Annotated in this window: 46 protein-coding genes and 2 pseudogenes; 21 read left to right on the top strand and 27 right to left on the bottom strand. The window is 72.8% G+C overall.

Annotated elements, in window-relative coordinates:
* Positions 1–61: 61 nt before the first annotated feature.
* Complete coding sequence (locus tag ACWDBE_RS27370) at positions 62–475, bottom strand: Fur family transcriptional regulator (protein WP_449792963.1); 414 nt, start codon at positions 473–475, stop codon at positions 62–64.
* A gap of 289 nt (positions 476–764) precedes the next feature.
* Here ACWDBE_RS27370 and katG point away from each other — a divergent pair, with 289 nt between their 5' ends.
* Entirely contained in the window at positions 765–2,981 is a 2,217-nt protein-coding gene (gene katG, locus ACWDBE_RS27365; RefSeq protein WP_449792962.1) for a catalase/peroxidase HPI, read from the top strand.
* A gap of 126 nt (positions 2,982–3,107) precedes the next feature.
* Here katG and ACWDBE_RS27360 read toward each other — a convergent pair.
* The 5 genes and pseudogenes from ACWDBE_RS27360 to tsaD all read right to left on the bottom strand — a co-directional run.
* Positions 3,108–3,257: pseudogene (locus tag ACWDBE_RS27360) on the bottom strand (response regulator transcription factor); the annotation flags it as partial.
* Between the two features lie 106 nt (positions 3,258–3,363).
* On the bottom strand, positions 3,364–4,479 hold the full coding sequence (locus tag ACWDBE_RS27355; protein ID WP_449809372.1) for a JmjC domain-containing protein: 1,116 nt from the start codon (positions 4,477–4,479) through the stop codon (positions 3,364–3,366).
* Between the two features lie 75 nt (positions 4,480–4,554).
* Positions 4,555–5,601: a cytochrome P450 gene (locus ACWDBE_RS27350; RefSeq protein ID WP_449809371.1), complete on the bottom strand. Its 1,047-nt coding sequence runs from the start codon at positions 5,599–5,601 to the stop codon at positions 4,555–4,557.
* 554 nt (positions 5,602–6,155) lie between these two features.
* Positions 6,156–8,453, bottom strand: coding sequence for a collagenase (locus ACWDBE_RS27345; RefSeq protein WP_449809370.1), 2,298 nt, complete (start codon positions 8,451–8,453; stop codon positions 6,156–6,158).
* A 199-nt stretch (positions 8,454–8,652) separates the two neighbouring features.
* On the bottom strand, positions 8,653–9,705 hold the full coding sequence (gene tsaD, locus ACWDBE_RS27340; RefSeq protein WP_449809369.1) for a tRNA (adenosine(37)-N6)-threonylcarbamoyltransferase complex transferase subunit TsaD: 1,053 nt from the start codon (positions 9,703–9,705) through the stop codon (positions 8,653–8,655).
* A gap of 181 nt (positions 9,706–9,886) precedes the next feature.
* Between tsaD and ACWDBE_RS27335 the strand changes: the two genes are divergently transcribed.
* A complete protein-coding gene (locus tag ACWDBE_RS27335; RefSeq protein ID WP_392880054.1) occupies positions 9,887–10,489 on the top strand; it encodes a superoxide dismutase in 603 nt (200 codons plus the stop codon).
* Between the two features lie 286 nt (positions 10,490–10,775).
* Positions 10,776–11,807 (top strand): glycosyltransferase family 2 protein, encoded by a 1,032-nt coding sequence (locus tag ACWDBE_RS27330; RefSeq protein WP_449809368.1) that lies wholly within the window; start codon positions 10,776–10,778, stop codon positions 11,805–11,807.
* A 212-nt stretch (positions 11,808–12,019) separates the two neighbouring features.
* Here the strand turns inward: ACWDBE_RS27330 and ACWDBE_RS27325 are convergent, their stop codons facing one another.
* The 4 genes from ACWDBE_RS27325 to ACWDBE_RS27310 all read right to left on the bottom strand — a co-directional run bounded on the left by ACWDBE_RS27325 (position 12,020) and on the right by ACWDBE_RS27310 (position 16,336).
* Positions 12,020–12,739 (bottom strand): hypothetical protein, encoded by a 720-nt coding sequence (locus ACWDBE_RS27325; protein WP_449792810.1) that lies wholly within the window; start codon positions 12,737–12,739, stop codon positions 12,020–12,022.
* On the bottom strand, positions 12,740–13,327 hold the full coding sequence (locus tag ACWDBE_RS27320; protein WP_449792809.1) for an RNA polymerase sigma factor: 588 nt from the start codon (positions 13,325–13,327) through the stop codon (positions 12,740–12,742).
* A 485-nt stretch (positions 13,328–13,812) separates the two neighbouring features.
* A complete protein-coding gene (locus tag ACWDBE_RS27315; protein WP_449792808.1) occupies positions 13,813–15,000 on the bottom strand; it encodes a helix-turn-helix domain-containing protein in 1,188 nt (395 codons plus the stop codon).
* Between the two features lie 43 nt (positions 15,001–15,043).
* Positions 15,044–16,336: a helix-turn-helix domain-containing protein gene (locus ACWDBE_RS27310; RefSeq protein WP_449809367.1), complete on the bottom strand. Its 1,293-nt coding sequence runs from the start codon at positions 16,334–16,336 to the stop codon at positions 15,044–15,046.
* A gap of 570 nt (positions 16,337–16,906) precedes the next feature.
* Here ACWDBE_RS27310 and ACWDBE_RS27305 point away from each other — a divergent pair.
* From ACWDBE_RS27305 to ACWDBE_RS27285, 5 genes and pseudogenes are all read left to right on the top strand, one after another.
* The gene (locus ACWDBE_RS27305; RefSeq protein WP_449809366.1) at positions 16,907–17,653 is read left to right on the top strand and encodes a hypothetical protein; all 747 of its coding nucleotides are present in this window, start codon (positions 16,907–16,909) and stop codon (positions 17,651–17,653) included.
* An 89-nt stretch (positions 17,654–17,742) separates the two neighbouring features.
* The gene (locus ACWDBE_RS27300) at positions 17,743–18,657 is read left to right on the top strand and encodes a phosphotransferase (protein ID WP_449792806.1); all 915 of its coding nucleotides are present in this window, start codon (positions 17,743–17,745) and stop codon (positions 18,655–18,657) included.
* A complete protein-coding gene (locus ACWDBE_RS27295) occupies positions 18,654–19,328 on the top strand; it encodes a class I SAM-dependent methyltransferase (RefSeq protein WP_449792805.1) in 675 nt (224 codons plus the stop codon). The genes ACWDBE_RS27300 and ACWDBE_RS27295 overlap by 4 nt, the downstream gene beginning before the upstream one ends.
* A gap of 15 nt (positions 19,329–19,343) precedes the next feature.
* On the top strand, positions 19,344–19,889 hold the full coding sequence (locus ACWDBE_RS27290) for an HAD domain-containing protein (protein WP_449809365.1): 546 nt from the start codon (positions 19,344–19,346) through the stop codon (positions 19,887–19,889).
* Positions 19,889–20,317 (top strand): annotated as a pseudogene (locus ACWDBE_RS27285) (ATP-binding protein); the annotation flags it as partial. The gene ACWDBE_RS27290 and the pseudogene ACWDBE_RS27285, both read left to right, overlap by 1 nt.
* Before the next feature lie 71 nt (positions 20,318–20,388).
* Here the strand turns inward: ACWDBE_RS27285 and meaB are convergent.
* Genes meaB through ACWDBE_RS27270 form a run of 3 tightly spaced genes read right to left on the bottom strand, consistent with a single transcriptional unit; the run spans position 20,389 to position 25,490 of the window.
* Positions 20,389–21,375 (bottom strand): methylmalonyl Co-A mutase-associated GTPase MeaB, encoded by a 987-nt coding sequence (gene meaB, locus ACWDBE_RS27280; RefSeq protein ID WP_449792803.1) that lies wholly within the window; start codon positions 21,373–21,375, stop codon positions 20,389–20,391.
* A 12-nt stretch (positions 21,376–21,387) separates the two neighbouring features.
* Positions 21,388–23,625 (bottom strand): methylmalonyl-CoA mutase, encoded by a 2,238-nt coding sequence (gene scpA, locus ACWDBE_RS27275; protein ID WP_449792802.1) that lies wholly within the window; start codon positions 23,623–23,625, stop codon positions 21,388–21,390.
* Positions 23,622–25,490, bottom strand: a complete 1,869-nt coding sequence (locus ACWDBE_RS27270; RefSeq protein WP_449809364.1) for a methylmalonyl-CoA mutase family protein — start codon at positions 25,488–25,490, stop codon at positions 23,622–23,624. The genes scpA and ACWDBE_RS27270 overlap by 4 nt, the downstream gene beginning before the upstream one ends.
* A 506-nt stretch (positions 25,491–25,996) precedes the next feature.
* On the opposite strand from ACWDBE_RS27270, the gene ACWDBE_RS27265 reads away from it, so the two are divergent.
* Entirely contained in the window at positions 25,997–27,091 is a 1,095-nt protein-coding gene (locus ACWDBE_RS27265; RefSeq protein ID WP_449792800.1) for an NlpC/P60 family protein, read from the top strand.
* Positions 27,092–27,591: 500 nt separating this feature from the next.
* Entirely contained in the window at positions 27,592–29,544 is a 1,953-nt protein-coding gene (locus tag ACWDBE_RS27260) for a hypothetical protein (RefSeq protein ID WP_449809363.1), read from the top strand.
* Between the two features lie 107 nt (positions 29,545–29,651).
* Here ACWDBE_RS27260 and ACWDBE_RS27255 read toward each other — a convergent pair whose 3' ends face one another.
* Complete coding sequence (locus tag ACWDBE_RS27255) at positions 29,652–30,119, bottom strand: MarR family winged helix-turn-helix transcriptional regulator (protein WP_449792798.1); 468 nt, start codon at positions 30,117–30,119, stop codon at positions 29,652–29,654.
* A gap of 56 nt (positions 30,120–30,175) precedes the next feature.
* On the opposite strand from ACWDBE_RS27255, the gene ACWDBE_RS27250 reads away from it, so the two are divergent.
* From ACWDBE_RS27250 to ACWDBE_RS27240, 3 genes are all read left to right on the top strand, one after another.
* On the top strand, positions 30,176–31,252 hold the full coding sequence (locus ACWDBE_RS27250) for an ABC transporter substrate-binding protein (RefSeq protein WP_449809362.1): 1,077 nt from the start codon (positions 30,176–30,178) through the stop codon (positions 31,250–31,252).
* Between the two features lie 149 nt (positions 31,253–31,401).
* Entirely contained in the window at positions 31,402–31,593 is a 192-nt protein-coding gene (locus tag ACWDBE_RS27245; protein WP_449809361.1) for a hypothetical protein, read from the top strand.
* On the top strand, positions 31,590–32,609 hold the full coding sequence (locus tag ACWDBE_RS27240) for an acetamidase/formamidase family protein (protein WP_449809360.1): 1,020 nt from the start codon (positions 31,590–31,592) through the stop codon (positions 32,607–32,609). Before ACWDBE_RS27245 ends, ACWDBE_RS27240 begins: the two co-directional genes overlap by 4 nt.
* 243 nt (positions 32,610–32,852) lie before the next feature.
* Here ACWDBE_RS27240 and ACWDBE_RS27235 read toward each other — a convergent pair whose 3' ends face one another.
* The 4 genes from ACWDBE_RS27235 to ACWDBE_RS27220 all read right to left on the bottom strand — a co-directional run bounded on the left by ACWDBE_RS27235 (position 32,853) and on the right by ACWDBE_RS27220 (position 37,956).
* Entirely contained in the window at positions 32,853–33,788 is a 936-nt protein-coding gene (locus ACWDBE_RS27235; protein WP_449792795.1) for a M56 family metallopeptidase, read from the bottom strand.
* Positions 33,785–34,156: a BlaI/MecI/CopY family transcriptional regulator gene (locus ACWDBE_RS27230; protein ID WP_449792794.1), complete on the bottom strand. Its 372-nt coding sequence runs from the start codon at positions 34,154–34,156 to the stop codon at positions 33,785–33,787. Before ACWDBE_RS27230 ends, ACWDBE_RS27235 begins: the two co-directional genes overlap by 4 nt.
* Positions 34,157–34,381: 225 nt before the next feature.
* Entirely contained in the window at positions 34,382–37,123 is a 2,742-nt protein-coding gene (locus tag ACWDBE_RS27225; RefSeq protein ID WP_449809359.1) for an FtsX-like permease family protein, read from the bottom strand.
* Positions 37,120–37,956: an ABC transporter ATP-binding protein gene (locus ACWDBE_RS27220; protein WP_449792792.1), complete on the bottom strand. Its 837-nt coding sequence runs from the start codon at positions 37,954–37,956 to the stop codon at positions 37,120–37,122. Before ACWDBE_RS27220 ends, ACWDBE_RS27225 begins: the two co-directional genes overlap by 4 nt.
* A 385-nt stretch (positions 37,957–38,341) precedes the next feature.
* On the opposite strand from ACWDBE_RS27220, the gene ACWDBE_RS27215 reads away from it, so the two are divergent.
* Together ACWDBE_RS27215 and ACWDBE_RS27210 are read left to right on the top strand one after the other, a co-directional pair.
* A complete protein-coding gene (locus ACWDBE_RS27215) occupies positions 38,342–39,076 on the top strand; it encodes an MgtC/SapB family protein (RefSeq protein WP_449792791.1) in 735 nt (244 codons plus the stop codon).
* A 77-nt stretch (positions 39,077–39,153) separates the two neighbouring features.
* Positions 39,154–39,831, top strand: coding sequence for a YoaK family protein (locus tag ACWDBE_RS27210; RefSeq protein WP_449792790.1), 678 nt, complete (start codon positions 39,154–39,156; stop codon positions 39,829–39,831).
* Between the two features lie 79 nt (positions 39,832–39,910).
* Here ACWDBE_RS27210 and ACWDBE_RS27205 read toward each other — a convergent pair whose 3' ends face one another.
* Entirely contained in the window at positions 39,911–40,573 is a 663-nt protein-coding gene (locus ACWDBE_RS27205; protein WP_449809358.1) for an Rv1733c family protein, read from the bottom strand.
* Between the two features lie 416 nt (positions 40,574–40,989).
* Between ACWDBE_RS27205 and ACWDBE_RS27200 the strand changes: the two genes are divergently transcribed.
* The 3 genes from ACWDBE_RS27200 to ACWDBE_RS27190 are packed head-to-tail and all read left to right on the top strand — an operon-like array spanning position 40,990 to position 44,428.
* The gene (locus tag ACWDBE_RS27200; protein ID WP_449792788.1) at positions 40,990–41,514 is read left to right on the top strand and encodes a PadR family transcriptional regulator; all 525 of its coding nucleotides are present in this window, start codon (positions 40,990–40,992) and stop codon (positions 41,512–41,514) included.
* Positions 41,511–42,197 carry an ABC transporter ATP-binding protein gene (locus ACWDBE_RS27195; RefSeq protein WP_449809357.1) on the top strand — a complete coding sequence of 229 codons (687 nt, stop codon included), beginning with the start codon at positions 41,511–41,513 and terminating at the stop codon, positions 42,195–42,197. The genes ACWDBE_RS27200 and ACWDBE_RS27195 overlap by 4 nt, the downstream gene beginning before the upstream one ends.
* Positions 42,194–44,428 carry an FtsX-like permease family protein gene (locus tag ACWDBE_RS27190; RefSeq protein ID WP_449809356.1) on the top strand — a complete coding sequence of 745 codons (2,235 nt, stop codon included), beginning with the start codon at positions 42,194–42,196 and terminating at the stop codon, positions 44,426–44,428. The genes ACWDBE_RS27195 and ACWDBE_RS27190 overlap by 4 nt, the downstream gene beginning before the upstream one ends.
* Positions 44,429–44,492: 64 nt before the next feature.
* Here ACWDBE_RS27190 and ACWDBE_RS27185 read toward each other — a convergent pair whose 3' ends face one another.
* Together ACWDBE_RS27185 and ACWDBE_RS27180 are read right to left on the bottom strand one after the other, a co-directional pair.
* The gene (locus tag ACWDBE_RS27185) at positions 44,493–44,981 is read right to left on the bottom strand and encodes a nucleotide triphosphate diphosphatase NUDT15 (protein ID WP_449809355.1); all 489 of its coding nucleotides are present in this window, start codon (positions 44,979–44,981) and stop codon (positions 44,493–44,495) included.
* A gap of 21 nt (positions 44,982–45,002) precedes the next feature.
* Positions 45,003–46,490: an SDR family NAD(P)-dependent oxidoreductase gene (locus tag ACWDBE_RS27180; protein ID WP_449792813.1), complete on the bottom strand. Its 1,488-nt coding sequence runs from the start codon at positions 46,488–46,490 to the stop codon at positions 45,003–45,005.
* Between the two features lie 362 nt (positions 46,491–46,852).
* Between ACWDBE_RS27180 and ACWDBE_RS27175 the strand changes: the two genes are divergently transcribed.
* On the top strand, positions 46,853–48,292 hold the full coding sequence (locus ACWDBE_RS27175; protein WP_449792784.1) for a GuaB1 family IMP dehydrogenase-related protein: 1,440 nt from the start codon (positions 46,853–46,855) through the stop codon (positions 48,290–48,292).
* Here the strand turns inward: ACWDBE_RS27175 and ACWDBE_RS27170 are convergent.
* Entirely contained in the window at positions 48,253–49,155 is a 903-nt protein-coding gene (locus tag ACWDBE_RS27170; RefSeq protein ID WP_449792783.1) for a DUF5995 family protein, read from the bottom strand. The genes ACWDBE_RS27175 and ACWDBE_RS27170 overlap by 40 nt on opposite strands.
* A 189-nt stretch (positions 49,156–49,344) precedes the next feature.
* Here ACWDBE_RS27170 and ACWDBE_RS27165 point away from each other — a divergent pair, with 189 nt between their 5' ends.
* Entirely contained in the window at positions 49,345–50,184 is an 840-nt protein-coding gene (locus ACWDBE_RS27165; RefSeq protein ID WP_449792812.1) for a poly-gamma-glutamate hydrolase family protein, read from the top strand.
* Positions 50,185–50,221: 37 nt separating this feature from the next.
* Here ACWDBE_RS27165 and ACWDBE_RS27160 read toward each other — a convergent pair whose 3' ends face one another.
* Together ACWDBE_RS27160 and ACWDBE_RS27155 are read right to left on the bottom strand one after the other, a co-directional pair.
* Positions 50,222–50,611, bottom strand: a complete 390-nt coding sequence (locus ACWDBE_RS27160) for a DUF3224 domain-containing protein (protein WP_449792782.1) — start codon at positions 50,609–50,611, stop codon at positions 50,222–50,224.
* Between the two features lie 121 nt (positions 50,612–50,732).
* Complete coding sequence (locus ACWDBE_RS27155) at positions 50,733–51,827, bottom strand: PP2C family protein-serine/threonine phosphatase (protein ID WP_449792781.1); 1,095 nt, start codon at positions 51,825–51,827, stop codon at positions 50,733–50,735.
* A 115-nt stretch (positions 51,828–51,942) separates the two neighbouring features.
* On the opposite strand from ACWDBE_RS27155, the gene ACWDBE_RS27150 reads away from it, so the two are divergent.
* Positions 51,943–52,893, top strand: a complete 951-nt coding sequence (locus ACWDBE_RS27150; RefSeq protein ID WP_449792780.1) for an RluA family pseudouridine synthase — start codon at positions 51,943–51,945, stop codon at positions 52,891–52,893.
* Positions 52,894–53,083: 190 nt separating this feature from the next.
* On the opposite strand, the gene ACWDBE_RS27145 is transcribed toward ACWDBE_RS27150, so the two are convergent.
* The 3 genes from ACWDBE_RS27145 to ACWDBE_RS27135 form a co-directional block, all read right to left on the bottom strand.
* Positions 53,084–54,892, bottom strand: a complete 1,809-nt coding sequence (locus tag ACWDBE_RS27145) for a multicopper oxidase family protein (RefSeq protein ID WP_449809354.1) — start codon at positions 54,890–54,892, stop codon at positions 53,084–53,086.
* Between the two features lie 181 nt (positions 54,893–55,073).
* Entirely contained in the window at positions 55,074–55,934 is an 861-nt protein-coding gene (locus ACWDBE_RS27140; RefSeq protein WP_449792778.1) for a DUF1259 domain-containing protein, read from the bottom strand.
* A gap of 316 nt (positions 55,935–56,250) precedes the next feature.
* On the bottom strand, positions 56,251–57,306 hold the full coding sequence (locus ACWDBE_RS27135) for a type III polyketide synthase (RefSeq protein ID WP_449792777.1): 1,056 nt from the start codon (positions 57,304–57,306) through the stop codon (positions 56,251–56,253).
* Positions 57,307–57,671 lie beyond the last annotated feature (365 nt).

Below are 57,671 nucleotides of genomic sequence, written 5' to 3'. Positions count from 1 at the left end.
CCCGCGAAAGAGCCGGCGGGCCGACCGTCCGGGCGGACCATCGGGCCGACCATCGGGGCGATCAGCCCGCGCAGGTCGGGCACAGCCCCCGGTAGGTGACCTCCGCCTGCGACACGGCGAACCCGAAGCGCTGCTCGGCCGGCAGGTCGGCCAGCGGATTGCCCCGCGGCTGGACGTCGCGGATGGCGCCGCAACCGGTGCAGATCAGGTGCTGGTGCGGGCGGTGCGCGTTCGGGTCGTACCGCTTGGCGCGCCCGTCGGTGGCCACCTCGACGACCTCGCCCAGGGCGACCAGCTCGCCGAGCGTGTTGTAGACCGTCGCCCGGGAGATCTCCGGGAGGCGCTCCGCCGCCCGGGCGTGCACCTCGTCGGCGGTCAGGTGCACGTGCTCGCCGTCCAGGACCTCGGCCACGACACGCCGCTGGGAGGTGAGGCGCCAGCCGCGCCCGCGCAGTCGCTCCAGCAGGTCACTCATATCGGTTCACCTATTCAGGTCAAGGGGAGGACCGGAGTTTACCAATTCACATCCGGTGCCTTCCGGATCCCGATCGGATATGGCTTTGGTGTCTTTCTTGACTTGGATTCCGTCCATCGTAGGATCGGCTCCGGCGCTAGCCTGGGTAGCAGCAGCACGTGACTCCCGTCGCTGCCGTGCGCAACGGCGAGCAGGGGCAGCACGTGACGCGCCAGGACCAGACAGCAGCAGTAGGTGCCGTAGGTAGCAGAGAAGACACCGTGATCCGCCTTGTGAGGGAAGGATTCCCATGTCTGACAACCACGATGCAACCGGCGTAGAGGCGAACGCGGAGGGCTGCCCGGTGAACCACGGGCGGGCGCCGCACCCCACCCAGGGCGGCGGGAACCGCCAGTGGTGGCCGGAACGGCTCAATCTGAAGATCCTCGCGAAGAACCCCGCCGTGGCCAATCCGCTCGGTGCGGACTTCGACTACGCCGAGGCCTTCAAGACCCTCGACCTCCCGGCCGTCAAGCGGGACATCCAGGAGGCCCTCACCACCTCGCGGGACTGGTGGCCGGCCGACTTCGGCTACTACGGCCCCTTCATCATCCGGATGGCCTGGCACAGCGCCGGCACCTACCGGATCAGCGACGGCCGCGGTGGCGCCGGCGGCGGCCAGCAGCGCTTCGCCCCGCTGAACAGCTGGCCGGACAACGCCAGCCTGGACAAGGCCCGCCGCCTGCTGTGGCCGGTCAAGAAGAAGTACGGACGCGCCCTGTCCTGGGCCGACCTGATCGTGCTGTCCGGCAACGTGGCCCTGGAGGGCATGGGCTTCCGGACCTTCGGCTTCGGCGGCGGCCGGGTCGACGAGTGGGAGCCGGACGAGGACGTCTACTGGGGCCCCGAGACCACCTGGCTCGGCGACGAGCGCTACACCGGCGACCGCGAGCTGGAGAACCCGCTGGCCGCCGTCCAGATGGGCCTGATCTACGTCAACCCCGAGGGCCCCAACGGCAACCCGGACCCCATCGCCGCCGCGCGCGACATCCGCGAGACCTTCTACCGGATGGCGATGAACGACGAGGAGACCGTCGCGCTGATCGCCGGCGGCCACACCTTCGGCAAGACCCACGGCGCCGGCCCGGCCGACTCCGTGGGCCCGGCCCCGGAGGACGCCCCGATCGAGCAGCAGGGCCTCGGCTGGAGGAGCACCTTCGGCACCGGCGTCGGCGGCGACGCCATCACCAGCGGCCTGGAGGGCACCTGGACGCCCACCCCGGTCACCTGGGACAACAGCTTCTTCGAGACGCTGTTCGGCTACGAGTGGGAGCTCACCAAGAGCCCCGCCGGCGCGCACCAGTGGAAGCCCAAGGACGGCGGCGGCGAGGGCACCGTCCCCGACGCCCACGACCCGAGCAGGCGGCACGTGCCGATCATGCTCACCACCGACCTCTCACTGCGCTTCGACCCGGTCTACGAGCCGATCTCCCGGCGCTTCCTGGAGAACCCGGAGGAGTTCGCCGACGCCTTCGCCCGCGCCTGGTTCAAGCTGACCCACCGCGACATGGGCCCGGTGGTCCGCTACCTCGGCCCGGAGGTCCCGGCCGAGCACCTGCTCTGGCAGGACCCGCTGCCGGAGGCCACCTACCGGCAGATCGGTGAGGCCGACGTCGCCGACCTCAAGCGGCGGATCGCCGCCACGGGCCTGTCGGTGTCCGAGCTGGTCTCCACCGCCTGGGCCGCCGCCTCCTCCTTCCGCTCCAGCGACAAGCGCGGCGGCGCCAACGGCGGCCGCATCCGGCTCCAGCCGCAGGCCGGCTGGGAGGTCAACGAGCCCGACCGGCTCGCCACCGTGCTGCGCGCCCTCGAAGGCGTCCGGCAGGAGTTCAACGCGCAGGCCGGCGACAAGCAGGTCTCGCTCGCGGACCTGGTGGTGCTGGCCGGCGGCGTCGGCGTCGAGCAGGCCGCCAAGGCGGCCGGCCTGGCCGTCGAGGTGCCGTTCGCGCCCGGGCGGGTGGACGCGACGCAGGAGCTCACCGACACCGAGTCCTTCGCCGCGCTGGAGCCCAAGGCGGACGGCTTCCGCAACTGGGTCGGCAAGGGCAACCGGCTGCCGGCCGAGTACCTGCTGCTCGACAAGGCCAACCTGCTGGGCGTCAGCGCGCCCGAAATGACCGTGCTGGTCGGCGGCCTGCGCGTGCTGGGCGCCAACCACGGCAAGTCCACGCACGGCGTGCTCACCTCCACCCCGGGCGTGCTGACGAACGACTTCTTCGTCAACCTGCTGGACCTGGGCACCAGTTGGAAGGCCACCTCGGAGGACGCGCACACCTTCGAGGGTCGGGACGAGTCGGGCCGGGTGCGGTGGACCGGCACCCGCGCCGACCTGGTGTTCGGCTCCAACGCCGAACTGCGGGCCATCGCCGAGGTGTACGCGGCCGACGACGCCAAGGAGAAGTTCGTCGAGGACTTCGTCGCGGCCTGGGTCAAGGTCATGAACGCGGACCGCTTCGACCTCGCGTGATGCCGGTCGACTGACGGCGACGGCGGGAGCCCAGGGGCGCCACCCCCGGGCTCCCGCCGTCGCCACGGGCTCCCGCCGTCGTCACGGGTCCTTGCCGTCGCTACGGGGACTCCTGACCCGGACTCCTCATCGGACCTCTGACGAGCCCACGCTCACCAGCCCGGTCTCGTACGCCGCGACCACCACCTGGGCCCGGTCCCGCAGGCCCAGCTCGCCGAGGATCCGGGCCACGTGCGTCTTCACCGTCGCCTCGGACAGTCCAAGCCGGGCGGCGAGCGGCCGTACGGGCGGCGCGAGCGCGCACGGTGGACGCGCTGCGGGCCGAGTGACGGCCGACGGGCGGGGCCGGGTGGTTGTTCACCCGGCCCCGCCCGTTTGCCCGTCAGGCCCCCGTGCGGGCCGCGTCGCGCAGCTTGCGCCAGGTGCGGCCGAGGGAGGACGGTCCGGTGCGTCCGGCGGCGGGCGCACCGGACTCCCAGGACCGGGCCGCCTCGGCGAGGGTCTCCGGCGGCGCCGGTGCGATCGGCGGGCCGCCCCGGTCGGGTTGGTCGGTCCGGTCGGACCGGACCGACCGGGCGGCGCGGGCGGCGCGCAGGAGGTCCTCGGGACCGAGCGCGGCGAGCCGGGCCCGGGCGTGGTCGAGCAGGGTGGCGCAGGCGTCCGTGATCGCGGCCTCGCCGAGCGGGCGGGCCGGGAGGTCGAGGCCCTCGGCCAACTGCCGTTCCAGGGCGGCGCGCAGGTCCTGGACGGAGAGGTCGCGGACGGTCAGCGACAGGTGGGCGGAGAGGCCGCCGGCGCCGACCGCCCGGTGGGCGAAGCCGCGCGGGACGTAGAGCACGCCGCCGGGTTCGAGGACGCCGTGCAGCCGCAGTGGGGAGCGCTCGTCGTCCGGCAGTTCGCCGAGCCGCCAGTCGGCCGCGGTCGGCGCGTCGTGGACGTACCAGGTCTTGCGGCCGGCGGCCTGGAGGACGAACACGTCGGCGTCGTCGCGGTGCACCGCGAGGCCCTGTCCGCCGGCCGGGGTGACGAAGAAGAAGGCCTCTATCCGCCGGTCGAGGTCCTCGGAGAGCCGGGCCACCAGGTCGCCGGTCGGGCGGTGCCACTGGTCGACGCAGCGCAGCAGCAGGGTCGCCCCGCGGCGCAACTGGGCGAGGACCCGCGCCCGGTCGGCGAAGCCGTGGTGGGTGACGCCGTTGACCACGCGGGAGGTGGTGAAGGCCTCGGGCGGGATGGTGACCTTGTCGGAGCGGACCATCTCCAGGTAGGGCGTGCGCAGCAGCCCGCCGTCGAAGGCGGCGTCCAGTTCGTCGAGGTCGAACGGCGAGGCGGCGGCCGCGGGACCCACCGGTGCCGCCGGGGCGTCCGGGGCGTCCGGGGCGTTCGGGGCCTTCGGGGCCGCCGGGTTCTCCCGGGGGAAGAGCGCGGGCTCGCGCTGCCACTGGCGCTCGGCGAAGCTCCGGACGTCGCCGACCCAGTCGGCCAGCGTGGGCGATTCCATGGTGTGTCCCGTGGTGTCAGGGGTGTTCCGGGGCGCGGGAGCGCGGGGCCCCAGGGGTCCTCTACGAGCCGGGCGTCAGGCCCCGACCTGCGCCTCGAACCGTACGGAGAGCAGGGAGCGCAGCGGCACCTGCGCCTCCTGCTGCGGGCCGCGGACGGTGAGCCGGTTGTCCAGGGCAACGGTCAGCAGCCGCTCGGCCAGCGGCACGATCAGGTGCTTGGCCCAGCAGCGGGCACCGTCGAAGCCGAAGGGCATGAACGCGGGCGCCTTCTCCGGGTCCGTGACGCCGTCCCAGCGTTCGGGGCGGAACTCCAGCGGGTCGGGCCAGTAGTCGGGGTGGCGGTGCATCAGCAGCGGGAAGAGCGCGACGTCGTCCTCGGGGCGGATCTCGGGGTGCAGGGCGGTGTACGCCGCGCCGCCGTTGCGGTACAGCATCCACGCCGGTGGGAGTAGCCGCAGCGTCTCCCAGAGGATGGCGGTGAGGTCGGCGCGCTGCTCCGGCCGGTCCCGTTCCGGGCCCATCAGCCAGAGGGCGTTGCCGGTCAGCGCGGCCACGCCGTCGCACAGGGTGGCCGTCGCCCGCCGGTACATCGCGACGGCCTGCCGGCGGTCCAGCGGGTCGTCGGCGTCGCGGATCAGCCCGGCCAGTGCGGTGCGCCCGTCCTGCTCGGCGGAGCCGGGCCAGCGGGTGGCGGCGCGGTCGACGAGCCGGGAGAGGGTGTCGGAGCGGGTCACGCCGCGCTTCGACAGCAGCGAGACGGGCAGCGGGTCGCCGGAGAACAGCCAGCGGCGCAGGTAGGAGGTGCCCGCGTAGGGCCAGGCGCCGGCCATCCCGCGGGCCGGGGGCGGCGGCTTGCGGCTGCCCGCCACGGCGTCCTGGCCCAGCGCCCGGATCGTCCGGGTCGCGCTGTCGTGGGGGATTTCGGCGCCCGCGGCGGGTTTGTAGACCGATCGCTCGGTGGAAAGCACGGGGCGGGCCGCGACGATTTCGGCCATCAGTCGGGAGTCCGAGACGCCGACCTTGGCCGGGTCGATCCGGAAGACCTTCTCGTCCCTGGCCAGCAGGTCCCGAATCGTCGGGGCGAACACGACGGTACGGCTGCGCGTGGTGGCCGTCGCCATTTCTTCCATGGGAATTCGGCCTCCAATGCGAAATGCCCGGGAAATGCCTGGGAAGTGCGTTCGGTGCGGCGCGCGGGGAATTCCGGACGCGCCGCGGCGCCGGCGGGAGACGTGGCCGACCCTCGCTCCCGCCGACGGCCGACCACGTCAGATGACGTGCAGCACCCACGCGTGGTTCGCGAGGTCCTCGTTCTTCTTGAACTTCTTGACGAGCGTCTTGATCATCTTCATGGCTGTCTCCATTCCGGTGATTACGGGTGCGGCGAGAATGCCGCACCCGGGCCGTCCGAGTTATTCGGCATTCCGTTGCCGGGTGCCGAACGGGTTCATCTGTCATGGACCCTAACCGAAAGATCGCCGCTCGGACACCCCTTCCGCAGAGGATTATGCGATCTCTGCGTGTTGTTAGCGGTCTATTCGATGGTCGAATCGTTATAACCCATGGAAATCAAGGTGGGGCGCGGAGTGGGAACGCGAAAGGGCCCCGCGAAGCCGCGGGGCCCTGCTGCGCGTACGACGGGTACGGCGCGGTCGGTCAGGTGTCGAGCACGTGATCAGTTGTAGGTCGTGGTGACGGTCACGCCGCCGAAGCCCTGCTGGGCGTAGAGGCTGAAGAAGACGTAACCGGCCGGCGGGTTGGTGATGGTCAGGGTCTCGCTGTTGCCGCTGGTGGTCGACTTGGCCTGGTACGAGCCGGTGGTGGCCCAGGAGCCGCTGTTGTAGTACAGGTCGGCGTTGCCGGTGCCGCCGCTCGTGGTGATGGTCAGCTGCTTCACGCCGGCCGGCAGGTTCAGGAAGCTGTAGCTGTAGTTCCCGGTGGTGGCGGCGACGTTGTCCCGGCGGCAGTTCTTGTCGAACTGCCGGGCGTCGGCGGCAGTGCACAGGGGGGCCTGGGTGGTGGGTAGCGAGCCGCAGTTGTCGGCGGCGCAGGCCTTGAGCCAGGTGGCGAAGTCGGCGTCGTACTTGGTGCCGATGGTGGTCTTCAGGAGGGTGCGGGCGCCGTTCCAGTCACCGGCGCGGTACTTGGCGAGCAGCGCGGTGACGTCGTCCGGGTGCGACTGGAGCATGTAACGGACCGCCAGGTAGCCCCAGTTGTAGGTCCGGGTGGAGTTCGAGTTCTCGTAGGTCGTGTCGAACAGGGTGCTCAGCGCGTAGGTGCCCTGGCCGGCCTGGGCGACGGCGGCGTCGTAGTGCTCGCCGCGGTAGCTGTAGGAGACGTACTCGGCGAGGCCCTCGACCCACCAGATGGTCGGGGTGGTCATGCCGGCATTGAAGTCGCCGTACATGTCGTAGCGGCCGTCGAGGTAGTGGGTGTACTCGTGGTTGAGGTTCCAGATCTGGAACTGGGGGCGCAGCCAGGAGGCCTCGTGGGCGATGAAGCGGGCCTGGTTGCCGGCCTTGGCCGGGTCGCCCTCCTCGTACATGCCGCCGTTGTCGACCTCGATCTTGTACATCTCCCAGGCGTACAGGCTGTAGTTGTAGTAGTCGTCGAAGACGACGACCTCGAGGTTGGTGTTGTTGTCGTTGGCGACCGGGCCGTTGTCCTTCACGATCTTGTGGAAGAACGCGTCCTGGTTGATCAGGCTGGTGCAGGTGTCGGCGAGCTGCTGCGCGGTCATGTCCTGGGCGCGGATACGCAGGTTGGCGTTGCAGGTGTGGTCGACGGTGAGCACCAGCGGGACCAGCTTGGCCGGGACGTCACAGGTGCCGTAGAGGGAGCAGTTGCCCTCGTCCTTCTTCTCCGTGAACCAGAGAAGGTTCATGGTGAGCGGACCGGTGTTGCCGACCAGCGGGTAGCGGTTGATCAGGTCCTTGAGGATCGGCCGCCCCTGGGGGCGCAGCTCCTCGTGGGCGACCAGGTTGCCCAGCTGGATGCCGATCCTGGTGACCAGGTCGCCGCCGTTGATCAGGCCGCTGTTGCGGGTGACGAAGGACGACGCGGTGGTGGCGAAGGTGGGGTCGGCCTGGAGGGCGGAGACGAACTCCGGCAGGTCGAAGCCGCGCTCGATGACGGTCTCGGTGTTGGCCACGGCGGTGGTCATCGCGGCGGGCCAGCTGCCGGTGTAGTCGTTCAGCAGCCGCTTGACGACGCCGGTGTACCGGGCGTTCTCCTGGGCGCTGTCGATCAGGGTGACGGCCTCGCCGAGCGTGTTGCCGTTGGCGTCGCTGACGTCCCTGGTGCGCGGGGCCGCGAAGAAGGAGTCCAGCGCGCCGCGGATGGCGGTCTTGAGGCTGTCGCCGTACGGGCCGACGGCGTCCTTGTTGTACCACTGGACGTAGTAGCCGGCCCGCAGGAAGAGCACCAGGTTCCCGGCCGAGGTGGAGTTGTCGCCGGGGTAGGTGGCGGCGGTGTCGCGCAGGGCGTTGGCGACGGTGACCATCTGGGCCTCGTTGAAGGCGCCCTTGGCATCGTTGCCGGTGAGCTGGAACAGCGTGTTGACGCAGTCGAGCCCGGCCGACTTGACCTGCTGGACCAGCGCGGCACCGGACTTGCCGGTGAAGGCGGAGACGTCGCAGGCGGCGGCCGAGAGCGACCGGGCCGACTTGGCGGCGCCGACGGTGCTGCCCGCCGTCGGGGCGGTCGCCTTGGCCTGCGGGTCCGAGGCGAGCGGCCGGTCGTCCTGCGGGGTGTCGGGCGACTTGGGCACGGGGATGGTGCGCGGCGCGGCCTTCCCGGCCGAGGTCGCCGAGGCAGCCGAGGTGGCCGGGCTCCCGGCCGGTGCGGTGCCGGGGGCTCCGGGGGTGCCGGCGGCCTGGGCGGCCGGCGCGAACAGGCCGAGCGAGAGGAGGAGCGCGGTGCCGAGCGCGGGGAGCCTGCGCGCGGCGTCCTTCGCCATCGAGGAGGGACGCATCTGTGGGGGCCTCCGGGGCCGTTGGGGTGGGGGCTGCCGTGCTGCGTGGGGCGCACGGGCCTTGCCGTGTGACATGTAAAATGGCACAACGGAGAACGCGGAGGGAAGGGCCGGGAGCGGATTGCCGGTCGGCGAGACCGAAACGTTGTCAGGTTCGCGCGGGCGAGCGGTCTGTGTGGCTGTCGGGTATGCGGGGTTGTCAGGCCCGCGCGAGCGCCCGGGGCGTGAGCGCCGCGAACTCCAGCGGCGCCGAGGGATCCACCGACAGGTCCGCCGGGGCCGGCTCCGCACCCGCGCGGACCAGCAGGTCCCCGACCGCCGCCACCATCGCGCCGTTGTCGGTGCACAGCCGCAGCGGCGGCACCCGCAGCGCGATCCCCGCCGCCGCGCACCGCCGCTCGGCCAGCGCCCGCACCCGGGAGTTGGCCGCGACCCCGCCGACCACCACCAGGGTGCCGATCCCGTGGTCCAGGCAGGCCCGCACCGCCTTGCGGGTCAGCACGTCCGCGATCGCCTCCTGCAGCGCGGCCGCCGCGTCCGGCACCCGGGGCTCGCGCTGCGCCTCGACCCAGCGGGCGGCCGCGGTCTTCAGGCCGGAGAAGGAGAACGCGTACGGGTCGTCATGCGGCCCGGTCAGCGGGCGCGGCAGCCGGACGGCCGTCGGATCGCCCTCGCGCGCCGCGCGGTCGATCGCCGGACCGCCCGGGTAGAGGAGCCCCAGGATCCGGGCGACCTTGTCGAAGCACTCGCCGGCCGCGTCGTCCAGGGTGTCGCCGAGGTGGACGATCGGGTCCCGGGCCAGGTCGCGCACCAGCAGCAGCGAGGTGTGGCCGCCCGAGACGATGAGCACCACGCAGGGGTCGGGCAGCGGCCCGCCGTCCAGGGTGGCGGCGGCGACGTGCCCGGCGAGGTGGTGCACGCCGTACAGCGGGACGCCCAGCGAGAAGGCGTACCCCTTGGCGGCGGCCACGCCCACCTGGAGCGCCCCGGCCAGTCCGGGGCCGGCGGTCACCGCGACCGCGCCGACGTCCGCCAGGGCGAGTCCGGCCCGGTCCAGCGCCTCCCGGACCACCGGCGCCATCGCGTGCACGTGCGCCCGGGCGGCGATCTCCGGCACCACCCCGCCGTAGCGGGCGTGCTCGTCCATCGACGAGGCCACCGCCTGTCCGAGCAGCACGCCGTCGCGCACCAGGCCCGCGCCGGTCTCGTCGCAGGAGGACTCGATGCCCAGTACCACCGGTGACCCTGTCACAGTCACTCACCTTTGTCGGTCATTACACGGAACGACGACCATTGTGCCCGACGGGATGTGAGGAATAAGCAGGAGCCCATGCTTCGTTCTTGCAACTCATACGCAATAGTGTTGTCCCGGCACGATCACACCTCCACCGCCGTCAAACGCGGTGCAACCCGCCGAAAGGGGCCGTGTCCTGATGGGCACCTACACGCTTCCCGACCTCCCGTACGACTACTCCGCGCTGGAGCGGGCGATGTCGGCCGAGATCCTGGAGCTGCACCACTCCAAGCACCACGCCGCGTACGTCAAGGGCGCCAACGACACCCTCGACCAGCTGGCCGAGGCCCGCGACAAGGAGCAGTTCGGCGGCCTGGTCGGCCTGCAGAAGACCTTCGCCTTCCACCTGTCGGGCCACGTGCTGCACTCGCTGTTCTGGCAGAACCTCTCGCCCGAGGGCGGCGAGCGCCCCGAGGGTGAGCTGGCCGACGCCATCACCGAGCACTTCGGCAGCTTCGAGGCCTTCAAGAAGCAGCTCACCAACGCCACCACCGGCGTCCAGGGCTCCGGCTGGGGCATCCTGTCCTGGGAGCCGCTCGGGCAGCGCCTGATCGTCGAGCAGGTCTACGACCACCACGGCAACGTCGGCCAGAACACCACTCCGCTGCTGGCCTTCGACGCCTGGGAGCACGCCTACTACCTGCAGTACCGCAACGTCCGCCCGGACTACGTCACCCGCCTGTGGGACGTCGTCAACTGGCAGGACGTGTCGGACCGCTTCGCGGCCGTCAAGAGCGCCTGACCCCGTCGGGTGACGGTCGGCCCCGGACCGGTCGGGCGGTCCGGGGCCGACCCCTGTCGTACCTGTCCCGTACGGGAGTTGACGCCCGACACAGCCGGTGCACCCCGTCGCAGGCCGGACGCCACCCGCCGTTCGCCTGCCGGTCGCGTGCCCTCCCTACGCTCGCTCGGACCACCGCCGGTGACCGGCCGGCAACGGCCCCCCGGCCCTGTCCGCTGCGTCGCCGCCGCTGCGCCGCCACCGCCGTCGCCGCAGCCGCTGCCGCCGCCGAGCGAAAGGGCGCCCGATGGCCCCGCGTCTCTCCCTCGTCGTCCCGATCCACAACGTCGGGCGCTACCTCCCGGAGTGCCTGGACTCGATCGCGGCGCAGACCTTCGGGGACTTCGAGTGCGTCATGGTCGACGACGGCTCGACCGACGACGGCCCGGCCATCGCCAAGGCCCACGCCGAGCGGGACCCGCGCTTCCGGCTGGTCAGCCAGGAGAACCAGGGCCTGGGCGCCGCCCGCAACACCGGCTGGCGCCACCTCACCCCCGGCACCGAGTACCTGGCCTTCGTCGACAGCGACGACACCGTGCCGCCGCACGCCTACCAGCTGATGATCGACACCCTGGACGGGACCGGCTCCGACTTCGCCGCCGGCAATGCCCTGCGGCTGCGCACCACCGGCCTCAGCCCCTCGCACGGCCACCGCCGCCCGTTCCGCGAGACCCGGCTGCGCACCCACGTCAGCGAACTGCCCGCCCTGGTCACCGACCGCACCGCCTGGAACAAGGTCTACCGGCGCACCTTCTTCGACGGCGCGGGCCTGCTCTACCCCGAGGGCATCCTGTACGAGGACGCCCCGGTCAGCGTGCCCCACCACTTCCTCGCCGAGCAGGTCGATGTGCTCGCCGACCCGATCTACCACTGGCGGGTCCGCGAGGACGGCGACCTCTCCATCACCCAGAAGAAGACCGACCCGCGCGGACTGGTCGACCGGATCCGCTCGATGGAACTCGTCCGCGCATGGCTGCTCGCCCGCCCCGAGCCCGTCTTCGCCGACCACCTGCGCGCCTACGACCGCAACTGCCTGGTCGAGGAGATCCCGATGTTCTTCTGGACCGTCCCCGACGGCGACCGCGCCTACCGCGCCGCCTACCAGCAGCACGTCAGCCGCCTCCTGCGGGCCATCGGCCCCGAGGCCCAGGCCGGCCTCAGCCCCCAACTGCGCCTCAAGTACGGCCTGACGACGGCCGGCCGGATGCACCGCTTCGTCGCCCTCCAGCGTCTCCACCGCGCCGTGCGCCGCACCCGCCAGGCCGTCGGCCGCCGCTGAGGCCGGCCACGGCCGTATCCGCCCCGGCCGCGCTCGCGCTTCGTGAGCGCGGGTCGCCGGTCCCCGGTCCATGGTCTTCGAACATGCGTCACCCTCCACCGCTACCGGCCGCGGTGGAGGGTGACGCCGCGGCCGGGGAGCCCGACACGGTGGTCAGTGCGACCACGGGAGGCCTCGCGGCCGCGAGGCCTCCCGTGGACACGGTCATGGCCCTACTGGAAGCGAACGGTGCCGGGCGGCGGGGCCGGCAGGCAGTCCGGGCCCGATCCGTCCAGCAGACCTCCCGTGATCACGCCGTAGGCGTGGGAGGGGTCGGTCTTGGCGAGGGGGAAGCCCACCATGAGCAGCTTGCCGGCGGGGATCTTGCTGGGGCGGATGTAGAGAACGGTCTTGCCGTCCTCCCAGCCGATGTCCCAGCCGTTGGCCGACGAGCTGGTGCCGCCGGGGCTGGGGCTCGCCGAAGCGGGCGGTGCCGAGCGCGGCGTTTCGCCGTGGGGCGGTTCCGGGCTGGGGGGACCGGACGGCGACGTGGAGGGGCTGGGGGACGCCGACGGGTCGGGGCTGCCCCACGGGGTGGCGCAGTCGGGGTCACCGGCCAGGACGCGGCTGCGAACGCCGATGCGGTCCAGGTCCTTCTGCAGCTTGCCCAGGTCGATCTTGCCGGCCGGGTTGATGATGGTGAGTTTGACGAGGTCGCTCTCGTCGTTCTGCAGGGTGTAGGCGGCCGCGGGCTGGCTCGGCAGCACGGTCAGGGCGACACCCGCCACGGCGGCGGCCAGACCCGAGGCCAAACCGACCGGGACCCAGCGCACGCGGGCGCGACGGCGGGGTCGGGCCGTGGCCGACTGGTCGGGGTGCGGGCTCTCCGCCCGCTGCTGGACATGGTTCTTGAGCTCGTGCATCAACCGCTCCTCGAAGCGTTCGGCGTTCATTCAGGCCTCCACAAGGGACGAGGGGGACGGATCGGACTCGGGATTGGCGCCGGGCTGCTGGAGGGCCTTGCGAGCCCGGTGCAGCCGGACCCGGGCGGCCACGGTGCTGATACCGAGTGCCTTGGCGGCCTCGGAGACGCTCAGACCGTCAACCGCCACCAGTTCCAGCACCTCCCGCGGTCCGCGCGGCAGCAGAGCGATGCGTTCCAGCAGCTGCCGCGAGGCGCGCTCGGCGTCGATGCGCTCCTCCAGCCGTGCGATGTCATCGCCGTCCAGCAGCCGGTGGCCGGCTATCCGGCCCTCGGCCGCCCAGATCCGCGCCGCGCGCCGTTCCTGGGACGCGGCCACGTTGCGGGCGATGCCGTGCAGCCAGGCGATCGGCGTGCCCAGCTGCGGCCGGTACCCGCCGGCGGCCGAGATCGCCGCGAGGAATACCTCGGTGACCAGGTCGGCCGCAGCGTGCGGGTCCCGGGTCCGCCGGGTCGCGTACCGCAGCACCGCCTGCACGTGCTCACGGTAGAAGGCCTCGAACGCCTCCGGATCCTCACCGATCCGCGCGACCAGACCGCTGTCCGGCGGTTGCCTCACATCGACTCCCTTGTCTGTCCGTCCCCCACATCTCCTCTTGGCGACGCACGACAGGAGCGTTACATCCGAACCTGAATCGACTTCGGGGCCCCAGCCCTCAGGAATGGCACGTGACGTGACGCCATGTCTGCCGTCATTGGGACGTGCGGGATCGTCGCTCGTGCGAGACCCGGAAGGCGTGCTCAAGCAGTGGCCCTCGCCGGCGGCGGGTTCCACGCGCTGCGGGGAAGACGTACGCCTTCCCGGAGATCCTGGGCACCAAGGAGAGCGCCCGCGAGATCCTGTCGGAAGCGGCCCCCGGCGAGTCCCTCGACGACTGCGTCGTCTTCATGGCCCACCAGGGCTACCTCTACTCCTTCATCGCCCCGCCCGAGCGGGGCGGCAGGACCCACGATGTCGCCGAGACCCACGAGGGCGTCCACGAAGGTGCGGCATCCTTCGCGGCCTTCATACACTGCTGTGGGCCTCGTGCACCTGACGGCCGCCTATCCGGCGGCGAGGGGCCGCAGGAGTACGTGCCGGTGCCGCCAGGCCAGGCGAAGGAGCGCCGCACCGGCGGGCTGCATGGGTTCCGTGTCGGTGAGGCGATCCACCTGATCCGCGGTGAAGGGAATGCCGGTCGAGCGTCCCGTGGCGTCGTCCAGCCCGACCCGACGGCCTTCATCGTTGGTGGAGACGATCCGTCGGAACGTCTCGTCGAACAGCTCGGCGTCGAAGACGGCCACGGTGAGCATGTCGGTGACGTAGGTCAGCGGATCCATCCCGAGGCCCAGCCAGAACACGCGTAGGGTGCCGTCCTCACGTGCAGCGGTGAGTTTCTGGTTGAGCGGCCAAGAGGCGTAGTCGATGGGAGACTTGTCGCTTCCGTAGTCCTCAGTGAAGCCGAGGAGTTCCTCGCTTAGCTCACGGAGGATGGAACGCCACAGGTCGAAGTCGTTGGCCTCGTTCCACGGTGCGTCGTGCGAGGCCTGGAACATCCCGACTGGCATCACCTGGTAGAGCCCGCCGCCGCTGGCGACCTTCTCGGGGTCACGCCAGTGGAGGACGAACTCCGCCTCGCCGGTGTGGCGGTCGTGCCGGATGGTGAGTGTGCTCGTGGCCGCCATGACGGGGCGTCGGGCAAGGTCGGTCGGATCGGCGATGGCGGCCCGGAACGGCGTGTGCCGGTCCGGGCCCACCAGGGCGGCCGACGCGTACTCGTGGGCGACGGCCTCGCAGATGTTGATGACGTCGAAGTACTGCCCGCGCCCGAAGGTCAGCACGGGCTCGGCCGTGGAAGCATCGACGTCCAAGAGGCGGTAGCAGCCACGGTTTTCGAACAACTTGGGCTTGGCCAGCTCCCTTACGGCATCCGCGTAATGAAGATACGTAGTGCCATCCGCCCGACGAGGCCGGACGTGGTCGAGCTCCGGCTCGCTCCCGTCCAGGAGGCCATCCGGCGCGTCCGGCCGCCACCGCAGCCGGACGCGCTCCAAAGGCACCGGCTGCTCAGGGATCCAGTGCTGCCGAGCGATCAGCGGCGTGCCCGGGACCCGGTGCTCCGGTGGGCTCTCGTTCAGGAGCCGACCGGTCAAGGCGAACCGTTGCTCGTTCAGGAAAGCTCGAACCTGCCGCCAGTGTTCGGCACTGTTGATGGAACTCGGCGGATCATCTGCTGCTGGCGTGCTGAGCACGATGCTCCTTGTTTGCATACCGGGAATGACGGTTCAAAACTGGTTACGAGTTGAGCAGCAGGTCGCGGTGCTTCCAGGCCAGAGCCAAGCATGCCGCGCCCGGCGGCGCCATGGGTTCGTTCCTGATGAATCGGGAAACGTTCCGTTCGGTGAAGGGGATGCCGGACGAAGTGTCCTGCCCGTTCCACCTGGTGACCGTAATCCCTTCGGCGTTGGTCCGTACCACTTCGCCGAAGAGCTCCTCGAACACATCGTCGTTGATCACTAACACGCTGGGGATGGTCGCTGCCAACGTGAGCGCATCACAGCCGACGCCGAAGCAGTACACCCGGAGCTGCCCGTCTCGGCGAGCCCGCTCAAGCGAACGGTAGAGCGGCCAGCGATCATAGTCCAGCGGTCGGCTGCCGGATCCGTCGTACTCAGGTGCACCCAGTAGCTCCTCGTTGAGCTCCCTGACGATGTTGTGCCAGAGGTCGAAGTCGCTGCCAGCCGGATTCCCGGTGATTGTGCTGGGCTGGAACTCTCCGGCCGGAATGGTGTCGTAGAGGCCTCCGGCAGTGGCGACCTTGCGTGGATCGCGCCAGTGGAGCATGAACCGTGCCTCACCAGAGGCCCGTACCCGCAACAACAGTGTGGTGATGGCTGGCGTAACCGCCCGCAACTCCAGGTCGAACGGATCGCTCAGCAACCGCCGCAGCGGTAGGCGGGCCCAGTGGGCGGAGTTCCCTCTCGTGGCGGAAGCGAACTCGTGCCCGATAGCTTCGCAGACATCGAGTTTGTCGAAGTAAGTGGCCAACCCGAAGGAGAGCTCGCCGCCGCCGTCCTGATCCCACTCGACTCCGGTCAGCCGGTAGCTCGGGCGATTCTCGAACAACGTCGGTGCGTCGATGTATCGAATCGCCTGGGTGTAGCGCTCGAACGATCGGCTGGGGCTGTACAAGGGCAAGGTCTGGTGAGCCTCGACCTCTCTACCCTCGACCAACGGCGCCTCCGGCGCGGCGTTTACCCACTTGAGGAGCACGCGATGAAGGAGCACAGGCACCGGAGGTGTCCATGGCGGTGGCATCAACAGTGCAGTGTTTGGTACGCGAAGCCCTGCGGGATAAAGCAGGCCGGCAGCTTGCGAGAGTTGCGCACGATGGGCGTTGAGGTATTGGCGAGTGGTGCGCCAAGAGTCCTGGCTGGCAACCACTTCGCTTGCAGGTGAGTTGAGCTCAGCCATTACGGACGGCTCCACTCGTGCCTCGGATGGCTTCTCGGGAATGCTGAACCATAGCCGTTCGGTCGGCATGTTCAACACACGTGCGAAGTGGATGAGGGAGACCAGGTCGGTCACAGGGGTCCGGTCTCGATTCGGCTGATCTGCGCCTGTGTGAGACTCAGCCACTGGCCGACGACACTCTGGGGAACACCGCGCGGGCCGTACTCCGCCCGGTGGTGTTGGTGGAGTCGGAATGCACGCAACACCCGACCGATGTGACGGTCCTGGAAAGCTGCAAGGAGTGCTTGTGTGGTCCAGAACTCGACTGGAAGGTTCGGCGGCTGAGGGCCGACTTGGGCGCGACCTACTGCCTGGCACGGGGAGCAGAAGGCAGCTTGACGATCCGTAGCAAGCCGCGCACCGCACCGGCGACACGTGAGCGCGGGTCCGTTCCTGATCGACACGTTCGCCGCCCGATCCGCTAGCCCCGACATCCCCTACCAAGAGTATATGAAGCAACACGGTTGGTGTCCGTCGATCTATGCATCTCGTGTATGTGGGAGACCGCGGCCCGGCATGGAAGCGTCCGGCCAGAGGCGCCACCGTAGTCAGCGGCGCCCTGAGCGATCGGTTCTCCGACGTCTCAGGGGCGAGGCCAAGCCAATCGGCACTGACCCGGTGCCGCGACCCGGAACGGAGAATCAGGTGACCACCGTCGACACCGCGACGATCACCGTCGAGCTGCCCGAGGCGTTCGACCCGCGCTGGAACCGTCTGCCCGGCATCACCGTGGACGGCAAGCAGATCAGCCTCGACCCGGAGAGGTACTTCTTCCGGTTCGAGGCCGGCTCCTGGCTCGTCATCGACTGGCAGACCGTCCGGGACGGCCTGCTGGGCGTGGACGAGACCGAGGAGGCCAGCGTCGAGCAGCTGGCGCTGGAGTTCATCAAGACCCACGGGCGCTCGACCCGCGACGCGGGCGAGGTGCTGGCCATCGCCCACCAGGTCTACTCGTACCTGTTCCGCGACGAGCACCTGGCCGGCCTCGGTCTGCCGAACGTGACCGGCGAGCACCTGCGGATGCTCCGCGAGGCCGCCACGTTCATGGCCCTCAACAAGGTCGAGCTGGACGGCCACATCAGCAACGTCGGTCCGTGCTGGTTCTTCCCCTCCGCCACCGGCGTGGTCTTCGACCTCTCGGAGGCGGAGGGTCAGATGCTCGACGAGGTCTACCACGGCGGCTGGTTCAACGAGCACCGCCGGATCGAGGGCATCAAGGCCCATACGGCGCTCGGCGGCCGGCTCGTCCACGGCTGCCAGTCCGTCCCCGACCAGTCCGGTGGCGTCGTCGCCCCCTACGGCGCCTCCATGGCCCGCTTCCGCGACGAGCTGGCCGACATGAAGGCGGAGTGGATCGAGCAGGTCGACTCCTACCGCGTGACCGTCGCCTGAGCCCTGCGTTGACGTCGATCCGGGGCGGCAAGCGCGCTGCCGCCCCGGATCTTGCCAGCCCCCTACCAACCAGAACGGAACTGCCTCTCGTGGACAACAAGCTCGTCACCGACATCCTTGCCGGTCTCTGCTTCAGCACCGGACACCCCGCGCCCGCCCGGGAGCCGGTGCGCGTGTGGGGCATGTCCGGAGTTGAACGCCTGCGCTTCGACAACGGACGTACCGCGGTCTACAAGTACGCCGTCGAGCCGTTCGATGGCGAGGACCGGATCCTTCTGGCGGCGAACAGCGCGGGCATCCCGGTGCCGGAGGTCATCGGTTCCATCGTCCGGGAAGGCACGCTCGGCATGATCATCGAGGACCTGGGCCAGCCGCTCCGAGAGGCGGGCGACGTCGATGGCGTCGTGGCCGCCGTCGCCCTCCATGCGGCTCCCGTGGCCGAGTCCCTGTCGGAACTCGGGGAGGAAGCGCTCGCGGCCCTTCCCTCCCGGGCGCTCGGGCACCTTCGCCGTCTGCGCGAGAACGGCCGTTGGACCGAGGGCACCACAGACATCACGGCGATGCTTGAAGCGCTCGCCCTTGCAGCCTCCAAGCGTGCGGGCGGTGCGGATCTGGCCCCGTTCGGCTGGGTGCACTCCGAGTTCCACCCCACCAGCCTGCACATCGGTGAGAACGGCTGGCGCCTGCTCGACTTCGCCCGCGCATTCACCGGCCCCGGCCTGCTCGACCTCGCCTCCTGGCACGGAACCATCGGCGACCCCGATCCCGCCCGACTGCGGAGGCTGATCGAGGCCTACGTCGCCACCGGCGGCCCGAAGGACACGCTTGCCGAACGCGGTGGCCTGTCCGCCGAGCAGTGGGCTCTCGGCTGGCACCGCGTGTGGGCCAGCGAGTGGTTCATGGAGCAGGCCATCAAGTGGATCAACAACCCTCAGGACGACCCGCTCTACGTCAACGTCGTCCGTCGGCACCTGACCACGGCCGTCCGTCTTCTGGAAGCGTGACTGTGAACCTCTGGGACGCCCACGCTGCCCAGCGCCTCGCTGGGGCGGCGCCGCAGCTGCTGACGGCGCCTGATCAGATGGAGTGGACTCAACGACCTGGCGTCGGTCCCGGCTCCGAGATCCTGGGCGAGGAACTGGGCGGGCGGCGAATCGTGGACCTCGGCTGCGGCCCCGGCCACAACGCCGCGCACCTGGCCGGCCTCGGTGCTCAGGTCACCGGGGTCGACAGTTCCCGTGGCCAGATCCACCGGGCGACGAGTTACTACGGGCACACCGGAGTCGACTTCGTCTGTTCCACCGCGAGTGCCTACCTCAACCGTGACCGGCTCCGGCTGGACGCCATCGTGTCCGTCTTTGGTGCGATCGGATCGGCTGAGCCGTACAAGCTCCTCTACGCATGTTCCCGCAGCCTCGACCGCAGTGGCGTGCTCGCGTTTTCTGTTCCTCACCCGAAGCGGACCGGCGCCATTCCGGTGGATCCCCGCACCTGTGACCAGATGACCCTGCCCGACGGCACCCAGGCCGTGGTGAAGCGCTGGGACGCCGATTCGGCTGCCTGGGTGCGTGCCCTCAACCGCGCCGGCCTGCTCGTCACCGGAGTGCACAACCTCCGCGCTCCGGTCGGCGCACGTTGGCCGACCACTCTCCTCATCACCGCACGGAAGCCCTGACACCCGGAGGTAGTAGTGCTTGCCACCCCGTTCCTGCTGTTGGACATCGACGGCGTCCTCATCCCGTTCCCCGCCGCCGATGGCAGCACGCCGACCACCCACGCCCGCTTCCAGGTTCACACGGACGACGTGGCCGGGCCATTCTGGGTCTGGCTCAACCCGACCCACGGCGCGCTGATCACCGAGGTCATCAACTCCGGCCTCATTCAGCCCGTGTGGTGCACCAGCTGGCGATTCGACGCCCGCCGCATCGTCGCTCCGCTGCTCGATGTGCCGGACTTCGAGCACATCGACCTGCCGAGGCTGCAGATCACCACGAGCCACCCTGACGGCTACCTCTGGAAGCGGAACCATGTCGCGGACTGGTTGGCCACCGCTCCAGCCGTCTGGATCGACGACGACTTCACGCCGCTGGATCACAGGTGGGCCGCCGATCGCAGCGCATTCGGAAATCCGACCCTACTGATCCAGCCGGATCCGCGTGTCGGCATCCAGTCGGAGCACATCACGAGCGCACTGGAGTGGGCTGCCGCTCTTCGTGTGAATGAGAGGGCGGTCTGATGCATGGGAAGGCGGGATGCCTGACGTCCATGGTCGTCAGTCCCTTGAGCAACGCCCGGTTCCCGGTTCCGTTGGAACGGGAGGAGCCACCGGGAGCCGACGCCGTGCCGGCGGCGCGGCGGTTGGTGGTGGCGATCGTGCGGGAGTGGGGTGTGCCGCTCTCCGAAACCGCGCTTCAGGAGCTGGAGTTGTGTGCGAGCGAGGTGATCGCCAACGCGTTGGTGCACACGGGGGAGCGGTGTGTCGTCTCCGTCCGCTGGCGCGGTGGGCGGGTGCGGGTGGAGGTGGCTGACCGGGGGGTGGAGTCGCCGGAACGGGAGTGCGCCGGGGAGGAGGCGACCAGTGGGCGGGGGCTGCTACTCGTGGAGGCGCTCGCGGATGCGTGGGGGTGGTACCCGGTGGAGGTGGGCAAGGTGGTGTGGTTCGAGTACCCCGAAACCCGCGAAACGCCGTGCCCCACGCAGGGGTGGGGCACGGCGCTCGACCTTCGTACTGCGGATCAGGCGAAGAAGGCGTCCAGGATCTGCTGGGCGGCGAGTCCGGCGGGGAGGGTGCCGGCGCGGACCTGGGTCTCCAACTCGGGGGCCAACCTCAGCACCTCGCTGTTCTCGTGGAGGCGGGCGTAGAGCTGGTCGTGGACCATGGACCAGGTCCACTCCACCTGCTGGTCGCGGCGCTTCGCGGCCAGGGCGCCCGTCGCGTCCAGCACCTTGCGGTGCTGCTGCAGCCGCTCCCACAGGACGTCCAACCCCGCGCCGTCGCGCCCGCTGCACGTCAGTACCGGCGGCGTCCACGCCGCGTCGGGTGCCTGCAACAGTCGTAGTGCCCCAGCGAGTTCGCGTGCCGCCGCCTTCGCGTCCCGCTCGTGCGGGCCGTCGGCCTTGTTGACGGCGATGACGTCCGCGAGCTCCAGTACACCCTTCTTGATGCCCTGCAGCTGGTCGCCGGTCCGCGCCAGGCTGAGCAGCAGGAAGGTGTCCACCATCCCCGCCACCGCCGTCTCGGACTGCCCGACGCCCACCGTCTCGATGAGCACCACGTCGTACCCCGCCGCCTCCATCACCACCATCGACTCGCGGGTGGCCTTGGCGACCCCGCCCAGCGTGCCCGAGGTCGGGGACGGGCGGACGAAGGCGGCGGGGTCGACGGCCAGGCGCTCCATCCGGGTCTTGTCGCCCAGGATGGAGCCGCCCGTCCGGCTGGACGTCGGGTCGACGGCGAGCACCGCGACCCGGTGGCCCCGGCCGGTCAGCATCGTCCCGAAGGAGTCGATGAAGGTCGATTTGCCGACACCGGGCACGCCCGTGATGCCCACCCGGACCGCGCCGCCCGCGTGCGGCAGCAGCCGCTGGAGCAGCTGCTGCGCGAGCGCGCGGTGGTCGGGCCGGGAGGATTCGACGAGGGTGACGGCGCGCGCGATCCAGGCGCGCGAGCCGTCCAGTACGCCCGTCACGTAGCTGTCGAGGTCGATCGTCCGCGGAGGCATGGGATCAGGCGGTCACAGCTCGTGGCCGAGGTCGGCCGCCAGGGACTTCAGCAGGTCGTACGCCGCGTCCGGGATGACCGTCCCCGGGGGGAAGACCGCCGCGGCGCCCGCCTCGTGGAGGGCGTCGAAGTCCTGCGGCGGGATCACCCCGCCCACCACGATGGTGATGTCCTCCCGGCCCGCCTCGGCGAGTTCGGCGCGCAGTGCGGGCACCAGCGTCAGGTGGCCGGCGGCCAGCGAGGACACGCCGACGATGTGGACGTCCGCCTCGACGGCCTGGCGGGCGACCTCGGCCGGGGTCTGGAACAGCGGGCCGACGTCGACCGTGAAGCCGAGGTCGGCGAAGGCGGTGGCGATCACCTTCTGGCCGCGGTCGTGGCCGTCCTGGCCCATCTTGGCGACCAGGATGCGCGGACGGCGGCCCTCGGCCTGCTCGAACCGCTCGACCAGGTCGCGGGTGCGCTGGAGGGAGGCCGACGGGCCCGCTTCGTCTCGGTACACACCGGAGATGGTACGGATCTGGCCGGAGTGGCGGCCGTACACCTTCTCCAGGGCGTCCGAGATCTCGCCGACGGTGGCCTTGGCCCGGGCCGCGTTGACGGCCAGGTGCAGCAGGTTGCCGTCGAGCGAGCCGTCGCGCTGCGAACCGGCCTCGGCGGCCCGGGTGAGGGCGTGCAGCGCGTCGCGGCACGCGGCCTCGTCGCGCTCCTCGCGCAGCCGGCGCAGCTTCTCGATCTGCCGGGCCCGCACCGAGGAGTTGTCGACCTTGAGCACGTCGATCTGCTCGTCGCTGTCCACCCGGTACTTGTTGACGCCGATCACCGGCTGGCGGCCGGAGTCGATCCGCGCCTGGGTGCGGGCGGCGGCCTCCTCGACGCGCAGCTTGGGGATGCCCGCGTCGATGGCCTTCGCCATGCCGCCGGCCGCCTCGACCTCCTGGATGTGCTCCCAGGCCCGCGCGGCGAGGTCGTGCGTCAGCTTCTCGACGTACGCGGAGCCGCCCCACGGGTCGATCACCCGGCAGGTGCCCGACTCCTGCTGGAGCAGCAGCTGGGTGTTGCGGGCGATCCGCGCGGAGAAGTCGGTGGGCAGGGCGAGCGCCTCGTCGAGGGCGTTGGTGTGCAGCGACTGGGTGTGGCCCTGGGTCGCCGCCATCGCCTCCACACAGGTGCGCGTCACATTGTTGAACACGTCCTGGGCGGTGAGCGACCAGCCCGAGGTCTGTGAATGGGTGCGCAGCGACAGGGACTTGGGGTTCTTCGGGTCGAACTGCTTGACCAGCTTGGCCCACAGCAGCCGGGCCGCGCGCAGCTTGGCGACCTCCATGAAGAAGTTCATGCCGATCGCCCAGAAGAACGACAGCCGCGGCGCGAAGGCGTCCACGTCCAGGCCCACGTCCAGGCCCGCGCGCAGGTACTCCACCCCGTCGGCGAGGGTGTAGGCCAGTTCGAGGTCGGCCGTCGCACCCGCCTCCTGGATGTGGTAGCCGGAGATGGAGATCGAGTTGTACCGGGGCATCTTCTGCGAGGTGTACGCGAAGATGTCCGAGATGATCCGCATCGACGGCTGCGGCGGGTAGATGTAGGTGTTGCGGACCATGAACTCCTTGAGGATGTCGTTCTGGATGGTCCCCGCGAGCTTCTCCGGCGGTACGCCCTGTTCCTCGGCCGCGACGATGTACAGCGCGAGGATCGGCAGCACGGCGCCGTTCATGGTCATCGACACCGACATCTTGTCCAGCGGGATTCCGTCGAACAGCTGGCGCATGTCGTAGATCGAGTCGATGGCGACTCCCGCCATGCCGACGTCGCCGGTGACCCGCGGGTGGTCGCTGTCGTAGCCGCGGTGGGTCGGCAGGTCGAAGGCGACCGACAGGCCCTTCTGGCCGGCCGCGAGGTTGCGGCGGTAGAAGGCGTTGGACTCCTCGGCGGTGGAGAAGCCCGCGTACTGGCGGACGGTCCAGGGCTGGTTGACGTACATGGTCGGGTACGGCCCGCGCAGGTACGGGGCGACGCCCGGGTACGTCTCCAGGAAGTCCAGGCCGGCCAGGTCGGCGCCGGTGTACAGCGGCTTGACGCCGATGCCCTCGGGGGTGTCCCAGAGCAGCTCCTCGACGTCCTTGCCGGTGGACTGGCGCCAGGCGGCCCGCCACTGCTCCTCGGTGACGCCCGCGTTGCCGGTGGCGTCCGGGTTGCCGGTGTCGCCGGCGGCGCCACCGTCCAGCCCGATTCCGGTGAAGTCGGGGATCATCGAGCGGCTCCGATCTGGTCCAGCAGGGAGGTCAGGACGGCGACGGCGTCGCCTCCCGCGAAGATGAACTCGTCCACTCCGGCGGGTACTTCGCCGAGCCGTCCGGCCAGCAGCACCCTGGTGGCGCCGGCCGCCCTCAGGGCCTCGGCGACGGGCGAGGCGTACTCGGCGTACAGGGCGTCGCTGGAGCAGAGGCAGGCGACGGTCGCGCCGGAGGCGCGGAACGCCTCGGCGAAGGCCGCCGGGTCGACGGACTCGGCCGAGACCGTCGCGATGCCGCCGGCCTGGAAGAGGTTGGCGGCGAAGGTGGTGCGCGCGGTGTGCGCGGAGGCGGTGCCGATCGAGGCGAGGAACAGGCTCGGTCGGGCACCGTGCGTGGCGGCGTGGGCGTCCGAGCGGTCCCGCAGCGCCTCGAAGGCCTCGGCGCGGCGGACCTGCGGCAGCCCGCCGCCGAATCCGGCGGGGGCCGGTTCGCGGACCAGCGGCTGCTCGTCCAGGTGCGGGAACTCGCTGACGCCGGTGACGGGTTCGCGCCGCTTGGCGAGCCGTACGGACCGCTCCGCCCAGGTCGCGGCGATCCGCTCCTCGACCAGTCCGGAGGCGAGGGCGGCGACCAGGCCGCCGGCCCGCTCGATCTCCTGGAACCAGGCCCAGGCGGCCCGCGCCAGCTCCTCGCTCAGCTGCTCGACGTACCAGGAGCCGCCGGCCGGGTCGATCACCCGGGCCAGGTGGGACTCCTCCAGCAGGATCGCCTGGGTGTTGCGGGCGATCCGGCGGGCGAAGGCGTCCGGCAGGCCGAGCGCGGTGTCGAAGGGCAGCACGGTGACGGAGTCGGCGCCGCCGACGCCGGCGGCCAGGCAGGCGACGGTGGTGCGCAGCATGTTCACCCACGGGTCGCGGGCGGTCATCATCACCCGCGAGGTGACGGCGTGCTGACGCTGCGCCTGTTCGGCCGCGCCGGCCCCCGAGACCTCGGCGACGCGGGCCCAGAGTCGTCGCGCGGCACGGAACTTGGCGATGGTGAGGAACTGGTCGGCGTCCGCGGCGTAGCGGAACTCCAGCTGGCCTAGCGCGTCGTCCACCGACAGCCCGGCGGCGGTCAACGCGCGCAGGTAGGCGACGCCGGTGGCCAGCGAGCAGCCCAACTCCTGGGCGGGGGAGGCACCGGCCTCGTGGTACGGCAGGGCGTCCACGGTGAGCGCCCGCAGGCCCGGGTACCCGGCGGCGCAGCGGGCGGCCAGCGCGGTGGCCTCGGCGAGCAGCGCGTCGGTGCGGGCGCCGTCGCCGGTGCGGGCCTGGAGGCCGAGCGGGTCGGCGCCGAGGTTGCCGGCGGCGGAGCCGGGGGAGACCTCGCGCTCCTCGTACAGCTTGAACAACTGCTCGGCGGCGTCGGTGAATTCGGGCCCGGCGTCGAGTGCCACGGCGGCCAGGTCCAGGTACACCCCGGCCAGCGCCTCGGGCAGGGCCGCCACCGGCAGGCCCGCACCGCCCAGCTCCAGCCAGAGCGAGCTCACGCCGTGCTCCAGGTCGGCCAGTACGGCCTCGTTGGTGCGCCGGCGGTCCGGGTCGGCGTGCCGTTGGCGGACGTCCCACCCGGCCACGGCGGAGCCCTGCGCCCGGCCGCCGCGCACGAACGGCGGGAAGCCGGGGTAGCCCGGGTCCGCGTCGGTGTCCTCGGCGGTGTACAGCGGGCGGGCGCTCAGCCCGTCCTGGAGCCGGGTGGTGAGCGCCTGCTCGGCGGCGGCGCCGTCCTCGGGCTGGGCACCGGACTTGCGCAGCACTCCCTGGACGAGCTGCTGCCACTGCTCGCGGTGTGCGGCCGGGAACTCGGAGGCAAGGGGGAGCCCTTCGGGCGGGACCTTCATGTGCGCAGGTTAGCGTCCGTTCGCGGGGCCGCAGGAGGGGGATTCCGTGTGACCTTGCCCTCGATCGGGCCGTGATCCGAGCACTCTCCGAGGCGTCGAGTGCCACGGCCGCCGGGGCGGCGGGTGCCAGGGGTGGGAAGGGGCGCCGTACGGGGGAGCCGAGGGGAGTCGGGGGCAGCGGAGGGGGCGAGGGGAGCCGGGGGAGCGGGAGCGGGACGGGCGCAGGTCGGCGGGGGTGGCGGCGGCCGTCGGCGGCGGGCGCGATGTCCGAGGTCAACGCCGATGGCAGGGAACGTGATCGATGTCCCGTCATGCTGTCAAAACGTCATGATCAGGGGGATTGCGGAACCAGGGCCCTCATCTATTAAGTTACTTCGAAGAAGGTGGGCGGGGCGGTACCCCCCCGTTGCTCGCCCTGCCCGCCTTCGCCGTCCCCGGCCCCGGCCGAGCCGTTCCCCGGCTCCGTCCGGACCCTCCCCAGATTCCCCCGAAGGAGAGCGACCGCCATGGGAAAGCGTCGCAAGCCCAGCCCGCCGAGCCGGGCCCGCATGGCGGTCGTCACCACGGCCATGGCGGCCGGCGGCGCGGTCCTCGCCTCCGGTACCGCCCACGCCGAGCCGACCCCGAGCCTGGCCTCCGTCAAGGAGCAGGTCGACCAGCTCAACGAGGCGGCCGAGCAGGCGATCGAGAAGCACAACGGCTTCCAGGCGAAGCAGCAGCAGCTCCAGGCCGACGCCAACGTGATCCAGGAGAAGGTCGCCCGCGGTCAGGAGGCGATGAACGAGCTGCGGACCCGGCTCGGCGCGGTCGCCGCCGACCAGTACCGCACCAACGGCATAGACCCGTCGGTCCAGCTGATGCTCGACTCCGACCCGTCCGCCTACCTGGAGCGCGCCGCGGTGCAGAACCAGGTCTCCGACTCCCAGGCGAGCCTTCTCAAGCAGGCCCAGGACGAGCAGCGCAAGCTCGACCAGGACCGCGCCGAGGCCACCGCCACCCTGGCCGCGCTCGACTCGGTGGGCACCCAGCTGGCGGAGCAGAAGAAGGACATCCAGACCAAGCTGGCCCAGGCCCAGGAGATGCTGAACAAGCTCAGCGCCGAGGACCGTGCCAAGATCAACGCCCAGCAGAGCGCCGAGAAGGCCAAGGCCGAGGCCCAGCAGGCGGCCGCCGCCGCCGCTGCCGCCGCCAAGGACCGCGCCTCCCGCTCCGCCGACCGCCCGGACATGAACGCCCCGGTTCCGTCGGCCAGCGGCCGGGCCGGCGCCATCATCGGCTTCGCCCAGGCCCAGCTCGGCAAGCCCTACGGCTGGGGCAAGAACGGCCCCGCCAGCTTCGACTGCTCCGGCCTCACCAGCCAGGCCTACCGCGCCGCGGGCGTCACGATCTCCCGGACGTCCGAAGAGCAGTGGAAGGACGGCCCGCACGTCGACCGCGCCAACCTCCAGCCCGGTGACCTGGTCTTCTTCTACAACGACCTGCACCACGTCGGCCTGTACATCGGCGACGGCAAGATGATCCACGCCCCGCGCACGGGCAAGAACATCGAGGTCCTGCCGATCTCCGCGATGCCCTACATGGGCGCCGTCCGCCCGGCCTGACCGGGCGCCTCATGTGATCCACGACGGTCGGCCCGCGAGATCGGGCCGACCGTCGTGGACCGACCGCAGTGGACCCGGGGGCCGGTGCCCCCGGGTCCGCCGCGTTCCGGACGCCGTGCGGCGTCGGTGCAGGGGGGCGGCAGTCGGGACGAACAGTTGGCCGGGTGCGCCCCGGCGGGCCGTGCGCCGACTGCCCGGCGCGGTCGATTCTCCTTCCCGCGCGTGCAGGTGACGGCCGGTCCCGCCGTCGGGGGCCCAGGGCGAACGCGCCCTCCCGGGTCCGGGCCGCCGAGCGCCGTGTGAACCGTGGGGGAAAGCCCGGTTCCTCGCTCGTGAAGTTGCGGTGATCCGGTTCCGGTACTGCGCGAACCATTCAGAAGTGCTCCCGGTCACTGCTAGGTTACCCGTCGGTCAGGGCCAGTGCGGACTGCTCCGGGCACTCCGCCCAGCCACGCAAGTCACCATCGCCCCAGCACCGTTGACCCGAAGGGACCCTCCACGTGACCGTGCGCAAGCTGACGTCGTCAGCCGCCGCGACAACGACCGTGCTCCTCCTCTGCGGCGCCGTCCTGAACGGAGTGGCGGCGTTACCGGCCGCCGCGACCACGACCAGCACGACCACCACGACGGTCGTGTCGGCCGCCGGCCCCAGCGCCCCGGCAACGCTGGCACCCCCGGCGTCCGGCACGGCCGCGGCCGTCGTGGCGACACCGGCGCAGGGCAGCACGCCGGCCACCGCCACCGCCGCCCCCGGCCTCGCGCTCTCCTCCTACGACGCGGCCACCGGCACCGCCGTGCTCGCACCGGCCACCACCGGTCCGCAGGCGCCGTCCGCCCGGGCCGCGGCCCCCGACGCCGCCGCGGCCGCCGTCCAGCCCGGGCAGCTGATCGACAGCCCGCCCACCCCGGCCGCCCCGCACGGCGCGCTGGTCGCCGTCACCGGAGTGCAGCCGACCGCCGACGGGAAGGTCGCCGTCACCACCCGCCCGGCCACCCTCCCCGAGCTGCTCGGCGCGACCAGCACCAGCCTGCGCAGCGCCGTCAGCCCGAGCGCGTTCGAGGTCCAGCCGCAGATCGGCGGCATCGAGGTCACCACCGACCTCGGCGCGACCTCGGGCCAGGGCTCCGTCTCCGGGAGCCTGGGGCTCAGCGCCCACGCCACCGTTCCGCTGCCGAACGGCTCCTCGGCGACGCTCTCCGGCTCGGTCTCGCTCACCCCGTCCGTGGACTTCTCCTACCAGGGCGCCCTCGGCCTGCTCGACCCCCAGCAGGCCCGGATCGGCTTCACCCTGGGCGCGCACGCCGACTGGCACGTCAGCGCGGACCTCACCGCGAGCACCGGGTCCGTCCGCATCCCGCTGGCCAAGTACAGCGCCAACCCCGTGGTGATGGTGGGCCCCCTGCCCGTCGTCATCAACCTGAACTTCACCCTCTCCGCCGACATCGGCGCCGACGGCACCGTCACCCTCGACGCCGAGCAGTCGTACGACGGCCAGTGGGGCGTCCACTCCGACTACGTCAAGGGTCCGGGCTGGACCACCACGACCGAGCCCGGGACCTCCACCGTCGCCCCGCTGCGCCTCAACCTCAAGGGTTCCGCCTCAGCGAAGACCGGCCTGCTCGCCGAAGGCTCGATCGCCCTGTACGACACGGTCGGCGTGAAGGCCTCGATCGAGCCGTACCTGCGCGCCGCCGTCAACGGCTCGATCGTGCTCGCCGGCGCGGGCAGCACGCCGGACATCAACGGCACCGCCGCGCTCTACGGCGGACTCGACATCAACGGGGCTCTGATGGCGCAGCTCGCCATCCTCGGCACCCCGATCCTCTCGGCAGACCTGCCCTTCCTCGCGTTCCACCGCGAGTGGCTGCTCGCCTCGGTGAGCACCGGCCCGAACCCGCCGCGCCTGGTGGACTGGACCTCGCTCAGCTCCGGCCTGTCCGACGACGCCCACTCCGCCTACCTGAAGACCCGGCCGGACTGGGACCCGTCGGCCCTCAAGGCGTCCTGCCCGGACGGCAGTCGGCTGATCGGGCTCAGCCACGGCGGCGACGACGGCCTGTGCACGGACGTCACCAAGGCGGACCTGTGGGACGCCGGCCGTGCGTACGTCGTCGACCACGGCGGCACCTATGTGACCACCGACTGGGCGCCGGGCTACGCCAAGGCCCAGTGCCCCGCCGGCTCCTTCGTCTCCGGATACGGCCGCAACGGCCGGACGATGAGCGTGCTGTGCGCCAAGTCGGCGTCCCCGCTGGGGACTTCGATCCGCACACTGTGGTTCGACAAGGGTGACAACCGGCCCGCGACGGCCTCGGGCGGCGACTTCGCGTACGGCTTCGCCAAGGGCCAGTGCGCGAACGACGAGTTCGTCGCCGGTGTGGCCTACAGCCAGCCCTGGTGGCAGCTGTGGGCGGCGCGGCCGTACGCGCTGCTCTGCCAGAAGCTCGCCTGACCGACGGCGGGCCTGACATGCGGGTGGGCCGGGCGTCGCTCCTCGGGGGTGGCGCCCGGCCCGGCCGCGCTCGGTGAAGGGCCTGCTCGCCCCCGGTGGCCGACGGGTCAGAGCGCGGCGAGCCGTTGCAGCAGGTGCGCGGGGTCGGTGAGGCCGCAGGCGCGGCGGACGGCGGCGTCGTGGGCGGCGGCGAGGGCGTCGAGGCGGGTCAGCCGGGTGCGGCCCTGGCGGGAGAGGTGGGCGGTGATCCGGCGGCGGTCCCGCTCGTCCTGGCGCCGGTAGACCCAGCCCGAGTCGGCCAGCGAGTCCACCAGTCGGCTCAGGCTCGCCTGTGGGATCAGCAGCGCCTGGGCCAGCTCGCCCATCGCGTGCCCCCGGCCGTCCGCGAGGACGCGCAGCAGCCGCCACTGGTCGACGGTGCAGTCCTCCTCGGCCAGGGCGGCGGCGAGGCCGCCGGAGAGCCTGCGATGGGCCAGCGTGACCAGCTCGACCAGCAGCGGCTCCGCGGCGGCCGAGGCTCCGGTGGTGTCGGGGGAGCGGCCCTCGATCTGCGGTGCGGCACCAACTGCGGTCATCGGACCCTCCCGTTTCCGGCCTTTCCCGATATCGGCGGTACGACGATACTCGCACCGTGAGCGCCGAAGTGAGGTTGATCGATCCGCTCGACGCGCTGCACTCCGTGCGGGAGGAGCCGGCGTTTCGGGTGGGCCTCGTCGTGCCCCAGTCCGGCCCGCTCGGGCTCACCGGCCCGTCCGCGCTGGACGGCGCAGTGCTCGCCGCGCACGAGGTCAACGCGGGCGGCGGGGTCCTCGGCCGCGCCCTGGAGCTGGTGCTGGTGGACGGCGGCGGTGCGCCGGGCCCGGTCGCCGGCGAGGTGCGGCGGCTGCTGGACGCCGGGGCACTGGACGCGCTCGCCGGGTGCCACACCAGCGACGTGCACCGGGCGGTCGAGACCGTCGCCGCGGGCCGCGTCGCGTACGTCTTCACCCCGCCGCACGAGGGCGGCTCCCGACGGCCCGGGGTGCTCTGCACCGGCATCGACCCGTCCCGTCAACTCGGCGCCGCAATGGCGAAACTGACGAGTCGTCATAGCCTTGCCCGCTGGGCGCTGATCGGCAACGACTACATCTGGCCGCGCTCCGTCCACCGGGCCGCCGAGGGGCTGGCGGCGCGGGCCGGCGCCCGGGTGGTGCTGGAGCGGCGGATCCCCTTCGGGACGGTCGAGGAGGCGCTCGAACCGCTGTTGGACGCGCTGCGCGCCGCCCGCGCGGACGCCCTGCTGCTCAGCCTGATCGGGCGGGACCAGGTGCACTTCAACCGGGCGCTGCGGCGCAGCGGGCTGGACCGCGGGCTGGTGCGGCTCTCCGGCGCCCTGGAGGAGAACGGCCTGCTCGCGCTCGGCGGCGACGACACCGGGACGCTGTACGCCGCGATGCCCTCCTTCGCGACGCTGACCGAGGAGCGCCGGCAGAGCCTCGCCGAGCGGCACCGGGCGCTGTGCGGCCCGTGGGCGCCCGTCCTGGACGCCTATGCGGTGGGGCTGTACGAGGGCCTGCACCTGCTCGCCGACCTGGCGGCCCGTCGGGCGCTGGCCCCGGACGGCCTGCGGGCGGCCGCGGGTCGGTTGCTGCACCGCGAGGGCGCGGGCCGGGCGCCGGTCCACCTCGCCCGGGCCGAGGGCCTCGACTTCGCCGTCCTGTCGCGGTAGCCCGGGCCGCCCCTTCTCGCCAGGCGGGACGGCGCGACAAAACCCTTCCATCTGGAAACCGGGGCTTCGACTTCACCCCGCTGTACGACTCGCACACCTTCTCGTGGAGCCTGGTCGCCCCGGCGCTCGGCTTCGCGATCCTCGCGTACGTGGTGGTCAACGCCAACATCGCGGCCCAGCGGCTCGGCTTCGTCTGGCTGCTCGTCGGCGGGATCGTGCTCGCCGGGCTGATGGCGACCGGGCGCAAGCCCCGACTGGCCGTCGCCGAGGCCGAGTCGGGCCCCGAAGCCTCCACCGCGAACACCGCGAACACCGCCACCACCCCCGAGGAGAACCAGTGAGCCTGCCCGAGATCGTCAAGCTGAGCCCGACCCCGGAGGACTACGCCTACACCTTCGGCGGCCGCGCCCCGCTGGTCACCGTCCAGCCCGGCACCGTCATCGAACTGACCACCGAGGACTGCTTCGGCGGCAAGGTGCGCGGCACCGGCGACCTGCCCAGCCGGGTGTGCGCCTTCCCCTACCTCAACCCGGTCACCGGTCCGATCGCGGTGGCGGGCGCCGAGCCGGGGGACGTCCTCGCGGTGCACTTCGTGGAGATCACCCCGGCCCGGGAGTACGGGATCTCCAGCACCTTCCCGCACTTCGGCGCGCTGACCGCGACCCACACCACCGCGATGCTGCACCCGGCGCTGGAGGAGCGGGTCTGGGTCTACGACCTGGACGTCAAGGCGGGCATCTGCCGGTTCCGGGCCCGCAACAGCGAGTTCACGGCGGAGCTGCCGCTGGACCCGATGCACGGCACGGTCGGCGTCGCCCCGGCGGCCGGCGAGGTGCTGGCCTCGATCACCCCGGGCGCGCACGGCGGCAATCTGGACACCCCCGAGATGCGGGCCGGCACCACCGCCTACTTCGGGGTCAACGTCGAGGGCGGTCTGGTCGCCATCGGTGACGGTCACGCCCGCCAGGGCGAGGGCGAGGTGTGCGGCACGGCGGTGGAGGCGGCGATGCGCACCACCGTGATCGTCGACCTGGTCAAGGGCGGCGGCCCGGCCTGGCCCCGGCTGGAGAACGACGACTTCCTGATCAGCACCGGCTCAGCCCGTCCGCTGGAGGACGCGTTCCGGATCAGCCAGCACGACCTGGTCGGCTGGACCGGCGAACTGCTCGGCCTGGACCAGCTCGACGCCTACCAGCTGGTCAGCCAGGCCGGGCTGGCGCCGGCGGCGAACGTCTGTGACACCAACTACACGATGGTCGCCAAGCTGCCGAAGAGCCTGCTGGGCCGGGCCCGCGCCTACGACGGGCTGCACGACCGGCTGCGCGAGACCGCCGGGGCGTACCTGCGGCACCGGTGACACGCGGCACCGGTGACAGTGCGGCCGCCGGTGACAGCGCGGCCCGGTGGCAGTGCGACGCCGGGGAACAACGCGGCCCCGGGCCCGCGCGTTCAGGCGCGCGGGTCAAGGTCCCGGCAAATCTCACGGACCCCCATACCCCACCCCCCACGGCGGGCCCGTCGGCACCCCCGCGCCGACGGGCCCGCGGGCGTCTCGGAGAGCGTCCCGGCGCTGTCCGGGCGCGGTGTCCCGCCGGGCGCCTCACGGGTGCGGCGCGCAGACCAGCAGGTACGGGAGCAGCGGCAGCACCGACACCCCGAAGCGCCAGGCCGGCCGGATCCGTCCGTTCCCCGGACGCGCGAGCCGCCGTACCCGGGCGAGCACCCCGGTGGACGTCGCACCCAGCGCGGCGCCGCCCGCCGGGGCTCCCCGGCCGGGAGCGCCGCCGGTCGCCAACGCGCAGATCGCGGAGGCCAGTTCGCCCCGCGACACCTGCTCCAGCGCCGCGTCGTCGGCCGCCATCTCCAGCAGCAGCCCCACCTCGGAGCGCCCCAGCCGGGCCAGTGGCAGCAGCCCGAGCAGCAGCGCGAAGGTGTCGGCCGGCAGCCGGAACAGGTGGTGGCGGCCGCGGATGTGGCCGTGCTCGTGCGCGACGGCCGCGGTGAGCTGCCGCTCGTTCAGCAGCCGCAGCGCCCCGCGCGACAGCACCACCCGGGAACGCCGCCCGGGCAGGCAGTAGACGGTCGGATGCGCGTGCTCCAGCACCAGCGCGTCCCAGCGCCGGTCCCGTACGGCGACCACGTCCAGTACCGCCCGGTGCCGCCGCCTGGCCCGCCCGGCGCGCAGGCCGACGGCCGTCACCAGGGCGCCGAGCAGCGCCCCGCCGGCGGTGAGCAGCCACCAGTCGTGGGTGTGCGGCGGCACCGGCCCGGCCGGCGCGGCGCCCGGGAGGAGACCGGAGCGGCCGAGCAGACCGGGCAGGTCGAGCAGGCCGAGCAGCCCGGCCGGGTGGTGGGCGAAGGGTTCGACCGCGTGGTGGGCGGTGAGCAGCAGGCCCACCGTGAACGAGGCCATCAGCGCGAGCCAGAGCGCCGCGCCCGCCAGCGGACGGGCCTGGAGCCGGGCGGAGCCGACCAGTCGGCGGGGCAGCAGGACGCCGGTCACCACCAGGTGGAGGCAGAGCAGCGCGAGGGTCACTCGGCGCCCGGGGACTTCACCTGCTCCAGGGCCCTGAGCAGGGCCGATGCCTCGTCCCCGGTGATCCGGTCGACGAAGTGGAGCAGCGCGCCCGCCCGGTCGGGGGTGGTCTCCAGTGCCTGGTGCATCAGCTGGGCGGTGTACTCCTCGCGGGTGCAGGTCGGCTCGTACACCCAGGCGCGGCCGACCTTGTCGCGGCGCAGCCAGCCCTTGGTGTGCAGGATGTCCGCGACCGTGGTGACGGTGGTGTACGCGACCGCCCGCTCCCGCTGGAGGTCGTCCACCACCTCGCGCACCGTGGCGGGCCGGCCCCAGGACCAGAAGCGGTCCATGATCTCGGCCTCCAGATCGCCGAACCCCCGTAGCACCGCCCTCTTCTCCCTCGCCGAGCCGACCGTCGGCGCCCTTCGCCCGCCGGAACGCGGCCCATGGTACGGCGAGCGCCGGGCGCCCGCCCCCGGATGAAAGGGGGCGGACGCCCGGCGGGTTCCGGCTGGTGCCCGGGTGGTGGTCGGCCGGTGTCCAAGCCGTGTCCGACGCCGGCCGCCGGTGTCCGGTGCACGCGCAGCCGTTGCCCGGGGCAGGCGCCGCGCTCAGGACAGCCGCCGCCCGAGCGGGACGCGGGAGCGGGTGAGCAGCGCCGCGAGCAGCCCCGCGACCAGCGGCAGCACCAGCACGATCAGCAGCAGCTCGCCCCAGGGCGCGGTGATCAGCGCCGGCTCGGCCCCGAACCCACTGGCCCGGGACTTCAGCAGTCCCACCGCCGGCACGAACCCGTTGACCGCCCCGAGCAGCGCGCCCAGCAGGGCGATCAGCGTGCACTGGAGGCCCGCCATGGTCCGCCGGATCCGCGGCGGCGCGCCGACGGCGGCCAGGGTGGCCTGGTCCTGCCGGGAGTCGGCGGCCGCCAGGCCGGTGGCGATCCCGGCCGCGCCGAGCACGACCAGCCCGGCGAAGCCGGTGAGCGCCAGGGTGAGCGCGTCGCCCTTCGGCTGGTAGCCGCGCTCCACGGTCAACTGGGCGAGGCGGTCCAGCCGGATGGCGGCCGCCTCGGCGCGCTGCTGCGCCTTGCGGTCGGGCGGGGTGGCGGGCAGCCAGACCGAGCCGGTCGGCCGGGCGGCGAGCCCGAGCCCGGGCAGCGCGGAGGGAAGCACCAGGCCCTGGGCGAAGTCGGCGGCGGCCGGGTCGTCCACCAGCACCGCGTCGACCGGGACCTCCTGGAGCTCCGGCTTGGGCACCTGGCCCGGCTCCAGCGGCGCGCCGCCCCCGCCGCGCAGCAGCAGCACGGCCTTGCCGTCGGCGCCCACCAGGGCCCGGTCGAAGACCAGCAGCTTCCCGGCGGCCAGCGCCTGCTCCGCGGCCTGGTCGTGGACCGCGAACAGGTTGTGCAGCACGGTCACGTCACCGGCGGCCACCCGCGGCGGCGCGCCGAGGCCGCGCCGCTCGACCGGGCCCTTGAGCTGGACGGTGCTGGAGCAGTTCTCGCACCAGCGGTACTCCACCTCGCCGAGGTCGCCGCGCGGGCCGAGCCCGCTCAGCTGCCCCTCCAGTTCGGTGCGCTCGTCGGCGAGCCGGGGTCCGTCGATGTGGCTGATCAACTGGACGGCGCCGTACGGGGCCTGGGGCCGGTAGTCGCGTCGGTTCTCGGCGTCGGTGCTGGTGGTGTAGACGCCGATGGCGACGGCGCCGGCCACCGCGGCCATCACCGCGGCCACCGCCGGGGCGGTGCGCGAGCGGTGCCGGGCGCAGTCGCGCAGGGCGAGCCGGGGCCCGAGCGGCAGCCGGCCGGCGGCCCGGCCGGTCAGGGCGACCAGCATCGGGGTGCACAGCAGCAGGCCGAGTTCGGCGACCACCGAGCCGCCGAGCACGGTCAGCGTGCGGGTGTCGTAGCCGCCCACGCCCGGCTGGTCGCGATGTACCGCGCCCGCCCCGTACATCGCGAGCGCGGCGCCGAGGGCGAGCAGCGCCACACCGGCGACGGTGACCCGGCGGCTGGGCCCGCGGACGGTGTCCCGGCCGGTGAGCCCGGCGGTGACGCTGCGCCGGGCGGCCTGCAGCGCGGGCAGCGCGGCCGCGAGCAGCGCGGTGACCAGGCCGATTCCGGCGATCGCGAGCAGGTCCAGTGGCGGTACGGCGAAGTGGCCGAAGCGTGCCCCGCCGAACTGCTCGATCCACGGCCGCAGCACCGCGACCGCCGCGGTGCCGAGCACCACGCCGACCACCGCTCCGGTCGCGCCGAGGACCACGCCGCCGCCGAGCACCACCGCGCCGACGTGGGCACGGCTGCCGCCGGCCGCGCCGAGCAGGGCGAGCTGGCGGCGCGAGCGGCGGGCGCCGACCGCGAAGGCGGGCCCGGCGAGCAGGGCGACCTCCAGCAGCGCCATGCCGCTGACGGTGGCGACGACCATCCTGGTGTTGTTGGCGGCCGTCGGGTCGCTGTAGCGGTAGGCGTCGCGGTAGTAGGGGACGGCCCGCTCGGGTGGCGGGGCGAGCGCCACCGAACGAGCGGTCAGGGTGTATCCGTGGGCGTTGAACCGCTGGACCGCGGCCCAGTCGAGGGCGGCCCCGGACGGCAGCCGGACCAGCCAGGCGGACCGGACGGCCGTGGGCTTCTCCGCCGCCGGCCCCCCGGCCGCCAGGGCGGCGCTCAGCGGGTCGATCAACTCGCCCGGCCGGGCGACGAGTTCGACCCTGCCCAGCTCGCCCGGGCGCTCCACCATGCCGGTGATGGTGTAGGTGGTGTGCTCCAGGCCCTGGAGGGTCGTGGTGGCGCCGGGCGCGAGTCCGGAGCGGTCCAGGAAGGCCCGGGTGACGGCCACTTCGTGCGGGGCTTCCGGGGCGCGGCCCTCGACCAGGTCGAGCCGGCCGCGCCAGACCGGGTCGGCCAGGTCGGCCTCGGTGGTGAGGGTGCGGACCAGGCCCTCGGGCGAGGTCGCGCCGGCCTCAGGTCCTGGCCGGGCCGGGGTGAGCGAGCTGCCGGGCGGCAGCAGCGAGGCGACCAGGACGGCCGGATCGGTGCTCGCGCCCTTCTGCTGTTCGGCGGTGGGCTGGTCCCCGGGGCGGGGCTGGACGGAGAAGGCGCCGTCCTCGGCGATCGGGGCCTGTTCGACCGGCCGCCCCGGATCGAGTGAGGTGACCAGGGCGTCCGCGCCGCCCACCACCCGCTCGACCCGTTCGGCCGGGGTCAGTTGACCGCTGCGGTGGACCACGTCGGCGCCGGTGACGCCGAGGACGGGCAGCGCGACCATGGCGGCGATCAGCGCGCTGCGGCCCTTGGCGCGCAGTGCGTCACGGCGGGCGATGCGCAGGGCGACCCGCCAGGCTCCGAGCCTCACCGCGCCACCTCGCCGGCCGGGCCCGACGGGAACGCCGTGCCGGACCTGTGCAGCGCGTCCGACGGCTGCACGGCCGTGAGGCGGGCGGAGGCCCGGCGGCCCGGGGCCTCCGAGGCGATCGCGCCGTCCCGCAGGTGGACCACCCGGTCCGCCCAACCGGCGTGGGCCGCCTCGTGGGTGACCATCATGGCGGCGGCACCGGCGTCGCACCGGGCGCGCAGCACGGCGAGCACCGCCTCGCCGGTGGCCGAGTCGAGGGCGCCGGTGGGTTCGTCGGCGAGGACGAGGCGGCGGTCGCCGATCAGGGCGCGGGCGATGGCGACGCGCTGCTGCTGGCCGCCGGACATGTCGTCGGGGAAGCGGTCGGCGAGCTCGCCGATGCCCAGCTCCTCCAGCGCGGCCAGTGCCTCCCGGCGGGCCCGGCGCCCCGGGACGCCGTCGAGTTCGCGCGGCAGGGCGATGTTCTCGGCGGCGGTGAGGGCCGGGATCAGGTTGTAGTCCTGGAAGACGTACCCGATCGAGCGTCGCCGCAGGTCGGCGAGCTTGCCGCGGCCGAGACCGCCGAGCGCGACCCCCTCCACCAGCACCTCGCCGTCGCTGGGCTGGTCCAGCCCGCCGGCCAGGGTCAGCAGGGTGGACTTCCCGGAGCCGGACGGGCCCATGACGGCGACGAACTCGCCGGGGTGGACGGCCAGGTCGACGCCGCGCAGGGCGTGCACCTCGGCGGCGCCCCGCCCGTGCACCCGGGTGACGTCGGTCAGGCGCAGGACGGGTGCGGGCCGGGTCGGATCGGTGTGGGACACACTTCCCCCTCGTGAGCTGCTCAACTGCATATGTCGGTGAACTATATATGCCGGAGGACGTGATGCAAGGCGAGGTGGTTCCCGAGGGTCCGCTGGTGTCCACAGGTGTTCACGGGGCTGGTCGGTCGGGTTCGGTCAAACTTCTACAAAGCTGTCGAGGATGTGGGCGGAAACCCGGACCGGATCGTTCGGGGGCGGTCTATGCTCGGGAAGGTTCACGGCCCCGGGGGTGGGCCTCCCGCCGTGCCGGAAGGCCCGGCACCCGACGTGCGGTCAGATCCGGAGCGCGGCAGGCCTCGGGGCCCGTGCGGCCGTCGCGCGCCTCCCCGTCGGCCGCGGCGGCGATGGCCATGATCGAGGTCGTCAGACCGACCGCCACCTGTTCGTACCCTCCTCCCGCGAAGGAGGTGCCGTCGTGCACACCCTGACCACCGTCGAGTTCCTGGTGCGACTCGCCACCGGCGTCGCCTGCGGCGCACTGATCGGCGTCGAACGCCAGTGGCGGGCCAGGATGGCCGGCCTGCGCACCAACGCCCTGGTCGCCGCCGGCGCCACCCTGTTCGTGCTGTACAGCGAGGCCGTCGGCGACACCGGCAGCCCCACCAGGGTCGCCTCCTACGTCGTCTCCGGCATCGGCTTCCTCGGCGGTGGCGTCATCCTGCGCGACGGCGCCGGCGTCCGCGGCCTCAACACCGCCGCCACGCTGTGGTGTTCGGCCGCCGTCGGGGTGCTGGCCGCCTCCGGCAACCTGGAGTTCGCCGTCCTCGGCACGCTCGCCGTGCTCGGCGTCCACCTGGTGCTGCGCCCGGCCGGCCGGCTCCTCGACCGGGCCCCGCAGTCCGGCAGCGACCCGGACTCCACCTGCCGCGCCACCGTCCACCTGGAATGCGACCGCAAGTCCGAGACCCACATCAGGGCCCTGCTGCTCCAGGCCCTCGCCGCCTCCGGCCTCGCCCCGACCGGCCTGCGCGCCCGCCGCACCGACAGCGGCGACGCCACCAGCCTGCGGGCCACCGTCGCGATCACCGGCCGGGTGACCCCGGCGCTCGAACAGGTCGTCACCCGGCTGTCGTTGGAGCCCGGCGTGCGCGATCTGCACTGGCACCTGGACGACGAGCCGGAGGAGCCCGGCAACCCGGCGCTCGCCTGAGCGGAAGGGCAGTCACTCGCCGCCGTTGTCGTACGCTCCCCGTCGTCCGAACCCCGTCCGATCCCGCTGGAGGCCCGATGCCGACCCCCGACCCCGAACACGGGCCGCTGGTGCCGATGCTGCTGGCGCTGACCGTGGTCACCGGAGTGGTGGACGCGGTCAGCTACCTCGAACTCGGCCACGTCTTCGTCGCCAACATGACCGGCAACGTGGTGTTCCTCGGCTTCGCCCTGGCCGGTGCGGCCAACCTCTCCGCCACCGCCTCGCTGGCCGCCCTCGTCGCCTTCCTGCTCGGTGCCCTGACCGGCGGCCACCTCGCCCGCCGGCTGCCCGGCCACCGCGGGCACCTGCTGACCGCCGCCGTCGCCGCCCAGTCGGTGCTGGTCACGGCGGCCACGGTGCTGGCGGCCGTGGCCGGCCACACCTCCGACCCGGCCCGCTACACCCTGATCGGGTTGCTCGGCTTCGCCATGGGCGGCCAGAACGCGGTGGTCCGCGCCCTGAAGGTCCCCGACCTCACCACCACCGTGCTCACCATGACCATCACGGCCCTCGCCGCCGACCGCACCGGCCCCCGCCGCCTCGCCTCCGCCGTCTGGATGTTCGCCGGGGCCCTCCTCGGCGCCCTCCTGGTCCTGCGCACCAACGTCCCCCTCGCCCTGGCCCTGGCCCTGGTCCTCCTCCTCGCCGTCGCCGTCCTCACCCACCGCGCCGCCCGAGCCACCCCCGCCCCCGCCTGGACCCACCCCCGCTGAGCCGCCTCGCCGGCGCGCCGTCGTCCCCTCTGCTTCCGGGGCGTCGCCGGCGACCGACGGGCGGGGCCCCGGGGCCCGGTCAGTCCTCGCTGCGGTGGCCGGCGCGGCCGCTCCAGCGGGGTTCGAGGCGGGCCCAGTCGGCGGTCCAGGCGGCCTCACCGCGGCGGTCGAGGGCGTGGAGGCGCAGGCGGAGGGCGAGGACGACCAGGGCCAGCAGGGCGAGGAGGGCGCCGGCGCCGGTGCAGGCGGCGGAGACGGCGAGGGCCACCCGGTCGGCCGGGGGAGCGGAGGCGGCGCCGGCCGGGTCGACCCAGACGGCGACGTGGCTGCCGGGGACGGCGGAGCGCGGGGCCTGGACGGTGCCGAGGTGCTGGGTGCCGTCGGGGGCGGTCCACGTCGCGTCGACGTCCACCCGACTGCTGTAGCCGCCGGAGAAGCGGCTGCCGGCGGCAGTGGCGGCGGCGCGGTCGGGCAGGCCGCGGACCACGGCGTCGACCTGCCGCAGCCGTCCGCGGTCCGCGCCGACCTGGTGCTCGGTGTTGCGGTAGAGGAGCAGGGAGCCGCCCGTGGCCAGGGCGAGCGCGAGCACCGCGCCGAGGACGGCGCAGAGCCAGGCGCGGGCCCGGGAGCGGTCGAGGGGGCGGGCGAGCGGCTCGTGCCGGGTGCCGACGGCCCGCCGCAGCTGTCGGCCGACGCGTCGGGGGAGCGACGCGGGCCGGGCCGGACGGGGGGTGCTGGACACGGTGAGGGCTCCTCAGGGGCGCGGGGACGCGAGGCGGTTACGCCCAATGTCCACCCGGCGGCCCCTCGTGCACAAGACTCGTGCGCGTCCGTAGGACCGCCAGGGCCGCTCGACCCCGCCGTCGGGACGTTCGGCCCTCGGCGCCGACGGTGGGGACCTGGCAGGCTCGAGATCGGCGGCGTCCTCCCGGTGCTTGGGCGCGGCCGTGGCCCGGTTCGGCCGTGGGGGCGCCGGGTCGAGGTATGGGGCAGGGGGTGGTCGTGGGGTCACCCCCTGCCTGTTCCGTGCCGGTCCTCCGCCCGCTCTGCCGCCCGCTCTGCGCCCTCTCCCTGCGGCGAAGCTGACGAACTCCCAGGTCGGGGCCGTATTCTGCCTAGCTATACACTCGGAGTATACGCCGGGTGTATGTTTCCCCCATGAGTGTTCCCTTGACCCTCCTGGGGCTGCTGGAGCGTGAGCCGAGCCACGGCTACGACCTCAAGCGCGACTACGACGCCCTCTTCGGCCGCGGCAAGCCCCTTCCGTACGGCCAGGTCTACTCGACCCTCGGCCGCCTGGCCCGCGACGGCAAGGTGGTGGCCGGCGAGGCGGAGCCCGGCGACGGGCCCGAGCGCAAGCGCTACGTCATCACCGAGACCGGGGCCACCGAGTTCGAGACCTGGCTCCAGGAGCCGGTCGCACCCGAGCCCAACCTCCAGTCCGTGCTGTTCACCAAGGTGGTGCTGGCCCTGATGCTGGGCCGCGACGCCGAGCACTACCTGGACACCCAGCGCGCCGCCCACCTGCGCCGGATGCGCGAACTCACCGAACTGCGCCGCACCGGCGCGCTGGTGGACGCCCTGCTCGCCGACCACGGCCTGTTCCACCTGGAGGCCGACCTGCGCTGGATCGACCTGACCGCCGCCCGGCTGGACGCGCTCGCCGCGGAGGTGAAGGCATGACCACGATCCTGGAGGCCCGCGGCGTCACCCTCTCCTTCGGCGAGACCCCCGCCCTGCGCGGGGCCGACCTGTCCGTGGAGGCCGGTGAGGTGCTCGCCGTCATGGGCCCCAGCGGCTCGGGCAAGTCGACGTTACTCCACTGCCTGGCCGGCATCCTGGTGCCCGACGAGGGAGAGGTGCTGTTCAACGGGCAGCGCCTGGACACCATGCCGGAGGCCCGGCGCAGCGCCCTGCGCCGGGACCGGTTCGGCTTCGTCTTCCAGTTCGGCCAGCTGGTACCGGAGTTGACGGCGGAGGAGAACGTCGCCCTGCCGCTGCTGCTGAACGGTGTACGCCGTGCCGCCGCGCTGGCCGAGGCCCGTCCGTGGTTCGCCCGGCTCGGCCTGGACGGCCTGGAGAGGCGCCGCTCCGGCGAGCTGTCGGGCGGTCAGGCCCAGCGGGTCGCCCTGGCCCGCGGCCTGGTGGCCCGTCCGCAGGTGCTGTTCGCCGACGAGCCGACCGGTGCGCTGGACTCGCTGACCGGCGAACAGGTGATGGAGCTGATGGTCGGTTCGGCCAGGGAACAGGGCACCACCGTCATCGTGGTCACCCACGAGGCCAGGGTCGCCGCCTACTGCGACCGCGAGGCGGTCGTCCGTGACGGCCGGGCCCGCACCCTCTCCGCCGGAACGGTGGCCTCGTGATCCCCTTCTCGCTCCGACTGGCCGTCAGCGGCGGCCGGGAGGCGGTGGCCCGGCTGCTGATGATCGCGGCGGCGGTCGCGATCGGGGTCGGGCTGCTGCTGTCGAGCCTCGCCAGCCTCAACGCGGTCGACCACTCCAACGGGCGGCTGCTCTGGATGAACACCGGCTCCAAGGGCTGGACCGGGACGGCCCGGGCGGACCCGCTCTGGTGGTACGGCCACGACCACTACTACCAGGGCAAGCGGATCGTCGAGTTCGACGTCGCCCCGACCGGCCCCACCTCGCCGCTGCCGCCGGGCCTGACGGGGCTGCCGGCCCCCGGCGAGTACTACGCCTCGCCCGCCCTGGCGGAGCTGCTGCGCAAGGCCCCGGCCGTCGAACTGGGCGACCGCTTCGAGGGCCGGCCGGTCGGCACCATCGGGCCCGAGGCGCTGACCTCCCCGGACACCCTGGCCATGGTGGCCGGCCGCACCGTGGACGAGCTCAAGGGCATCCCGGAGGCCAGGCCGGTCACCGCGATCGCGACCGCGATGCCGACCGCGTGCGAGGCCGACTGCTTCGGCTTCGGCGTCCACGGCGACGCCGTGACCCTCGTCCTCAGCGTGGTGATCGGCGCGCTGATCTTCCCGGTGCTGGTCTTCATCGGCACCGCGACCCGACTCTCCGCCGCCACCCGGGAGCAGCGCTTCGCCGCGATGCGGCTGGTGGGGGCGACGCCCCGGCAGGTGTCGGTGATCTCGGCGGTCGAGTCCACGGTCGCCTCGGTGATCGGTACGGTCGCGGGCTTCGGCGTCCACCTCGCGCTGCGCCCGCTGGTCGCCGGCATGCGGCTCACCGGGGAGCGGTTCTACCTCGAGGACCTGGGCCTGCACCTGGACCAGGCACTCGTGGTCGCGCTGGGCGTGCCGGTGGCGGCGGCGCTGGCCGCGCGGTTAGCGCTGCGCCGGGTCACCATCTCCCCGCTCGGGGTCAGCCGGAGGGTCACCCCGAAGCCACCGCGGGCCTGGCGGCTGGTCCCGCTGCTGCTCGGCCTCGCCGAGCTGGGCTACTTCGTCGACAACCGGCCGTCGACCTCCGACGGGCAAGCCGCCGCCTACCTCACCGGGTTCGTGCTGGCGATGCTCGGCCTGGTGATCGCCGGGCCCTGGCTGACCATGGCGGCGGCCCGGGCGGTGGCCCTACGGACCAGTCGGCCGGCCGCGCTGATCGCGGTGCGCCGACTGGCCGACGATCCGAGGGCGGGCTTCCGCGCGGTGGCGGGCCTGGTGGTGGCCCTGTTCGTGACCAGTGCGACCATCGGCATCATCGGGACCATCGACGCCAACCGGGGAGCCGAGCTGAGTGGCGACCCGGAGGTCCGCAAGTCGGTCGTCGACCTCCCGCACCGGCTGGACTCCGCGGAGACGCTCGGCGCCGTACCGGACTCCCTGGTGGCCTCCGCCCGGGCCGTCCCGGGCTTCCGGGGGCTGGCGTCGGCACACGACAACCCGACACGGATCGGTGCCGACCCGGCCCGACCCCGCTTTCCCGCGCCCGCGTTGGTGCTCTGCTCGGATCTGGCACAGGTGCCGGTGCTGGGGCACTGCGCGCCCGGAGCGGCGGTGGCGACCGTTCCCGTCCAGCAATTCCTCGACCTCCAGGAGGGCACGAACCAGGAGTGGCCGACCGCGCCGGTCCCGGCCACCGAGGCCGCCGCGCTTCCGGTGAAGTTGCTCTACGCGACCACCGACGGCTCCTCCTCGGCCAAGGAGCGACTGCGCACCCTGTTCGCCGAGGCCTACCCGAGGTACGAGGCCAGGATGGCCGAGGACTGGGGCACCGAGGCCCAGAAGCGGCTCCGGGCCTGGCGGCAGCTGGCGCACGTGGTGCTGCTGACCACCGTGCCGATCGCCGGGTGCAGCCTCGCGGTGAGCGTGGTGGCCGGGCTCTCGGACCGCCGCCGCCCGTTCGCGATGCTGCGGCTCACCGGGGCACCGCTGCGGCTGCTCCAGCGGGTGATCGGGCTGGAGAGCGCGCTGCCGCTACTGGTGGTGTCGGCGATCGCGATCGGCACCGGCTTCGCGGCGGCGGCGATGTTCCTCAAGTCGCAGATGCAGTACGACCTGGTGTCCCCGGGGGCGGTGTACTACGGGCTGACCGGCTTCGGGCTGGTCGCCTCGCTCGGGATCATCGCCTCGACGCTGCCGCTGCTGAAGCGGATCACCGGGGCCGAGGCGGCCCGTAACGGCTGATCCCGGCTCCGGCCGTTGCCCGCTGCCCGCTGCCCTGTGCCCTGTGCCGCCCCGTCGCCCGCCGTCAGCGGGCGACGGGGTAGCCGTGCGTCCCGTCCGCCCGCGCCACGGCCAGCCCGGGCAGCCAGCTGCCGAGGACCAGCACGGACGGGTAGAACATCGGCTCCGGCAGCGCGTCCACCGGGAAGCGCTCCCAGCCGGCGCAGGCGTGCGGCTCGGTGACCAGGGCCTCGGCCAGGTTGGGCGGCGCCAGCACGGCGGCGGTCAGCCGGGGCCGGCCGAGCTCGTGGTCGAGGTGGACGGCGAGCACCCGCATCGCCGCGGCGGGCAGCACGATGCCGGTCTCCTCGGCGAGTTCGCGGGCCGCGGTCTGCTCGAAGGACTCGCCGAGGTCGACCTTGCCGCCGGGCAGGCTCCAGGTGGGCGGCTCGCCGGCGGTGATCCGCCGGCCGAGCAGCACCCGGCCGTCCCCGGTGGGCACGACGATCCCGGCGCCGAGCAGCGGCGCGGTCGGCGGGGGCGGTGCGGTGGGTACGGTCGGTGCTGTGCTCAACTCGCCATCTCCTTCAGTCGGTCACCAGTTGGCGCGCTCGTAGTCCTTGAGGAAGCAGCCGTACAGGTCCTCGCCCGCCTCGCCGCGCACGATCGGGTCGTACACCCGGGCCGCGCCGTCGACCAGGTCGAGCGGGGCGTGGAAGCCCTCGTCGGCGAGGCGCATCTTGTCCGGGTGCGGGCGCTCGTCGGTGATCCAGCCGGTGTCGACGGCGGTCATCAGGATGCCGTCGGTCTGGAACATCTCCTGCGCGCTGGTGCGGGTGAGCATGTTGAGCGCGGCCTTGGCCATGTTGGTGTGCGGGTGGCCGGCGCCCTTGTAGCCGCGGGAGAACACGCCCTCCATGGCGGAGACGTTGACGACGTACTTGCGGCGGGAACCGGAGGCGGCCATCGCCGGACGCAGCCGGCTGATCAGGATGAACGGCGCGGTGGAGTTGCAGAGCTGGACCTCCAGCAGCTCCATCGGGCCGACCTCCGAGACGGTCTGCACCCAGCTGTTGGTGTCGGCGAGGTCGGGGACCAGGCCGCCGGCGTCGATCGCGGTGCCGGCCGCGATCCGGGCGGGTGTGGCGGAGCCGGTGACCAGGGCGAGCGAGGTGACGTCCTCGGCGGCCATCCGCTGCGGGTCGCCGCTCGCCTGGTGGGGGAGGGCGGGCAGGTCGACGCTGCCGCTGCCGAAGCGGCCGATCGTGGTGGCCTGCGGCAGCTCGCCGGCCGGCAGCGGTGCGGACTCGGCGTTGACCAGCTCGCGGTAGGACTCCGGCGGCCGGCGCACGGTCTGCGCGGCGTTGTTGATCAGGATGTCCAGCGGGCCGTCGGCGGCGACCTCGTCGGCCAGCGCCATCACCTGGGCCGGGTCGCGCAGGTCGATGCCGACGATCTTGAGGCGGTGGATCCAGTCGGCGCTGTCCGGCATCGCCTTGAAGCGGCGGATCGCGTCGTTGGGGAAGCGGGTGGTGATGGTGGTGTGGGCGCCGTCGCGCAGCAGCATCAGCGCGATGTACATCCCGATCTTGGCGCGGCCGCCGGTGAGCAGCGCGCGCTTGCCGGTGAGGTCGGCGCGGGCGTCCCGGCGGGAGCGGTTCTTGACCGCGCAGTCCTGGCAGAGGTTGTGGTAGAAGGCGTCGACCTCGACGTACCGCTGCTTGCAGGTGTAGCAGGAGCGCGGGCGCTCCAGGATGCCGGCGATCTCGGTGGTGGTGACGGTGGTCAGGCCGAAGGCGCCGGCCGTCTCGTCGTCGATCCGGGTGGGCGCGCCGGTGGCGGTGCGGGCGGTGACCGCGCGGTCGTTGGCGGTCTTGCGGGCCCGGGTCTCCTGGCGGCGGCGCTGCTTGAGGGTTCGGAATATGCCGCCGACGGCCTGGCGGACGGTGATCGCGTCCGGGTGGTCCACGTGCAGTTCGTCGAGTTCCGCGAGCACCTCCAGGCAGAGCTTCAGCCGCTCGGGGTCGAGGCCGGGACCGTAGTCGATCTCATCCCCGCTGCCCTCGACCCGGTCCTGCTCGATGTCCGTCTGCTCGATGTCCGTCTGCCGGATGTCGGTCTGCCCGATGCCCACGCCTGCTGTCGCTTTCCCGTTCGCCACGCCCACACGCGTGAAGCCATGCCCGTTACCGCGTGAATGCTACGGGAGCGCTCCGGACCGGGGCGAAAACCGGACGTCGGAGGGGGTCTTTGGAGGATCCTCCATGTCTACGCGCGGAGCATTGATCACGGATTGTGCACAGCCCCAGCAATGCTGCTCGAACTGGCTTTTGCTCCCCACCCTCACGGAGAATCGAATGCTGGGTGCCGGGCGCCCGAGTGCGCTCCGGCGGCACCGCCGCAACCGCACCCGAGGTGTATCCCCCAGCCAGAGAGCCCTTCTTCATGCGCTTCCTGAACGACCTCAAGCCCTCGTACGACCTCACGTACGACGACGTCTTCATGGTCCCCAGCCGTTCCGCCGTGGGCTCCCGGCAGGGCGTCGACCTCTGCTCCAACGACGGCACCGGCACCACCATCCCGCTGGTCGTGGCCAACATGACCGCCATCGCCGGCCGCCGGATGGCCGAGACCGTGGCCCGCCGCGGCGGCCTGGTCGCCATCCCGCAGGACATCCCCACCGAGGTCATCGCCGAGGTCGTCTCCTGGGTCAAGCAGCGCCACCTCGTCTTCGACACCCCGATCACGCTCGCCCCCGGCGCCACCGTGGCCGAGGCGCTCTCGCTGCTGCCCAAGCGCGCGCACGGCGCCGTCGTGGTGGTCGAGGACGGCAGGCCGGTCGGCGTGGTCACCGAATCCGACTGCCAGGGCGTGGACCGCTTCACCAGCCTGGCCGACATCATGTCCCGCGAGCTGCTGGTGCTGGACGAGGCCATCGACCCGCGGACCGCCTTCGACAAGCTCTCCGGGGCGCACCGCAAGCTCGCCCCCGTGGTGGACGGCGAGGGCCGGCTGGTCGGCATCCTCACCCGCAAGGGCGCGCTGCGCGCCACCCTGTACACCCCGGCCGTGGACGCGGCCGGCAAGCTGCGGATCGCCGCCACCGTCGGCATCAACGGCGACGTCGCGGGCAAGGCCAAGGCGCTGATCGACGCCGGTGCCGACGTGCTGGTCGTCGACACCGCGCACGGCCACCAGGAGTCCATGATCAGCGCGCTGCGCGCGGTGCGCGGCCTGGACCCGCAGATCCCGATCGTGGCCGGCAACGTGGTCTCCGCCGCCGGCGTCCGCGACCTGGTCGAGGCGGGTGCCGACATCCTCAAGGTCGGCGTCGGCCCCGGCGCCATGTGCACCACCCGGATGATGACCGGCGTCGGCCGGCCGCAGTTCTCCGCCGTCCTGGAGTGCGCCGCCGAGGCCCGCCGGCTCGGCAAGCACGTCTGGGCCGACGGCGGCGTGCGCCACCCGCGCGACGTCGCGATGGCGCTGGCCGCCGGCGCCTCCAACGTGATGATCGGCTCCTGGTTCGCCGGGACCTACGAGTCCCCGGGCGACCTCCAGACCGACGCCGACGGCCGCCAGTACAAGGAGAGCTTCGGCATGGCCTCGGCCCGCGCGGTGAGCAACCGCACCGCCCAGGACTCCTCGTACGACCGGGCCCGCAAGGCGCTGTTCGAGGAGGGCATCTCGCACTCCCGGATGTTCCTCGACCCGGCCCGGCCGGGTGTCGAGGACCTGATCGACTCGATCATCGCGGGCGTCCGCAGCTCCTGCACCTACGCGGGCGCCGGCAGCCTGGAGGAGTTCCACGAGAAGGCCATCGTGGGCATCCAGAGCGCGGCGGGCTACGCCGAGGGCAAGCCGCTGCACTCCAGCTGGGCCTGATCGCGGCGGGCCGTCCGGTTCCTCGCCTCGGGGAGCCGGACGGCCGCGGCCGCGGTTGCGGCCGCTGCGGGGTGCCCGGTGCCCGGGAGGGCGCCCTGGCCGTCCTCCGGCCCGGTGCCCCCGGCGTTCCCGGTGCCCGGCTCGGGTGGGAGCAGGGACCCGAGCGGGAGCAGCAGGGCGCGGCCGAGCAGTCCGACCGAACCGTCCAGCGCGGCGGCGAAGGCCTGGGCGGCGCCCGGCAGGTGCCGCAGGCCCCACAGGGCCTCGACGGCGCCCCAGGCGCTCTCGCGGGCGGCCTCGACCGACCAGGCGCCGAGCAGGTGGGTGAGCGGCTCGGCGAGCTCCAGCAGGTCGGGCCCGGGCATCAGCTGCTCCCGGGCGGCCGTCTCCACCTCGGCCAGCACCCGGTTGATCCGGCGGTAGTCCTCCTCGACGTCGGCCGGCCCGCAGCCCCGGCGGCGGCAGGTGTCCACGACGGCCAGCGGCAGGTCGTGCTGGATGTGGGCGGTCATTCCGGCCAGCGCGAACTGCAGCGGGTGCACGCCCGGGTGGGCGCGCAGCGCGAACAGCGGCCGCCAGCAGGCGGGTGGCTCCTGCCCGGCCGCGTCGGCGGCCACGGCCCGCAGGTACCGCCCGGCGAACAGCACGTCCAGCTCGGCCACCGCCGGCGGGTCGGCGAAGTACCCGGCGCCCAGCCGTTCGAGGACCGCCTCCGTCACGGTGAGGTAGAGCCGGTCGAAGACCGCCACCCCGTCGGCCGGGGGCAGCGCCGCCCCGATCTCCCGCAGCCGGCCGACCACCTGCTCGACCGTCTCCGGCTCCGCGTTCACCGCCGTCGTACGATCCACCGCCGTGCCGGGCATGTGCCACCCTCCGATGTCGATCGTGCACTGATCGCATCATCGTGACAGCGTGGGCGGGCGCTCCAGGGGACGCGGCCCGCGTCCGTCGAGCCGGTGTCGCACCGTCAGGCCGATCCCGCCGTGACATGGCGTCGACTTGGTGACGGCGTTACGGGGTCTTTGCCTATCGCCCACCTCCTGTCATGATCCCTGACCGTGATCAATCGTCGAACCCTGATCGCCGCGCTCGCCGCGGCCCCGGCCCTCAGCACCCTCGGCGCTGCCGTGGGAAGCACCCCCGCGAGCGCCGCCGCCGACCTCTACCCCTCCAACACGGCCCTCTACGCCAGCTCGACCGTGGTCGAGGGCGTGGACTACGGCCGCCGCTACCGCAGGCACCTGATCGACGACCAGAGCCTGCAGAGCCGTACGCCGTTCGTCCGGACCACCGTCATCGCCCCGCACGGCGGCGGCATCGAGGTCGGCACCTCCGAACTGTGCCTGGCCATCTCCGGCTACCACCCCGCCGACCTCACCCCGACCCCGGCCGCCGGGCCGGTGCACGACTTCTGGATGTTCGAGGGCCTGCGCTCCTCCAACAACAGCGAACTGCACGTCACCTCGACCCACTGCGACGACGCGGTGGCCCGCGCGATGTGCGCCGGCAGCCGCAACGTGGTGTCGCTGCACGGCTGCACCGCCGCCCAGGCCGGCCTGGAGGCCGGCGCCCAGGCCGTGCTCGTCGGCGGCCTGAACTCCACCCTCCGGCAGTACCTGATGGAGGAGTTCGCGGCGGCGGGCATCCGGGCCGTGACCGCCTCCGGCGAGGAGGAGATCGCGGGCATCTCCCCGGACAACATCTGCAACCGCAGCCTGCTCGGGATGGGCGCCCAGCTGGAGATGACCACCGACCTGCGGGTCGCGATGTTCGCGCCGGGCAAGAACACCCGCGCCGAGCGGGCGACCAACACCCTGCCGCTGTTCTGGAGCTTCACGAACGCGGTCCGGACCGCGATCCAGCGGCTGGAGGCGGGCCAGCCCGTCCTCTGACGGCTCGGGCAGCCGGCTGCGCGCGCCGCAGCCGGCGTCAGCCCAGCTCGTACTCCAGGACGTAGGTGTGGGTGCCGGACTCGTCGACGGTGAGCAGGAACTCCCCGGTGATCCCGGCCAGCTCGCCCGTGCCCGTGCCCGGCACCACGCGTATCGTCGTACCGGTCGTGTCCCAGGCCGCGTGCTGGAGCACGAACGAGCCCTTGCGCCCGCCCAGTTCACCCGTCACGTGCTCCACCGCGACGTACGAGGCCGGGCTGCCGGTGGGGCCCGTGACCGAGAGCATCCGCACCTCGCTCGCCCCGCTCAGCCCGCCGGTGAAGGTCTTGGCGACGACGACCCGCCCGAAGGACGCGCCCTCCCGCTCCTCCGTCTCCACCGGCTCGAACGCCGTCAGCTCGAACGACCCGCTCGCCGTGGCACCCATGGCACGCTCCCTTCGTCGGACGTCTCCACGGCCGACGGGCGCGCCGACCGTGGCGGCCGGGCACCACCCGACCGTGCGCGAAGCCTTGCACACACCACTGACAGTCGGCCTCCCGTCACCGTCACGGCTCCCAGCGGATCGCCAGCACCGCCGCGTCGTCGGACAGCCCGGCGTCCCCGACCCAGCCGCCGACGTCCGCCAGCACGGCGTCCAGCAGGTCCGCCGGGGTGCCGCCGTGCAGGCCGGGCAGCCGTTCCGCGATCGGGTAGAGCCGGCCCCCGGCGTCCCGGGCCTCCGAGACGCCGTCGGTGTGCAGGAGCAGCAGGTCGCCCGGCTCCGGGTCGAACCGACGGTCCGGGTACGCGTCGCCGGTGAGCCCGAGCAGCCCCAGCGGAGGCGCCGGGAACGGTGGCTCCAGCTCGCTCACCCGCCCCGCCCGGCGCAGCAGCGGGGGCGGGTGGCCGCAGTTCACCAGCCGCACCGGCCCCCGGTCCGGCGCCACGTCGAGCAGCAGCGCGGTGGCGAACCGGCCCTCGTCCGACGGCCGGGCGGCCAGCGCCGCGTCCAGCCGCTCGGCGAGCCGCCCGGGGTCGGACTCGGTCCGCGCGGCCTCGCGGAACACCCCGAGGACGTCCGCCGCCGTCTCCACCGCCGGGAGGCCGTGCCCCTGGACGTCCCCGAGCAGGATGCGCACCCCGAAGCGGGTCTCCTCCACGGCGTACAGGTCCCCGCCGATCCGGGCCCCGGCGGCCGCCGCCACGTACCGCACGGCCAGGCGCAGCGGCCCGATCCGGTCCGGCGGCGGGCGCAGCAGGGCCCGCTGCGCCGCCTCGGCCACCGTCCGGACCTGGAACAGCTCGCGCTCGCGGGCCGCCACCAGGACGACGCTGGCGGCACTGGCCAGCGTCGCGGCGAGCACCGTGATCAGCGCGGTGACGTGCACCCCGGTCGGCAGATCGGTGTTGGTGGACTCCAGCAGCCCGACCGCGAGGACGGCGATCACCCCGGCGATCAGCGGCACCCGGGCCGTGCGGGTGGTCGCTCCGGCCAGCACCGGCGCCACCGCGAGGACGGGGGAGAGCGTCGTGCCGGGGCCGGTCACCAGATCGGCCACGACGGCGCCGACCAGCAGCGCGAAGGAGACGTGCAGCAGCAGCCGGGTGCGTCGCGGCACGTGCAGCGGCGGCATACCGGCCGAGCCGTCGGCGGCGGTCACGCGTCCTCCAGAACTGAGCGGCTGGGCGGGCCTACTGTCCACTCTGCTCTGCGCCCCCGCGGGCGGCACCTCGGACGAGGACGGCCGGGCGCACCCGACTAGGCTGGGCCGCGAGATGAGACGAAAGAGCCGCCGCCCGGCCTCCCCCCTCCCACAGCGCAACGGCGTGGACCCGGTGCACCTGCGGCTGCCGGCCGAGGGCCCCTGGCCGACCGTTCGCGCCCACCTGGTCGAGCGGCTGCCGGCCGTGGCGGCCGAGCGGATCGACGCGGCGTTGCACGGGCGGGAGATCGTCGGCGAGGACGGGCCGGTCGCGCCCGACGCGCCGTTCCGGCCCGGCGCGCACCTGTGGTTCTACCGGGACCTGCCGGACGAGGTCCGCGTCCCGTTCGACCTGGAGGTGCTGCACCGGGACGATCACCTGGTCGTCGTCGACAAGCCGCACTTCCTGGCCACCACCCCGCGCGGCAGGCACGTCGTCGAGACGGCCCTCTCCCGGCTGCGGCACGCCCTCGACCTGCCCGCGCTGAGCCCCGCCCACCGGCTCGACCGGCTCACCGCCGGCCTGGCCATGTTCGTGGTCAGGCCGGAGGACCGCGGCGCCTACCAGACCCTCTTCCGCGACCGGCTGGTCCGCAAGGAGTACCGGGCCGTCGCCCCCTACGACCCGGCACTGAACCTGCCGCGCACCGTCCGCAGCCACATCGTCAAGGAACGGGGCGTGATCGCGGCCCGCGAGGTCGACGCCCCGCCGAACAGCGAGAGCCGGATCGATCTGCTCGACCACCGTGACGGCCTCGCCCGCTACCGGCTCCGCCCGCTCACCGGACGCACCCACCAGCTGCGCCTGCACATGTGCGGGCTCGGCGTGCCGATCCTCGGCGACCCGGTGTACCCGGTGGTGCTGCCGGAACCGGCTCCGGACGACTTCCGCCGCCCGCTCCAGCTCCTCGCCTCCGCTGTCGAGTTCACCGACCCGCTGACCGGCCGCGAGTGCCGTTTCGAGAGCCGCCGCACCCTGTCCGCCTGGACCGACCCGGAGAGCTGGGCCCTTGGCACGTCCTAGGTTCGGCGAACGACGGGCCCCTGGGCCCGGTGGCTGATCCGCCGCCCGGCCCCGTGGCGCGATCGCGGGGCCGTGAACGCGGCACTGCCCACCGCTCCGCACTCCTCGGGAGTCTCGCGGGCCCCGGGTGCCCGCGAGACCGGCTCACGACCGTGATCGCAGGAAGTCGCACGCCGGGATGCCGACAGGGTCAGGCCCGGACACCGACGCGGTGCCCGTGGCGGTATCGACCGTGCTGAGGCTGCCGCCGTCGCCGCCGACCCGTTCCGGACGCCGACGATCCGGACCGGCCGGCTCCGGAGCCGGAGGCATCCGAGGACGAGGACGAGCCGGTATCGTCCGACTCTTGGTCGGAGTCTTCCGGCGCTGAGGCCAGCACGTCGATCCGGCCCATCTGGCCGTGCGAGGAGTGCACCAGGTGGTGGCAGTGATAGACGTACTGGCCCGGGTAGTCGCCCCAGGTCATGGCGATCCGGACGGTCTCGCCCGGATGGATCGGGACAGTGTCCTTCAGCCCGGCCTCGGCCGGGCCGACCGGCTCCCCGTCGCGGTCCAGCACCCGGAACCGCACCAGGTGGGTGTGGAAGGAGTGGGGGGCGTGGAAGACCCCGGCCGGCCGGCGGGTGAGGTGGTTGTGGATCGTCCAGATCTCGCTGGAGCCGAGGGTGGTCCGCACGTCGGTCCGGTCCGGGTCGTACTTGCGCCCGTTGATCCTGGTGTCCGGGAAGGTCGTCAGCCAGAACTCCCGGTGCACCGTCGCCTCCGGGACCGGCGGCAGGGTGGCCAGGACGTCCGGGATCCGGCTACGGTCCTCGGCCTCCCGGGTGATGTCGAAGCGCAGCACCTCGGACCGCTCGGTCTCCAGCGCGGCCGTGTTCTCCAGTACCACCGATTCGCCGACCGGGTAGCGGGCGAAGTCCACCACGATCTCGGCGCGTTCGGCGCCGGACAGGGTCAGTTCCTCCAACTGCACCGGCCCGGCGAGCAGCCCGCCGTCGGAGGCGATCTGGGTGAACGGCTCGCCGTCGGCGAGGCGCAGCGATATGTGGCGGTTGGGTGAGACGTTGAAGACCCGCAGGCGGTACTTGCGCGCCGCCACCTCGAAGTAGGGCCGCTCCTTGCCGTTGACCAGCATGTGCGGGCACTCGTACGGGTCGGTGTAGACCAGCCTGCCGTCCGTCTCGATCCGGGCGTCCCGGATCAGCAGCGGGATGTCGAACTCGCCGCTCGGCAGCGGCAGGCCGCTCTCGTGCGGGTCGCTGAGCAGGTAGGCGCCGGCCAGACCGCGGTAGACGTTCTCGGCCTCCAGCTGGTGCGCGTGGTCGTGGTACCAGAGCGAGGCGGCCACCTGTTCGTTGGGGTAGCGGTACTCGCGGGTCTCGCCGGGCTCGACGAGGTCCATCGGCAGGCCGTCGTACCGCGACGGCACATTGCCGCCGTGCAGGTGGACGGAGGTGTGCACGCTCAGGTCATTGGTCTGCTGGACCACCACCTCCCGGCCCTTGACCGCCCGGATGGTCGGACCGGGGAAGCAGCCGCCGAAGGTCCGGACGGTGGTCAGCAGCCCCTTGACGATCTCCACCTCCGTCTCGGCCATCCGCAGCCGGTACAGGTCCGAGGAGTCCGTCCGCGACACCGGACTCAGCACCGGGGGCACCCGCATGGCGTGCTCGAAGGGGACGATGCGGGCGGCCCGCCTCCTGGGCCCCGACCTGGCCGGACCGGCCGGCAGTGCGGCCGGCGCGGCATGGGCCGGGCTCGGTGTGAGGCTCCATGGGAAGAGGGCGACCACAGGGCCGCCTACGGTGGCGGCCCTGAGGAGGTCTCGTCGGTTCAGCATCCTCGGTTTCTCCGTCCAGGACTCGGCGGTCGGTGCGCCGCCGAGCAGGTGGTCGCCGGTCGTGGCGTCCGTCCGCCCCGCCCAGCGGCTGCTGCGCCCACGACGGCGCACGGCCGGGCGCGGATCGTGGCAACAGCGCTGCGCTCCGTCACCGACCATCGGGCTCAGTATCAGTGAGCTTGGTGCGCTCCGCATCGCGACCGAACCTGCCGGGAACCGGGGCGCCCCCTCGGGACGGCCGGCGGCCACTTGGCGCGGGGGCGGGGGAGCCCCGGGTGCGCTCCCGGCAGCCGGCCGCGCTCGTCGGGCATGGCCGAGGCTTGCCACCGGTGCCGGTCGGTCAGGTGGTGGCCGGCACGGCATTGGTGGCGGCGACCGCGGGGCGGACCGCTCTGGCCAGGGCCACGGCATCGCCCTCGGCCCAGATGTGGGTGAAGAAGAGGCGCGGTTCGTCCGTCAGACCGTGGTTGTGGAGTTCGACCAGGTCGATACCGCCCCTCCGCAGCGCCGCGTGCGCCTGCTGGACCTCGGCGGCGACCATGGAGAGATCGCCGCTGAGCGCGGCCCGTCCCCCGCCGAGCGGTTGGAAGTTGAAGGCCGAGGTCGCGCCCAGGCCGGCCGGCAGGACGTGCCCCTCCTCCATGATGGTCTCGCGGCGGACGAAGATGCAGGCGTAGACGTCCTCGCTGCTCGTGCCCTTGGCGCCCAGCGCGGCATCGATGCCGGCGGTGTCCAGATCGAGGGGGCGGTGCGGGTGGGGCCGGGGCGGGTGGGGCGGTGGAGTGCCGGTGGAGTCGAGCGCGGTCCGCAGCCCGCGGGCCAGTGCCGCGGCATCATGGCCGTGTGCGCAGACATGGGTCCACCAGATGTCAGGAGTCTGGGCCGGCAGGTGTTTGTGGATGGCGGTCTGGGCGATCCCGTGGGCGTGGAGGGCGTCGGTCAGGGCCGGCAGTTCGTCTGCGGTGACCACCAGATCGCCCATCAGCAGCGTGCCGCCGTCGTCGTACCGGGCGAAGGAGACGTGCGAGCCCAGTGCGAGCCCGGTGCTGACGACGACGCCGCGGCTGACCACGTGCAGGTCGTGCCGGGGGAAGGGCGTGTGGTGGTAGGTCCCGCGGATGAGCCTGCCCGGCCGGCCGAGAGCCCGCACGACGTCGACCCAGTCCGCCTCGGTGGTGGGCACCGGGGTGGGCACCGGCACGGCCGGCTGACCACCGTCGGGCGCCCGGGCTGTAGCCGACTGTGCGGCGGTGTCACCTCCCAGGCCGACCAGCACCGGCGCCAGCCCGGCCGCCGCCAGCAGCGGCCGTCGTGGGACAGTGGGGGGAGTACTTCTCCCGGGCGTTCCGTCTCCGATCTTCACAGGCACACCTCCAGAGCCGAAGGCAAACACAGGAGTCGGGCCCCGCGTTGTTGCCACGGCGGTGCGCCGGCACCGAACCCCGTCCGGATCGACCGGTCGGGGTACGCCGGCGGCCGGACGGGGGGCCGGATGGAGGAGCGCTCCCCTTCGCGCGTCAGGAATCGGACGATGCCCAGGTGCCCAGGGACATCTCGGCGGTGATACCCGGGCCGAACCCGGCCAGCAGCCCGTGGTGGCCGTCGAGAGCCGACCTCTCGTCGAACATCCGGGCCAGGGCGTCGAGCACGACCGCACTGGCGATGTTGCCGTACTCGGTGAGGGTGGCCCGGCTGAAGCGGAAGGCCTCGGACGGCACCTCCAGGAAGTGGCTCAGGTCGTCCAGGATCCGTGGGCCGCCGGCGTGGACGATGTAGAAGTCCAGTCTGCCCACGTCCCACTGGTGCTGCTCCGCCACCGCACGCAGGGCCGGGCTGAGGGGCTCCATCGTCCCCGGCACCCGTCTGTCCAGCTGGAAGTGGAACCCGGTGGAGCGGACCGCGTAGGAGATCCACTCCTCGGTGTGCGGGATGAGGTAGGAGCCGTTACGCTCCAACCGGATCCCGGTCCCGCCCTCGCCGCGGACCACGGCGGCGGCGACCCCGTCGCCGAACAGGCCGTTGGACAGCAGCGATCCCACGCCCAGGTCGGTGGGCTGGTAGCACAGCGAGCAGAACTCGCAGGCCACGATCAGCACGTTGGCGCCCGGGTAGGCCGAACAGAAGTCATGGGCCCGGTTCACCGCCGCACCGCCGGCCGCACAGCCCAGTTGTGCGATCGGCAGCTGCCGGGTCTCCGGCCGGAAGCCCAGCTTGTTGATCAGCCACGCCGTGAGCGACGGCATCATGAAACCGGTGCACGACACATAGATGATCAGGTCGATCTGGGACGGCTCCACTTGGGCATGTTCGAGGGCCCTGAGTACGACCGTCGGGACGCGGGCCCTGGACTCGGCCTCGAAGACGGCGCTCCGCTCGTCCAGCCCCGGGTGCTTCAGCACCACGTCGATGGGTTGGATCAGATGCCGCTTCCGCACTCTGGTGTTCTTGATGAGGCGCAACGCCAGATCGAGCTGGGGATGGTCGTGGTGGAGTCGACGTGCCAGTTCGAGGGTTTCCTCGTTGGTGATGACGTGCTCCGGCACAGCTATCGCCGGTTTGCACAGAACGGCCATGGGACTGCCTCCTGACGGGCGGAGTTCCCGGTGAGCCCTCGGCCGGCCGGGGAGTTCATCACTCGACGGCAGCCGCTGCGAGCCGGACGCGTCGAGACGGCGCGGCGGCGGGAATCACCGGGCGGGGCCCAACAGCACGGCGGACGAGCCGGCAGGGCGAGGATCGGATGCTCGCCGTGCGGGCGGCCGTGTCGGCCGCGAGCTGGTTCGAGCCACATCACCCCAATCTACGGAAGGTGGGTTCGCCGCGCACGTCGGCCCGCGCACCTCGGAGGTGCGCGGGCCGGCCTGGGGCGGGGAGGCCGAAGGGGGGGTGGGGCCGGGCCGCCCCCGGGGGGGGGGGGCCCCGGCACACGGGGGCGGGC

It is taken from the genome of Kitasatospora sp. NPDC001132 (assembly GCF_053598415.1).
The sequence above is the reverse complement of the archived record's forward strand: the minus strand, read 5'-3'. Positions and strand labels throughout refer to the sequence as shown.

What these genes read in the sequence shown, in the direction of transcription:
- ACWDBE_RS27370 (WP_449792963.1), bottom strand. Translation starts at nt 475, where the DNA reads ATGAGTGACCTGCTGGAGCGACTGCGCGGGCGCGGCTGGCGCCTCACC.
- katG (WP_449792962.1), top strand. Translation starts at nt 765, where the DNA reads ATGTCTGACAACCACGATGCAACCGGCGTAGAGGCGAACGCGGAGGGC.
- ACWDBE_RS27355 (WP_449809372.1), bottom strand. Translation starts at nt 4,479, where the DNA reads ATGGAATCGCCCACGCTGGCCGACTGGGTCGGCGACGTCCGGAGCTTC.
- ACWDBE_RS27350 (WP_449809371.1), bottom strand. Translation starts at nt 5,601, where the DNA reads ATGGCGACGGCCACCACGCGCAGCCGTACCGTCGTGTTCGCCCCGACG.
- ACWDBE_RS27345 (WP_449809370.1), bottom strand. Translation starts at nt 8,453, where the DNA reads ATGCGTCCCTCCTCGATGGCGAAGGACGCCGCGCGCAGGCTCCCCGCG.
- ACWDBE_RS27335 (WP_392880054.1), top strand. Translation starts at nt 9,887, where the DNA reads ATGGGCACCTACACGCTTCCCGACCTCCCGTACGACTACTCCGCGCTG.
- ACWDBE_RS27330 (WP_449809368.1), top strand. Translation starts at nt 10,776, where the DNA reads ATGGCCCCGCGTCTCTCCCTCGTCGTCCCGATCCACAACGTCGGGCGC.
- ACWDBE_RS27325 (WP_449792810.1), bottom strand. Translation starts at nt 12,739, where the DNA reads ATGAACGCCGAACGCTTCGAGGAGCGGTTGATGCACGAGCTCAAGAAC.
- meaB (WP_449792803.1), bottom strand. Translation starts at nt 21,375, where the DNA reads ATGCCTCCGCGGACGATCGACCTCGACAGCTACGTGACGGGCGTACTG.
- scpA (WP_449792802.1), bottom strand. Translation starts at nt 23,625, where the DNA reads ATGATCCCCGACTTCACCGGAATCGGGCTGGACGGTGGCGCCGCCGGC.
- ACWDBE_RS27270 (WP_449809364.1), bottom strand. Translation starts at nt 25,490, where the DNA reads ATGAAGGTCCCGCCCGAAGGGCTCCCCCTTGCCTCCGAGTTCCCGGCC.
- ACWDBE_RS27265 (WP_449792800.1), top strand. Translation starts at nt 25,997, where the DNA reads ATGGGAAAGCGTCGCAAGCCCAGCCCGCCGAGCCGGGCCCGCATGGCG.
- ACWDBE_RS27255 (WP_449792798.1), bottom strand. Translation starts at nt 30,119, where the DNA reads ATGACCGCAGTTGGTGCCGCACCGCAGATCGAGGGCCGCTCCCCCGAC.
- ACWDBE_RS27220 (WP_449792792.1), bottom strand. Translation starts at nt 37,956, where the DNA reads ATGCAGTTGAGCAGCTCACGAGGGGGAAGTGTGTCCCACACCGATCCG.
- ACWDBE_RS27210 (WP_449792790.1), top strand. Translation starts at nt 39,154, where the DNA reads ATGCCGACCCCCGACCCCGAACACGGGCCGCTGGTGCCGATGCTGCTG.
- ACWDBE_RS27200 (WP_449792788.1), top strand. Translation starts at nt 40,990, where the DNA reads ATGAGTGTTCCCTTGACCCTCCTGGGGCTGCTGGAGCGTGAGCCGAGC.
- ACWDBE_RS27195 (WP_449809357.1), top strand. Translation starts at nt 41,511, where the DNA reads ATGACCACGATCCTGGAGGCCCGCGGCGTCACCCTCTCCTTCGGCGAG.
- ACWDBE_RS27175 (WP_449792784.1), top strand. Translation starts at nt 46,853, where the DNA reads ATGCGCTTCCTGAACGACCTCAAGCCCTCGTACGACCTCACGTACGAC.
- ACWDBE_RS27170 (WP_449792783.1), bottom strand. Translation starts at nt 49,155, where the DNA reads ATGCCCGGCACGGCGGTGGATCGTACGACGGCGGTGAACGCGGAGCCG.
- ACWDBE_RS27160 (WP_449792782.1), bottom strand. Translation starts at nt 50,611, where the DNA reads ATGGGTGCCACGGCGAGCGGGTCGTTCGAGCTGACGGCGTTCGAGCCG.
- ACWDBE_RS27150 (WP_449792780.1), top strand. Translation starts at nt 51,943, where the DNA reads ATGAGACGAAAGAGCCGCCGCCCGGCCTCCCCCCTCCCACAGCGCAAC.
- ACWDBE_RS27145 (WP_449809354.1), bottom strand. Translation starts at nt 54,892, where the DNA reads ATGGTCGGTGACGGAGCGCAGCGCTGTTGCCACGATCCGCGCCCGGCC.
- ACWDBE_RS27135 (WP_449792777.1), bottom strand. Translation starts at nt 57,306, where the DNA reads ATGGCCGTTCTGTGCAAACCGGCGATAGCTGTGCCGGAGCACGTCATC.